The sequence below is a fragment of the Microbacterium sp. KRD172 genome (assembly GCF_017168295.1).
GTDB lineage: Bacteria > Actinomycetota > Actinomycetes > Actinomycetales > Microbacteriaceae > Microbacterium > Microbacterium profundi.
Window position 1 is genome coordinate 570548 of the sequence record NZ_JABFAS010000002.1, and the last position, 55227, is coordinate 625774.

A 55227-nucleotide genomic window follows, 5' to 3' on the forward strand; every position below is an offset into this window, starting at 1 on the left:
ACTGACATTCCGCACGCCGTTCCCCGTTCACTGGTTCCTGTTCCTTGACAGTCCAGAAACCTATACGAGAGAACGGCGTGCGCCCGTTCAAACCCGCCCAAACACCCACGGATACGTCACAAGAGCCGCTATCTCTCCAAATATCGATGGCTCCTCGTCGGCGTCCTGGTCTTCCAGTTCGCCAGCGCCCTCGCCACCCTCTACCTGCCGCGCCTGAACGCCGACATCATCAACAACGGCGTCGCCCAGGCCGACACCGGCTACATCTGGCGCACCGGCGGATTCATGCTCGTGGTGTCACTCGGTCAGATCGTCTGCTCGATCGTCGCCACCTACTTCGCTGCCAAGGCGGCGATGAGCGTCGGACGCGACATCCGTGCCGACGTCTTCTCCCGCGTGAACGGTTTCTCCGAACGCGAGGTGTCGCAGTTCGGCGCAGGCTCGCTGATCACCCGTAACACGAACGATGTGCAGCAGGTGCAGATGCTGGCGATGATGGGGGCGACGATGTTCGTCACCGCCCCGTTGCTCGCGATCGGCGGAATCATCATGGCCGTGCAGCAGGACGTCGGGCTCAGCTGGCTGATCGCCGTCTCTGTGCCGGCACTGCTGATCGTCGCCGTGCTCATCATCGGTCGCATGGTTCCACTGTTCCGTCGCAACCAGAAGCAGCTCGATGCGATCAACCGTGTGATGCGCGAACAGCTCACGGGCGTCAGGGTGGTGCGCGCCTTCGTTCGCGAACCGATCGAAGAAGCGCGCTTCCGCGAGACGAACACCGAGCTGATGATCCTCGGACGCAAGATCGGCTCGCTCTTCGTGCTGCTCTTCCCCTTGTTCATGCTGATCCTCAACGTCACCGTCGTCGGAGTGATCTGGTTCGGCGGCATCGAGATCAATGCGGGCAACGTCGAGGTCGGCACCCTGTTCGCGTTCATGCAGTACATCGGCCAGATCATGATGGGCGTGATCATGTCGAGCTTCATGGCGATGATGATCCCGCGCGCGGCCGTTTCGGCCGAGCGCGTCGGCGAAGTGCTCGACGCCGAGTCGAGCATGCACCGTCCGGACGACGGCGTCGCCGACTTCAGCGCGCCTGGCACGGTCATTCTCGAAGACGTCGAGTTCACATACCCCGGAGCCGACGCCCCGGTGCTGTCCGGCGTCTCCTTCGGTGCTGACAAGGGTGAGACGGTCGCGATCGTCGGCTCCACCGGTGCCGGCAAGACCACGCTCGTCTCATTGATCCCGAGACTGTTCGACGTCACGGGCGGCGCAGTGCGCGTCAACGGGACTGATGTGCGTGAAGCCGACGTCGACGCGCTGTGGAAGACCATCGGCCTGGTGCCGCAACGACCGTTCCTGTTCACCGGAACAGTGGCGTCGAACCTGCGCTACGGCCGCGAGGAGGCCACGGACGAAGAGCTGTGGCATGCGCTCGAGATCGCACAGGGTCGCGACTTCGTCGAGGAGATGCCTGATGGCCTCGAGTCGCGCATCGCCCAGGGCGGCACGAACGTCTCCGGCGGGCAGCGCCAGCGTCTCGCGATCGCCAGAGCGATCGTGCACCAGCCGGACATCCTCATCTTCGACGACTCGTTCTCGGCACTCGACCTCACGACGGACGCGAGGCTGAGACAGGCCCTGTGGCGTGAACTGCCAGAGGTGACGAAGATCGTCGTCGCGCAGCGCGTCTCGAGCATCATGGACGCCGATCGCATCGTGGTCCTCGATGGCGGCACCATGGTCGGCGTCGGCACGCATGACGAGCTGCTCGCCACCAATGACACCTATCGAGAGATCGTCGAATCGCAGCTGGGGGTGGACGCATGAGTTCGCGAGACAAGTCGGTCACTGAGCCTGTCGAAGTGTCAGTGACCGGGCTCACCGCAGAAGAGCAGTATGAAGCCGAGCTCGCCGACGCGGCGCGTCTGGATGCCGGAGGGTGGGACGCCCCCGCCCCTGGCAAGGCCGACAACTTCGGCAAGAGCTTCGGCCGGATGATCGGTCTGCTGAAGCCCTCCGCACTCTGGTTCGTCTTCGTGTCGATCCTCGGTGCGATCGGAGTCGTGCTGACTGTCGCTGCACCGAAGGTGCTGGGCGAGGCCACCAACATCATCTACGAGGGCTTCATCTCGAAGACGCTCGGAGACAGCGGCGTTCCTGCCGGTACATCGCAGGAGCAGGTCATCGAGCTCCTGCGGTCGCAGGGTCAAGATGACTTCGCGAACATGGTCGCGGCATTCACCGACTTCCAGGTCGGCGCGGGCATCGACTTCGAGCGACTGCGTTGGATCATCGTCGCCGTGCTCGCGATCTACGTCGGCGCCGCATTGCTGACCTGGATCCAGGGCTACGTCATCAACGTCATCATGGTGCGAACGATGTGGCGCCTGCGTGAATCGGTCGAAGCGAAGATCAACCGTCTGCCGCTGTCGTACTTCGACAAGGTGCAGCGCGGAGAGCTGATCTCGCGTGTCACGAACGACATCGACAACATCACCACCGCGATGCAGCAGTCCCTCTCGGGTGCACTGACATCGGTGCTCACCGTCGTCGGCGTGCTGGTGATGATGTTCTCCATCTCGTGGCAGCTGGCCCTCGTGGCCCTCGTCGCGTTGCCCCTCATGGGCGTCATCTTCGGCGTCATCGGTCCGCGCTCGCAGAAGGCCTTCGGCTCGCAGTGGCGCAAGGTCGGTCGCCTGAACGCATGGGTGGAGGAGGCGTTCTCCGGTCACGCGCTGGTGAAGGTCTACGGCCGTGAGAAGGATGCACTCGACAAGTTCCAGGTCGAGAACGAAGAGCTGTTCCAGGCGAGCTTCAAGGCGCAGTTCCTGTCAGGCATCATCATGCCCGCCATGACCTTCGTCGGCAGCCTGACCTATGTCGGCATCGCCGTTCTCGGAGGCCTGATGGTCGCGAGCGGTCAGCTTCGCCTCGGCGACGTGCAGGCGTTCATCCAGTACTCGCAGCAGTTCACGCAGCCGCTGAGCGAGCTGGGCGGCATGGCGGCCGTGGTGCAGTCCGGCACCGCTTCGGCCGAGCGGGTGTTCGACTTCCTCGACGCCGATGAGCAGGACCCTGACGCCGCGGATGCACCCGCCCTCGTCGAGGGCAAGGGTGTCATCGAGTTCGAGAACGTCTCGTTCTCGTATACGCCGGAGCGTCCGCTCATCAACGACCTGTCGTTCCGAGTGGAGCCGGGTCAGACGGTCGCGATCGTGGGGCCGACCGGTGCAGGCAAGACGACGCTGGTGAACCTCATCATGCGCTTCTACGAGCTCAGCGGCGGCCGCATCCTGCTCGACGGTCAGGACATCTCCAAGGCGACCCGGTCCGAGCTGCGCTCGCGCACCGGAATGGTGCTGCAGGACCCGTGGCTCTTCGCCGGTTCCATCCTGGAGAACATCAGGTACGGCCGTGCGTCGGCGACCGATGAAGAGGTGCTGGAGGCGGCGAAGGCGACCTACGTCGACCGCTTCGTGCATGCGCTTCCCGACGGCTACGAGACGGTCCTCGAAGAAGATGCGGCGAACGTCTCGGCCGGCGAGCGTCAGCTCATCACGATCGCGCGAGCGTTCGTGGCGAAGCCGTCGATCCTCATCCTCGACGAGGCGACGAGCGCCGTCGACACCCGCACCGAGCTGCTGCTGCAGCACGCGATGGCAGCGCTGCGACAGGGACGCACCTCGTTCGTGATCGCGCACCGCCTGTCGACCATCCGCGACGCCGACCTCATCCTCGTGATGGAGCACGGCGACATCGTGGAGAAGGGCTCGCACGATGAGCTCATCGCCGCGCAGGGTGCGTACTGGCGGCTGTACCAGTCGCAGTTCGAGCAGGCCGCGACCGACATCGATGCCGAGGAGGCCATGACCGGCACGACCCCCGTGGTCGTCACCGGGGATGCCGAGCCGGACGCCGTTCCAGCAGGCGTGGCCGATGTCGACGCCGAGGAGTCGACGGGCCTCTGATCTCGGTGTTGTGGCCGGCTGCGTGTCAGTCGGCCACGACCCCGAGAAGTTCGAGCGGGTGCGTCAGACGCCACCACGGACTCGGGCCGGGCAGCGCATCTGAGAACGATACGCCGATCTCGACGGCATCCAGCGGGCCGCTCACGCTGAGCGTGCCCGCCTCGTCGCCGGCGTCACGCTGCTCGCCGAGAGCGAGCGTCGCGCCGGCGCTGGCGGCAGCCCCGTTCCACAGCAGCACCGTCGCGTCTTCGTCCGTGACGAGATCGACGTTCGCACCCCACAGCGTGTCGACCGTGCCGACGACCGTCCCGGCCGGAACCGCAGGTGCCATGGTCTCGAGTGCGGTCTCGGCATCGGCGAACAGGGAACGGGTCACGGCGAGACGCTCCTCGTCATCGCCCTGATTCAGCACGGCGGCGTAGAGGCGCACGGTCGTGTCGCCGATCGTGACGTCCTTCGCGGTGAGTACGCTCCACCCTTCGAGCGTGCCCGTCTTGATGCCCACGACACCGGGGTCCGCGAGCATGCCGTTCGTGTTCGTGACGACGCCGGCACCGGGGATCTCGGCGCTGGCGGTGCCGACGATCTCTGCGAACACGGGATTCTGCATCGCGCGCTCGCCCAATTGCAAGAGCGCAACAGGTGTGGCGACGTTGCCCTCATCGAAGCCCGACGGTGTCACGATCGTGATGCCGGAGAGCCCGCGGTCGGCAAGCCACGTCGCCGCGGCGTCCGCGAAGCTGGCATCTGAGCCCCAGATGTCGCGGGCCAGGCGATCGACGTAGTTGTTCGCCGAACCGAGCAGCGTTCCCTGCAGCATCTGGTACTCGGTGAGCACTCCGCCGACCGGCACGTCCAGCGCCGACTGATCTGCACGGCGGTAGTCCCAGTACTCGACGTTGTCGCTGTAGCTGAACGCGAACTCGGGTCCCTGTTCACCGAGCTGAAGCGGCATCCGATCCAGCACCATCAGGGCTGTGACCACCTTCGTCACGCTGGCGATCGAAACGGCATCCGCAGAGGACGCCACCGATGAGATCCCTGCGATCCCTACGCCCGCGCTGCCGGCGGCCGGCCACGCGGGAGCCGCGACCTGCGCGGCGACCGTCTCGAACTCGGCGGCCTCGACGATCGGGGGCACCTCGTGCAGTGGCCACAGGAGCACGGTCGCCGCATACGCCAGCACCAGGGCGGCGACGGCGCCGATCGGCACCAGCCAGCGCGCCCGCAGCAGCGTCGGGTGCAGTCGCGCATCGGCAAGCAGATCCGGACCGGCCTCTCGCATCGTTATCTGATCGAGATCGGCAGGTCGGGTGCTCTCTTCCACGGTGTCGACATCGAGCCAGGCGAAGGCGGTCGCCGTCTGGCTCTCGTCGGCCCACCGCACCGTGGAAGCGGCGGATGCCGCGGGTTCGTCGAGATCGATGTCGGCATCCGACGCAGCCGCCGCGTCGACGTCATCGACCGAGAAGTCTGCGGGAACGGGCGCGATCGTCTGCTCGTGCGCGGTTTCCCGGGCATCCTCAGCGGACTCGAGGTCGACAGCATCCGGATCTGATGCGTTCGCGTCGTCGTTGAAGGGCGGGGCCGGCGGGCTCACGGTGTCGGTCGCGCCGGTGGCCGCGCGAAACTCACGCCGGGTGAGAGCCCCGGTCTCGGGCGTCGCGTCTTCAATGGTCACCTGTTCACGCTACCGAATCCGGTGCCATGCCGCGCGTGCGCGCCGTCCACGGATCGTCGCCGGTGCGCGTCGGTGCGGGTGTTCTGGAACCTGAGTATGATCGTCAGCACAACCACGGGAGTCCGGCGAGCCGGGCTGAGAGGGAGCGACAAGCGCTTCGACCGTCGAACCTGATCTGGGTCATGCCAGCGCAGGGAGGAGTTCAAATGAGCACGTCTACACGCACGCCCAATGCCACATCCACCGGCACCGGCGCGAATCCCTGGCGCTGGCGCGTCGTCGACATCGTCGTCGCCGCAGTGCTCGGCGTCGCGGTCGGTCTGCTCTTCTGGGGATGGAATGTCGTCGGCGGCGCCTGGTTCGGCGCTGCGGATGCCGTGACACCGGGGCTCGGCGGCGTCGCGGTCGGCATCTGGCTGATCGGTGGCGTCATCGGCGGCCTCGTGATCCGCAAGCCGGGCGCAGCCCTCGTCGTCGAGGTGGTCGCCGCGATCGTCTCGATGCTCATCGGCAACGTCTGGGGCGTCTCGACGGTTCTGTCCGGCCTCGTGCAGGGCCTCGGCGCCGAGCTCATCTTCGCGCTGTTCCTGTACCGCCGGTTCGGGCTCGGTGTCGCAGCCCTCGCCGGTGTCGGCGCTGGCGTCGCCGCCTGGGTGTTCGAGCTGTTCTACGGCGGCTCACCGAACATCCTCAAGTCCCTCGAGTTCAACACGATCTACCTCGTATGCGTCGCCGTGTCCGGCGCGATCCTCGCCGGAGTCGTCGGCTGGCTGCTCGTGCGCGCGCTGGCGAAGACCGGAGCGCTCAGCCGCTTCGCCGCGGGCAGAGAACTCGCGCGCGAGGTCTGAGCATGACCGATGCCACCCCGGCCCGCGTGCAGGCTGCGGGCTGGGGCTGGCGCTACGCGGGGCGCAAGCGTCCCGCCGTCAGCGACGTCTCCTTCGCGATCGAGCCCGGCGAGCGCGTGCTGCTGCTCGGTGCATCCGGTGCGGGCAAGTCGACCATGCTCGCCGGGCTCGCGGGGGTGCTCGGCGACGCTGACGAGGGTGAGCGCACCGGGTCGCTGCTGATCGATGGCGCGGCTCCCGAGTCACGTCGAGGGCAGGCGGGCCTCGTCATGCAGGACCCGGATGCCGGCATCGTGCTGTCGAAGGTCGGCGACGATGTCGCATTCGGATGCGAGAATCTCGGCATTCCGGCATCCGATATCCCCGCGCGCGTGGCCGAGGCGCTCGAGGCCGTGGGCCTGGAGGTGCCGCTGCGTCGCCCTACTGAAGCACTCTCCGGCGGGCAGAAGCAGCGTCTGGTGCTCGCCGGTGTGCTGGCCATGCGGCCGGGACTGCTGCTGCTCGACGAGCCCACCGCGAACCTCGACCCTGAAGGAGTCGCGGAGGTGCGGGCGAGCGTCGAGCGGGTCGTCGATGCCACCGGCGCGACGCTGATCGTCGTCGAACATCGCACGCCGGTCTGGGTGGGACTGATGACCCGTGTCATCGTCCTCGCCGCCGACGGCGGCCTTCTCGCGGACGGCTCGCCCGCGCAGGTGTTCGCCGAGCATGGGCCAGCGCTGGCGGACGCCGGAGTGTGGGTGCCCGATCAGCCCCTCGAACTGCCGGTGCTTCCCGCGGCACCGGATGCGGCCGAGTCCGTTCTCTCCGCGACCGGACTCGCGATCGCGCGTACGTCGCGAACCGTCGTCCGGTCCGGGCTCGACGTTCGCGTGCCGCGCGGGAATGCGACCGTGATCACCGGCCCGAACGGCGTCGGCAAGTCGACGCTCGCGCTCACGCTCGCCGGTCTCATCCCGGAGCAGGACGGTGAGGTCGTCGCAGCCTCGCCTCTTGCGGGACGCGGCGGGCGCCGGCCGTTCCGGTGGACGTCTCGCGAGCTGCTCACGCGCATCGGCACGGTCTTCCAGGAGCCGGAGCACCAGTTCCTCACCCAGACACTGCATGACGAACTCAGCGTCGGACCGAAGGCGTTGGGTTGGGATGCCGCGCGCACCGCGTCCGTCGTCGACGCGCTGCTCGAGCGACTGCACCTGTCGGATCTCGCTCTCGCGAACCCGTTCACCCTGTCGGGTGGGCAGAAGCGTCGGCTGTCCGTCGCGACGGTGCTCGCGGCATCCCCCGAGGTGATCGTGCTCGACGAGCCGACCTTCGGTCAGGATCGGCGAGGCTGGATCGAGCTGGTCGCGCTGTTGCAGGAGGAGATCGCATCGGGCACCTCGGTCGTCGCCGTGACGCACGATGCGGGCGTGATCCGTCACCTCGGTGGGCATCGGATCGTGCTGGAGCAGGCCTCGTGAGCACAGGCGTCGAAATCGAGGAGAAGGTGCGCGGCGCGTGGCTCGACGGCGTGAATCCCGTGACGAAGCTGGTGCTCGCGCTGCTGCTGTCCGTGCCGCTGTTCGCGTCGATCGACGTCGTGAGCGGGCTCGTCGCGATCGGGCTGCAGCTATTGTGCCTGCCGCTCACCGGTCTGCGATGGGGCACTGTGTTGAAGCGTCTGCTTCCGCTTGTGATCTTCGCGCCGGTCGCCGGGCTCAGCATGCTGCTGTACGCGGAACCGGCCGGACGCATCTACTGGAGCTTCGGCTTCGCGACCATCAGTGAGGACTCCGTCAGCCTCGCGATCGCGGTGAGCCTGCGCGTCTTGGCGCTGGGGCTGCCGACGATCCTGCTGTTCGGCCGCACCGACCCGACCGAGCTGGCGGATGCTCTCGCGCAGGTCGCGAAGCTGCCCAGCCGGTTCGTGCTCGGCGTGCTCGCAGGCACCCGGATGCTGGGGCTGTTCCTCGACGACTGGCGCACGATGGGTCTCGCCCGCCGTGCACGCGGCGTCGGCGATCGAGGTGCGCTGAGGCGGTTCTTCTCGATGGCATTCGTGCTGCTCGTCTTCGCGGTGCGCCGCGGCACGAAGCTGGCGATGGCGATGGAGGCGCGCGGGTTCGGATCCGGCATCCAGCGCACCTGGTCCCGGCCGTCGCAGCTGCACGCGCGCGACGGCGTCGCGCTGCTCGGTGGCGCGGTGATCATGGCGCTCGCGCTCGCCGCGGCCGTGGCGCTGGGCACGTTCCGGTTCGTCTGGAGCTGAGACTCGCTTCCACGACCATCGCCCGCCGTGTCGTCATCCTCGAACATGATCGGATGAGCCGTCACGTCGCATTCCACATGTCGCGGTAGTACGCCAGTCGCTCGCGGTCGGGCTCGATGCCGTACGCCTCGATCAGCGCTTCGTCCCACCCGGGGCCGTAGTTCCACGTCGTGCTCATGGATGCCACCGCGATGTCGGCCCAGCGGTCGGCGGTGCCGAGTGCGGCGAGGTCGACGTGCGCGCGCCAGCGCCCGTCGGCGTCGAGCAGGGTGTTGGGCACGCACGCGTCGCCATGGCAGACGACGAGGCGATCGACGGCCGGGGCCTTGTGCAGCGCTTCGGGTATGCGGATGCCGCGTGCTTCGGCATTCGCGATTCGGGCGGGTACGCCCCAGCTCCATGCGCATTCGCCGGTCGGCAGTGCATCGTGCAGTGCTCGCAGACCCTCCCCGACGGCTCTCACAGCCGTTGCGGGCTCGGCGATCCAACGGGCCACGACAGCGCTTTCGCCGGCAATGGCGACCGTGACAAGCCACTCGTGGGTGGCATCCTCTCCCTGTTCGATGACCTCTGGCACCGGGGTCCACCGGGAGGCCCAGCGCATGCGCTCCGCCTCGTCGCGCATGTTCGCCTCGGCATCGAGGGGACCGTACTTGATGAAGCGCCCATCGTCGGTGCGGTACGTGAGTCCGCCGATGTTGTTGTGCCACACGGGCGCGAGCGCCGCGCGCCCCGCGAGCTCGCGCACCCGCCGCGGCACTTCGATGTGCGCGGAGGGGATGCTCACAGCAGTTCGCTCAGTGCCTGCTCGAGCACGACCGCGTGGTTGCGCTCCTCGTCATGGGCGGCATAGACGAGGGTGACGAGGTCGTGCTGCTTCAGTTCGGCTGCGAGCTCTTCGAGTGCGGGTGCGGTCTCATTTTCCAGTTCCGCGCGATAGCGGTCGGCGTATACGCCCCAGTCATCGTCGGATGCTGCGTGCCAGGCCTTGCGCAGTTCGGGGCTGGGAGCGGTGTCCTTGGCCCACAGATCGATCTCGGTCCGTTCCTTCGCCAGGCCTCGCGGCCACAGCCGGTCCACCAGCACGCGGAAACCGTCAGCCGCCTCGGCGTTGTCGTAGGCTCGCTTGCGACGCAGTTGCATACCCTCCACCCAACACCTGTTCGCATCGCGATGCCAGCATGGAACTGAGAACTGCGTATGCTGGAACTGAGTTGCACACTCGTTCGAAGGAGAACACATGCACGTCCAGGGATCCGGAGCACTTATCACGGGCGGCGCGTCAGGCCTCGGCCTCGCCACCGCCCGCGCGCTCGCCGCAGCCGGCGCGCACGTGACGCTGCTCGATCTTCCTTCATCTCAGGGCGCTGAGCTGGCCGCAGAGCTGGGCGGCACGTTCGCCGCTGGCGATGTCACAAGCCCCGCGGATGCCGCGTCCGCCGCCGCATCCGCGAACGCAGCGGCTCCGCTGCGCATCGTCGTGAACTGCGCCGGCATCGCCCCGCCCGCGAAGGTGCTCGATCGCGACGGCAAGCCCGCCGTGCTCGTGGACTTCGAACGCGTGATCCGCATCAACCTCGTGGGCACGTTCAACGTCATCTCGCAGGCATCCGCCGTGATCGCGAAGAACGGCCCTTCGACCGGCTCAGGGACCGATGACTCCGGCGATCGCGGCGTCATCATCAACACCGCATCCGTCGCCGCGTTCGACGGACAGATCGGCCAGCCCGCGTATGCAGCGTCGAAGGGCGGCGTGCATGCCATGACGCTGCCGATCGCGCGCGAGCTCGCCCGTCACAGCATCCGTGTGTGCACGATCGCGCCCGGCATCATGGAGACGCCGATGCTCGCCGGTCTCCCCGAAGCCGCGCAGGATTCTCTCGGGCAGCAGGTGCCGTATCCCGCACGACTCGGCCGCCCTGCCGAGTACGCGGCACTGGCCATGAGCATCATCGAGAACGACTATCTCAATGGCGAGACGATCCGCCTGGACGGCGCGATCCGGATGGCACCGAAGTAGACCTGAACGCAGAAGAAGGAGCAGCATGAGCAACCTCGCAGGCAAGACGATCCTGATGTCGGGCGGCAGCCGCGGCATCGGTCTGGCGATCGCGCTGCGCGCGGCGGCGGACGGCGCGAACATCGCGATGCTCGCCAAGACAGACACCCCGCATCCGAAGCTCGAGGGCACGATCCACACGGCCGCCGAGCAGATCCGTGCGGCCGGTGGCAACGCTCTGCCGATCGTCGGTGACGTGCGCGAGGACGATGACATCACCGAGGCCGTCATGAAGACGCAGGGCGAGTTCGGCGGCATCGACATCGTGCTCAACAACGCGAGCGTGATCGATCTCTCGCGCTCGCTCGATCTCGGTGCGAAGAAGTACGACCTGATGCAGGACGTCAATGTGCGCGGTACGTTCATGCTTTCGCGCGCGGCGATCCCGCAGCTGCGCGAGTCGTCGAACCCGCACATCCTGTCGCTGTCGCCGCCGCTCAACCCGACGCCGAAGTGGCTCGGCGCGCACGCCGGTTACTCGCTGGCGAAGTTCGGCATGACCATGGTGACGCTCGGCCTCGCGGCGGAGTTCGCCTCGGACGGCATCGCGGCCAACACGCTGTGGCCGCGAACGACGATCGCGACCGCTGCGGTGCAGAATCTGCTCGGCGGCGACAAGGTGATGGCCGCGAGTCGCACGCCCCAGATCTATGCGGATGCCGCATATGCCGTGCTCACGAAGACCGCTGCCGAGTACACCGGGCAGAGCCTGATCGTGGAGGACGTGCTGGAGGCCGACGGTGTGACCGACTTCTCCGGCTACGCCGCAGTGCCCGGTACGCCCGACGACCGGCTCTTCCCCGACATCTTCCTCGGCTGACGCGATGGGTCTCACCCTTCGACAGGCTCAGGGATCGGCCTTTTCCGGTCACTGAGCCTGTCGAAGTGTCTTTTCCGGTCACTGAGCCTGTCGAGGTGTCCGGACAGAGTCGGCATTTCCGGTCACTGAGCCTGTCGAAGTGTCCGGACAGAGTCGGCATTTCCGGTCACTGAGCCTGTCGAAGTGTCCGGACACATCGCTCAGAACAGCAGGTATACGGCGCCGACGATCGTGAGGGTGATCACGATCCAGTCGAACACCTGCTGCTTCATCCGGCGCGCCACGCGCACCCCGACGAGCGCGCCGACGACGACGAGCGGAACCAGCACAGCATCCATCAGCAGCACCTGGCCGTCGAACAGGCCGATGCCTGCGAGGAAGGGCACCTTCACGAGGTTCACGATCGCGAAGAACCACGCCGATGTTCCGAGGAAGACCTGCACCGGGGTGCGCATCGCGAGGAAGTACATCGACATCACCGGGCCCGCCGCATTCGCGACCATGGTCGTGAATCCGGCCAGCGCTCCATAGGTCGACGCCACCACGACGCCGTGCTCGGCGGGCGCAGCATCCGTCTTCCGCTGGCGCCACCGGCGCCACAGCGTGACCGCGATCATCGCGAGCAGGATCACCCCGATCGCGCGGCGCACGATGTCGTCATCTCCGAGCGCGAGGAAGGCGAACCCTGCCACGAGGCCCGCGATCACGGCCGGCGCCAGCCGCAGCAGGGTCGGCCAGTGCGCGTGCCGTCGATAGGCGATCAGGGCGAACATGTCGCCGACGATCAGCAGGAGCAGCAGCGCCGCGGTCGATGTGCGCGCCGGGAGCACAGCGGCGAAAAGCGCGACGGGCAGGATGCCGCCACCGGGGATCGCGGTCTTCGCGAGGCCGATCGTGAGTGCGGCGAGTGCCAGGACGGCCCACGCCCAGGGGAGGAGGTCGGGCACGCTCAGCCGCGTAGGGCGGCGAACGCTGCCGCGAACGCCTCGGCTCGCGTCGTGAGGTCCACCCAGTCGCCGGCCTTGATCGATGCGGAGTTCGCGAGGTCGCCACCCGCTCCGGCAGCCACCGCGCCCGCGGCGAACCACTCGGCGAGGTTGTCCGGCTTCACGCCACCGGTGGGCATGAGCGGTGCATCGGGGAACGGTCCGCGCAGGGCTCCGAGGTAAGAGGGGCCGCCGAGGGACGCGGGGAAGATCTTCACGACGTCGACACCGAGCGCAAGCGCGCCCATGACCTCCGTCGGAGTCATCGCTCCCGTCATCACGACGCGTCCGGTGTCGAGCATCGCCCGGGTGAGGTCGGGTAGGGTGCCAGGGCTCACGAGGAACTCTGCTCCCGCATCTGCCGCGGCCGTCGCCTGCTCGATCGTGGTGACCGTGCCGGCGCCGATGTATGCGGCGTCGCCGTGACGTGCGATGAGTTCACGGATCACGGCAGGAGCATCCGGCGTGGAGTAGGTGACCTCGATACCGGCGATGCCGCCGCGGATGATCGCATCGGCCGCATCGAGCGCCTGCTCGGGGGAGGGAGCGCGCAGCACGGCGAGAACGCCGGTGGCACGGGCGCGGGCGAGACGGTCGGTCATGAGTGCTCCTCGATCGGTGATGCTTCCATTCTCGTGCATCCCGCAGGCTGTAGTGACAGGTCTGCCGACACGGCCACCAGCCGCTTCCCACCCGCCACCGCGTACCCTTGGAGACATGACTGAGTCCTCCCGCATCCGCTCGACGGGTCCCGCCACCTCGAAGAAGACCGGGACGGATGCCGCCCCGCAGGTGCGCCCCCGCACCGAGGGCTGGACGCAGAAGAAGGACGAGTCGGGGCGCCCGCTGCTGCAGTTCGCGAGCCCGAAGCGCGGCAAGCCGCCGGTTCACCTCGCCGACCTCACAGTCGAAGAGCGCATCGAGAAGGTCAAGGAGCTCGGCCTTCCCGGGTTCCGTGCGAAGCAGCTGTCGACGCACTACTTCACGCACTACACGTCCGACCCGGCCGAGATGACCGACCTGCCCGCCGCTCAGCGCGAGGAGCTCGTCGCCGGCATGCTGCCGCCGCTGCTCACCGAGGTGCGCCGGCTCGAGACCGACAAGGGCGACACGATCAAGTTCCTCTGGCGACTGCACGACGGTGCTCTCGTCGAGTCGGTGCTCATGCGCTACCCGGGCCGCATCACGCTGTGCGTGTCGAGCCAGGCCGGATGCGGCATGAACTGCCCGTTCTGCGCCACGGGCCAGGCGGGCCTCACACGCAACATGTCCTCCGCCGAGATCGTCGAGCAGATCGTCCGCGCGAACCGACTGATCGCCGAGGGCGGTCTCGGCGGCAAGAAGGCCGACGACCACAGCATGGAGCGCGTCTCCAACATCGTCTTCATGGGGATGGGCGAGCCGCTCGCCAACTACAAGCGCGTGATGGATGCCGTGCGCACGATGGTCGCCGAGCAGCCGCACGGCCTCGGCATGAGCGCCCGCGGCATCACGGTGTCGACGGTCGGCCTCGTCCCGGCCATCCGCAAGCTCGCCGACGAGGGCATCCCCGTCACGTTCGCGCTGTCGCTGCACGCCCCTGACGATCACCTGCGCGACGAGCTCATCCCGGTGAACTCGAAGTGGAAGGTCGACGAGGCGCTGGATGCCGCGTACGAGTACTACGAGAAGACCGGCCGTCGCGTCTCGATCGAGTACGCACTCATCAAGGACATGAACGACCACGCGTGGCGCGCCGATCTGCTGGCGGAGAAGCTCAACGCCCGTGGGCGCGGATGGGTGCACGTGAACCCGATCCCGCTGAACCCGACGCCCGAGTCGGTGTGGACGGCGTCGACCCGCGAGGTCACGAACGAGTTCGTGCGCCGCCTCAACGACGCGGGTGTCCCGACGACGCTCCGCGACACCCGCGGCAAGGAGATCGACGGCGCGTGCGGTCAGCTTGTCGCGACGACCGAGGACGAGGCCGCCTCGGCGGCGATGGCCTGAGGCATCGGCCGATCCGCGTCCCTCCGCGCATCTGACGCCCCGGTGCGCTCTGCTCCGTCGAGCCATCTCGCTATCTTGGCGTCGTCGGCACCTTGGACGCCGAGCAGGCGCTGCACCGTGAAGGGCCGGACGCCGCAGAGCTTCATCGTGCTCTTCGCGACGTGCGTGACGGCGGGGAGCCCGAGGACGGGAGCCGCGTACCACGGGGTGTCGGCGAGGAGGAGCATCCGTCCGCGTCGTCCCTTGAGCAGTCCCTCCGGGAGTCCGCGCGCGTTGTACCGGTACTCCTGCTGAGGCAGCAGGGCGCGATCGAAGAACCCCTTGAGCAGCGCCGGCACCGATCCCCACCAGAGCGGGGTCATGATGATGATCGTCTTTGCCTCCTGCATGGCCCGCTTCGCGTCTGCGAGGTCGGGCTCCAGAGGCATGCGCTGTCGATAGCCGAACCGCATGTGCGGATCGAATTCGAGGTCGCGAAGCGCGAGCAGTCGAGCATCCCCGTACCCGGTGGCGTAGCGCTGCGCGAGGGATGACGTGAGGGATTCGGCGTCCGGGTGGCCGTCGATGACGAGAGCGGAGGGCATGGGGAATTCCTATCTTGACACTGTCTAGGTTATGGACACTGTCAAGATAAGAGACAATGTTGCTCATGTCAAGTTCGAAGACCGGCTATCACCACGGTGACCTTGCGCACGCACTCGAGGTCGCGGCCATGCAGCTGCTGGAGCGGATGCCGGCCGCCGAGATCAGTCTTCGGGAAGTGGCGCGCGCAGCCGACGTGAGCCACAACGCGCCCTATCACCACTTCACCGACCGGCGAGGTCTGCTGAAGACTCTCGCCGAGCGCAGCATGACGGAACTCGTCGACACCGTTCGTCGGGGAGCAGAGGCCGGCAGCCCCCGTGCGGCGCTCGTGGAGGCGGGGGGTTCGTACATCCGCTTCGCGGCCGAGCATCCGAACTCGTTCGACGTCATCTACGATCCGACCGTCTGCGTGCCGGGTTCTCCGACCGAGACGATGGCACCACTCATCGATGAACTGGAGACGGTGCTGGCCACCGCCGCGAAGGCCGTCGGGCTCGACGAGCCTGAGGACGTCGCCGCACTCTGGGGCCTCGTGCACGGACTCGGCACGCTTTCGGCCGCCGGACATCTGACACTCGACGCCGCGCTGGCCGCGTTCGGCGCGACTGTCGATCGGCTCATCTGATCGCTGCGCGGGATCCGTTCCTGGGAGCGCCGTGCAGGGGTTTTGCACCGAGTCCACAGGCACGCTTTCCTAAGTTTGTCTGATGCCTTACTCCGCCCATCGACCGGGTCGCTTCGACTCGCAGGGTCAGATCATCCTCGACAGCGACGCGGATGCCACGACCGACGACCTCGACTTCCTGCGTGAGTTCGAGCCCACGGGTTCCGAATCCACTTCCTCCGTCGACGACGCGACGGACGCCGACCGCTCCGGTTCCGCGGACGATGAGCCCTTCATCGGCGCCACGCCGCAGCGCCCGGTGCCGACGGAGCCGGATGCCGCGCCGACGGCCGCCACGCGGGTGAAGCCCGAGCGCGCCCCGCGCGTTCGCCGCGCGCGTCGTCCCCGCACGCCGGGTTCGCGACTGCGCACCCTCGCGATCCTGGGCGGCGCCGACGGAGAGATCCTCGACCGCGTCCCCGGTGAGACCTCGCGCTTCGTGCAGATGTTCTTCGTGCTCGCCGGCACCGCCCTGGTCTCGGCGATCTCGATGCTCTTCGCGCTCACGACCGGTGTGCAGGCGATCATCTGGCTGGCGGTGCCGCTGGCGATCATCTGGGCACTCATCATCTTCAACCTCGACCGCTTCCTCACCTCGACCATGACTTCGACGAGGAACATCTGGAAGCTCATCGGGCTCGCGATCCCGCGTGTGATCATGGCCGTGATCATCGGTTTCGTCGTCGCGGAGCCGCTCGTGCTGCAGATCTTCCACAACGACATCTCCCGCGAGGTCGCCGCGACGAACATCGTCCAGGCGCAGTCCGACCAGGAGGCACTGGAGTCCGGCCCGGAGAAGCTGGCGCTGGATGCCGCATCCGAACGCGTCGCGACGCTCGAGAACCAGGCGGCCACCGGCATCGTCGCCGGCACCGACGCTTCCTCTGCGAGCGAATCCGCCGCGCAGGCGACGGTCGACGACCTGGGCGCCAAGATGACGGACCAGCAGGCCGTGATCGATCAGGCACGGGCGCTGTACCAGTGCGAGCTCACCGGCGAGGGTGCGGGCACGGTGCCCGGCTGCACCGGCGTGAACGGCGAGGGCGCGAGCTCCGACGCCGCACAGGCGCAGCTCGCCCAGGCCCAGCAGACCTACGACGCGCTCGCCGCGCAGCAGCGCGATGCGAACGAGGCTCTGGAATCCGCGGGCACCGCCGCGAAGGAGAACACCTCGGCGTCCGAGTCGCAGAACCGGGAGCAGGCGCAGACCCAGCTTCCGGCAGCGAGGGACAGTTACGACCAGGCGCTCGCCGCCTACAACGCGAGGGCGGATGCCGTGGCAGGAGGCAACGCAGGGGCCACGGGGCTGCTCAGCCAGATCAGCGGTCTGAACCGCCTCTCCGAGAAGGAGCCGGCGATCCTCTGGGCGCACTGGCTCATCGCCGCCCTGTTCTTCATGATCGAACTGCTGCCGGTGCTCGTGAAGGTTCTCACGAGCTTCGGCGAGCCGACGCTGTACGAGCGCACCGTCGCGATCCGCAAACAGGTGGCACTCGACAAGGTCACCGCCGAAGGCTTCCGCGACCGGGCTGCGATCGTGACAGAGCAGCCTGCCGCACAGGCGACCTGAGCGGCAGGCTGAGCGGCTACTCCTTCACGGCTCCCGCCGTCAGGCCCTGCACGATCCACTTGCTCGCGAGGGCGAACAGCACCATCGTCGGCAGGATCGTGACGACGGCGGCCGCCGACATCGAACCCCAGTCGACGTTGAACGTCGAGATGAAGCCGTTCAGCGCGGCGGGGACGGTGCGATTCTCTTCGGAGTGCATGAGCACGACCGAGAGGAACAGCTCGTTCCAGCAGTTCACGAAGTTGAAGATGAACGCCGCGATGATGCCGGGGGTCATGACCGGCACGAGCACCCGGAACAGCGCACCGAGTCGCGAGCATCCGTCGATCATCGCCGCCTCCTCGAGCGCCACCGGGACGTTCTCGAAGAACCCGCGCAGCATCACGGTGGAGAACGGGATGCAGATCGCCACGTAGACGAGGATCAGTCCGAACTTGTTGTCGACGAGTCCGAGGTCGGCCATCATCGAGTACAGCGGACCGAGCGCGATGAACGCGGGGATCATCTGCGTGAGCAGGAACGCGATCAGCACCGCGCCCTTGCTGCGGAACTCGAAGCGCGCGATCACGAACGCGCTCAGCAGCGCGATGAACGTGCTCGTGGCACCGGCGACCAGCGCCACGATCGCGGAGTTCGCCAGGAACACCCCGAAGCTGCTCGTCTCGAACAGGTTGGCGTAGTTCTGCATCGACGGCTGACTCGGCCAGTACTCGATCGGGTACACGTTGACCGTGGCCGGGGCCTTGAACGAGGTCAGCGCGATCCAGTACAGCGGGAACAGCGTGATCAGCAGCCAGACGGCGAGCCCGACGAAGCGCAGGATGCCGAGACCGGAGACCTTCTTCTTGGCACGTCCGATCGGCCGCTGTCGCGTGCCGGTCGGAAGGACCATCTGTGCGGTGGCGCTCATCGGTTCGCCCTCCTCATCGCCATCAGGTAGAAGGCGCAGAACACGAACAGGAACCCGACGACGATCAGGCCGATCGCGCTGGCGATGCCGTAGTTGCCCTGCTGGGTGTAGTTGATCATCCAGGTGGTGATGATGTGGGTCTGATTCGCCGGCCCGCCCCTGGTCATCGCCCAGATGATGTCGGGGAAGTTGAAGATCCAGATCACGCGCAGCAGCACGGTCAGCATCAGCGTCATGCGGATGTACGGGATGATCACCGAGAACAGCTGACGCAGCTTTCCCGCGCCGTCGAGGCTCGCGGCCTCGAGCATCTCGTCCGGCACGGACTGGAGAGCCGCGAGGATCATGATCGCGAAGAAGGTCACGCCGTACCAGATGTTCGCCACGATCACGGCGATCATCGCGAGCTTCGGATCGGCCAACCACGGCAGCGGGGCGTCGATCAGCCCGGTCTTCATGAGCAGATCGTTGATGACGCCGAACTCCGCGTTGAACATCCAGCGGAACAGCATCCCGATCAGGAAGCCGGACACGGCCCACGGGAAGAACACGAGCGCCTGGTACACGCCGCGGAAGCGGAAGCGGGTGCGAAGGGCCAGCGCGATCAGGAAGCCGACCACGAACTGCGGCACCAGCGACCCGACGACCCAGAGCACCGAGTTCCATGCGACCTGTGGGAACACCGGATCGCTGAAGATGCGGGTGAAGTTGTCGAATCCGACGAACGGGGTCGAGGTGAGGTCCCACAGGTTCCAGTCGTGGAACGCCATGCGGATGCCCTGCAGCATCGGGTAGTACGTGAACCAGCAGACGAAGAGGATGGCGGGGGCGAGGAAGGCGAGGATCGTCCACGCATGGCGACTGCGGAAGACCTTCTTCCCCGGCCGCGCCGGGGCGGCCCCACCGGATTCACCGGTGGAGCGCCCCGAACGCGTCAGCAAGGTCATGATCAGCCCTCTTCGGAGGCGTACTTCTCGACCCAGTACGCATCCCACGACTCGAGCAGCTCGGCCGTGGTCATGTTGCCCAGCAGCACGTTCTGCACGTCCTGGTCGGACTTCTGGATCCACTCGGTCCACCAGCTGACGCCACGCGGCTGCTGCACGTTGACGTAGGTGTCCGGGTTCTCGGTCATGGTCACGTAGCTCGTCCACGGCCCCGTCGAGTAGAACTCGTCGTCGGATGCGGCGGCGATGATCGGCACGAGGCTGTTCGCCTGCGCGAACTCGGTGGCGGGCTCAGCAGACGAGAGGAACTCGACGAGGTCGACAGCGGCATCCTTGTTCTTGCTAGCCTCGGCGACACCCCATCCGGCGACCGCGAGAGGCTGTGCGGCCTTGCCGTCAGGGCCGGTCAGCAGCGGCGCGGTGTCCCACTGGTCCTCGGTGAGGTTGGATTCCTGCACGGTCGCGATGACCTCGGGGTCCTGCAACAGGAAGGCGGTCGAGCCGTTCGTGAAGCCGGCCACCATCTCGGGGTAGCCCCACGACACGGCAGAGGGCGGCGAACCCTGCTCGAACAGGTCGAAGTAGGTGTCGACGGCATCCTGCGCTTCAGGCGCCGCGAAGATCGTCGAACCGTCTTCGAGGCGGAAGGCATCGCTCGGATCGAGGTCGTCGACGAGGTACGCCTCGATGGCGGCGACGACGTTCGTGTTGCCGTTCTGGCCGCCGCGGAACGCGTACCCGTAGGTGTTGTTCGCCGGGTCCTGGATGGCGGATGCCTGCTCGAGGAGCTCTTCCCAGCTGGCGGGAGGCCCGTCGAAACCGGCTTCCTCGACGAGGTCGGTGCGGTAGAAGAGCGACAGGCCGTAGAAGCCGTACGGGACGAAGTAGCTCTCGCCGTCGCCCTCGGCGGCGGCCTTCGCGTTGTCGGTCAGGGCATCCCAGCCGTCCCAGCTCCCCAGGTCATCAGTCATGTCGTACAGCCACCCGTTGTTCGAGAATGGGCCGACGGTGATGTCGCGCACTTCGAGCACGTCGACACCGGAGCCGGACTGCAGCATCTGCTGGATGGTCTGGTCTGCCTGCTCGGTGGGCGGCGAGACCAGCTTGACAGTGACGCCGGGGTTCTCGGCCTCGAAGTCGTCGAGCAGGCCGCGCAGCAGCTCGGTGCGCGCGGGGTTGGTCAGACTCTCGACCATCTGCAGTTCGACGTCGCCGCCCTCAGCGGAGGAATCGGAGCCGCCGCCGGAACATGCGGTCAGAGCCAGCAGGGCGACTGTGCCCACGCCGGCGATCGTCGTCAGACGAGTGCGCTTCATGACGTACCTCTTTCGTGTGTGGTGCTTTCTCGGGGGTATTCAGGTCAGGATGCTGCGGCCTCGGCCGCACGGAGGATCTCCGGGATGCAGCGCTCGACGAACGCCTCGAAGTCGCTCGTCTCGGTGTAGAGGTGCACGGAAAGCCGGTAGTAGCCGCGGCCCTCGAAGCTCGTGAACGCCGTCTCGACGCCGACGGTGTCGAACAGCGTCATGCGCAGGTCGTCGGCTTCTTCGCGGGTCTTGCCGAGTCCGTCTGGAAGACGGATCAGCCGCATGGAGTCGACTGCGCTGGGCAGCCGCACCAGGGCGTCATCTGCGACGTAAGGCTGGACCGCATCGGCGATCATTCGAGCACCGACGTCGGCGAGCTCACGCATGGTGGTGCGGGTGCGCTCCCAGGTGTACTCGCGCTCGATGAAGTCGATCGCGGCAGGGGTGCTGATGTACGTCGTCGCGTCGATCGTTCCCTGCGTGTCGAAGCGGCCGGGGAACGGCTCAGCCGCTCCCCACGAATCGATGAGTGGCCAGAGGTCTTGACGGTCGGGATCAGCCGTGACGAGCACCGCAGAACCGCGCGGGGCGCACGGCCACTTGTGCAGATTGCCGAACCACCAGTCACCGCCGCCGACCGTCGCGGCATCGGCGACGAGACCCGGCGCGTGCGCGCCGTCGACGAGCACGCGGATGCCGTGTTCCCGAGCGAGTGCGCTGATCTCGGCCGTCGGAAGCACGCGGGCGGTGGGGGAGGTGATCTGATCCACGACGATCAGGCGAGTGCGGCCGGTGATCGCCTGGCGGAAGAGTTCGATGACCTCGTCCGTGGGCGCGAACAACGGGATGTGCACGGCCCGCACCTGCGCGCCGAAACGACGGGCGAGACGGGCCGCCCCCATCGTGATCGCGCCGTACCCGTGGTCGGTGACGAGGATCTCGTCGTCTTGGGCCAGGCGGAGACTGTTGTAGACGACCGTCGCCGCGGCCGAGGCGTTCGGCACGAACGCGGTGTCCTCTGCGCGGGCGCCGACGAACGGGGCGACCCTGGTGCGAGCATCCGCCACATGCTCGGCGATGCGGGGGAACCATCCGACCGGGCTGCGGTCGGCCTGCGCGCGCAGCCCGTTCTGGTGCTCGACGACCTCTGTCGGCACGGCGCCGAACGAGCCGTGATTGAGGTGGATGATCGCAGGATCCAGAGGCCAGGCATCGCGGGCTCGCATGCCGGATGCAAGCTGCACCGGGGCGATGGTGGATGTCGGCTGCTGCATGGTGCCTCGTTCGGGGAGATCATCTGAAGGGGAAACTTGTTGCACAACTTTGCCACACAGTGCCCAGAAAGGCGATCCTGAGACGTACATTTAGCAAAGTCGTAATACAACTAGGTGCTCGGGAGCATGCACGGCAGACTCCGACTGTGGGTCGGCGCACACCGGGCGCCCGAGAGAGAGAGCAGGCGCATGGGCGCGATGGAGACGGCACTGCACGGCTTGCGTGCGTTGATCGCCGACGGTGACCTGCGCCCGGGCGACCGGCTGCCCAGCGAGGGCGAACTGTGCGAAAGGCTCGGCGTCTCGAGGGGCCCCCTGCGCGAGGCCATCCGCACCCTTTCTGCGCTCGGGGTTATCGACACCCGGCACGGATCCGGCAGCTACGTCTCCGAGCTGCACGCCGCCGATCTGATCAAGGGGCTCGGTCTCACTGTCGGCCTCCTGCCGTTGGACTCGATCATCGAGCTGTACGAGCTGCGCCGCGCTCTCGAGGCGCATGCGGCCAGCCTCGCGGCGGCCAGGGTCGACCCGGAGACGATCGCGCGACTGGACGCTCTGCTCGATCGCTTGGAGGCGGTCACGGATGACGAGGCACTCTCCGAGCTGGACAACGAGTTCCACTCCGCGATCGCCGACATCGCGGGCAATGACGCGCTGGCGACGCTGCTCGACGTGCTCCGCTCGCGCTCGCGGGCGTACCGGATCTTCACCACCGACGACGCCGCGCAGATCAAGCTGCTCTCGGACGCGGGGCACCGATCGATCCTGCGCGGGCTCGAGGCACGTGACCCGGTGGCCGCCTCGGCTGCCGCAGCCGGCCACGTCGCGCAGACCGAGTTCTGGCTGCGCAAGCATCAGGCTCCGGCGTAGACGTGACGCAGTGCGACGGAGCCGACCCTCACCGTTTCGTCAGCCGCTAGCGTTGAGACATGGTCAACTATCGCTATCTCGGCAACAGCGGTCTCAAGGTTTCTGAGATCACCTACGGCAATTGGGTCACTCACGCATCGCAGGTCGGCGACGACGCCGCGGTGAAGACCGTGCACGCGGCACTGGATGCCGGCATCACGACGTTCGACACCGCAGACACGTACGCGAACACCGCCGCGGAGGTCGTGCTCGGCAAGGCGCTCGATGGTCAGCGCCGCGAAGGGCTCGAGATCTTCACGAAGGTCTACTTCCCGACCGGCCCCAAGGGCCCGAACGACACCGGGCTCTCCCGCAAGCACATCCTCGAGTCGATCAACGGATCGCTCACGCGCCTCGGCACCGACTACGTCGACCTCTACCAGGCGCACCGCTTCGACTACGAGACCCCGCTGGAGGAGACGTTCCAGGCGTTCGCCGACGTCGTCCGTCAGGGCAAGGCGCTGTACATCGGCGTCAGCGAGTGGACGGCAGAGCAGCTGCGCGAAGGCCACGCCCTCGCCAAGCAGTTGGGTGTGCAGCTCATCTCGAACCAGCCGCAGTACTCGATGCTGCACCGCGTGATCGAGGGCAAGGTCGTGCCGGCATCCGAAGAGCTCGGAATCTCGCAGATCGTGTGGTCGCCCATGGCGCAGGGAGTGCTCAGCGGCAAGTACCTGCCGGGTCAGCCCGTGCCCGACGGCTCGCGCGCGACCGACCCGCACAGCGGCGCCGATTTCATCAAGGGCTTCCTGCGCGATGAGATCCTCACCGCCGTGCAGAAGCTGGGGCCCATCGCCGAGCAGGCCGGTATCTCGATGCCGCAGCTCGCGATCGCGTGGGTGCTGCAGAACAAGAACGTCGCGGCGGCACTGGTCGGGGCATCCCGCCCGGAGCAGCTGGCAGAGACGGTCAAGGCATCCGGCGTGACGCTCGACGCCGACACGCTCGCCGCGATCGACGCCGCCCTCGGCGACACGGTCAACCGCGACCCGGAGGGCACGTACTCGGTTTCTCCGAAGCGCCGCCTGGTCTGAACAGCTGGGGCGCTCGCTTTCGACTCGTCGCTGCTGCGTTTCGACTCGCCTCCGGCTCGCTCAACGACCACCTCGCTCAAGCCGTTTCGTCTCGCTCCGCTCGCTCAACGACCCGCAGCGGCACTCCCGCAGAAGTGCTCCCCGCGGAGGCGCTCCCCGCTGAAAGCTCCCCGCTGAAAGCTCCCGCGGAGGCGCTCCCCGCTGAGGCGCTCCCCGCGGAGGCACTCCCCGCGGGGCGTTGAGCGACGAGCGGAGCGAGGAGACGAAACGGGTTGAGCGAGCGGAGCGAGTCGAAGCCGCCGGACCAAACCTCAGGTCAGGGTGATGTCGACCTGAAGCTCGGACGTGAGGCGCTCGAGATCCGCACGCAGCGCGTCGAGGTCGGCGGATGCCGGCACCTCGGCCGTCACTGACGCCTCGAACAGGCGGCCGCCGGCCATCGCGGCATCCTTCGTCTCGGTGCCGATCTTCTCGATGCTGACGCCGTGCGCCTGCATCACCCCTGAGATCTCGCGGACGATGCCAGGCCTGTCGTTGCCGAGGACCTGCAGCGATATCGGCCGTGCGGCGGCGGCCGCGGCATCCGACCCCGCATGCACGGCGACGGTGAGCAGGCCGTCGAGGGCGCGCAGCGCCGAGGTGAGATCACCCTCGCGCTCTGGCGTCACCGACACCTGGATCACGCCGGCGAAGACCCCGGCCAGCTCCGCGAGCTGACTGTTCTCCCAGTTGCCGCCGTGAGTGTCGACGACGTCGGCGACGGCTGAGACGAGGCCAGGACGATCGGATCCGGCGACGGTGAGGATCAGAGTGGTCATGCCGTCAGCGTAGCCGCGTCACGCGTCCCATGCGCCGGTCTCCAGGAACCGGTCGAGTTGGGCGCGGTGCGGGGCGAGGTCCCACCCCTGGGATGCGACCCATTCGTCGGAGTAGTACGTGCCGGCGTATCGGGCGCCGCCGTCGCAGATCAGCGTGACGACGCTGCCCGTCTTGCCCGCTGCGCGCATCCGTGAGATCAGCTGGAATGCGCCGACGAGGTTCGTGCCCGTCGAGCCGCCTGCCCAGTGCAGTGTGCGCTCCTTGAGAAGGCGGATGGCGGCGATGGATGCGGCATCCGGGATCTGCAGCATCTCATCGATCACGCCCGGTACGAACGAAGGCTCGACCCGCGGACGCCCGATACCCTCGATCCGGCTGGGCGTGCCTGTCGTGTAGTCGGCGGCACCGGTGCTCCAGCCGCCGTAGAACGCCGAGCCCTCGGGGTCGACCACGGCCACCCTGGTGGGATGCTGGCGGTAGCGCACATACCGGCCGAACGTCGCACTCGTTCCGCCGGTGCCAGCGCCGACCACGATCCATTCCGGGATCGGATGCCGCTCGCGCGAGAGCTGGCTGAACACGCTCTCGGCGATGTTGTTGTTGCCGCGCCAGTCGGTCGCCCGCTCGGCGTAGCTGAACTGGTCGAGGTAGTGCCCGCCGCACTCGGCGGCAAGACGCTCGGCCTCGCTGTACATCTCCGGCGCGCGGTCGACGTAGTGGCAGCGCCCGCCGTAGAACTCGATCAGCGCGATCTTCTCGGGACTGGTCGAGCGGGGCACGACCGTGACGAAGTCGAGTCCCAGCATGCGCGCGAAGTACGCCTCTGACACGGCAGTCGATCCGCTGGATGCCTCGACCAGGGTCGTGCCCTCGTTGATGCGTCCGTTCACCAGGCCGTACAGCAGCAGCGAGCGCGCGAGGCGATGCTTGAGCGAGCCGGTCGGATGCACGGACTCGTCCTTGAGGTACAGGTCGATGCCCCACTCGACCGGCAGCGGGAAGACGTGCAGATGGGTGTCGGCGCTGCGGTTGGCGTCGGCTTCCAGCAGGGAGATCGCGGTGCTGGTCCAGGAGGTCATGCGATGTTCGACTGCGAGCTCTGCGGTGCTGTCTGCAGGGAGTTGCTCCAGGCGATGCCGCCGGCGATCAGCCCTGCCAGCACGACCAGCACGGCGACGATGACCACCCAGCGCCGGCGCTTCTTCGGCGGACGGATGACAGGCGCCGGCTTCGTCAAGGGGCCGGGAACCGGGCTCGGGCGGGTGCTGAGGTCAGCCAGCGGTGGTGCAGGATCGTCATGCGGGTGGGGCTGCTCTTCGACCATCATCGTCCCTTCCGAGGGGATCAATCGCCCTCAGAGAGAGACTGTACCGGCTCGTGACGTGCCACCGTCGCCGTCGACGTGCAGCAGCGACGCCTGCGACTGCTCCTGGCGGAGCTGGAACTCGAAGCGCGAGCGGTCGCCACGGTGCAGCGCGATGAAGTACTCGATCGGAATCCCGTTCGCATCGCGGCTGATGCTGCGCAGCCGCAGCAGGGCGGAGCCGGCGCTGACACCGAGACGCTGCGCCTGGTCGTGGGTCGCGACGGTCGCTTCAGCCGAGCGGACGCCGTCGGTCGCGCGGATGCCGTGCTCGGCGAGTACGCGATACAACGAGGCCTCGGACAGATCGACGTCGAGGGTCAGGGCGCCGACGGCATCCGGCATCCATGTCGTGGAGAGCGACCACGGCTCGCCGTCGACGTGGCGCAGTCGCTCCAGCGCGATGACCGCAGACCCGACGGGCACCTCGAGAGCTGCGGCGACGTCGGCATCGGCATCCGTCCGCTCATGCCGCAGGATGTCGCTGTGCACGTGTCCGCCGCGTCGCTCGACGTCGTCGAACAGGCCGATCAGGGTGTGGACCAGCGCTTCGCTCGTGCGCGGGCGCGACACGAAGGTGCCCTTGCCCTTGACTCGTTCGACGAGCCCCTCGTGCTCGAGCTGCGCAAGCGCTTGCCGTACGACCGTGCGCGAGATGCCGTAGCGCTCGCACAACCGGTGCTCGCCGGGGAGCGGATCGCCGGGCTGCAGGCCGTCCCTGGTGATGCCGTCGATGATCAGCTGGCACAGCTGGTCGTACATGGGAGCTGCGGAGTGCCGGTCGATCGCGTCGGTTGCGGCCGCCCCGGCCGGGGCCGTGGCGGACATCTAGTACGCCACCCCCGCATGCAGGATGATGTTCGCGTACGGGGTGAACTCGCCGGAGCGAACGAACGCGCGGGCGCCGTGCGTCCGCTTCTTGAACTCGACGTGCGGCACGAGTTCGATCTCGATGCCCGGCAGCCGGTCACGAAGCCCGGCCAGCACCTCTGGACTCTGCTCCGCGATCTCGGCCGACACCGTCGCGCCCTCGACGACCATCTCGGCCAGCACGGTGTCGAGCACATCGAAGAATGCCGGAGCGCCGGGTCGATAGGCCAGATCGATCCGCTCAGATCCGGGAGGGATCGGCAGCCCGGCATCCGTCACGACGATGAGATCGGTGTGCCCCGTCTCGCTGATGACTCGGGAGAGAGCGGGATTGATCGTTGTCGACGTCTTGCGCATCGGGGCTCCTGGGATTCTGGCGTCAGACTCTGGATGCCAGGAAGGCGTCCACGTCTGCACGGACGGGCAGGCTCGGCGAGGCGCCCTGCTTCGTGACGGTGAGTGCGCCGGCGGCCGTGGCGAGGCGGACGGCGTCGGTGAGTGAGGCGCCGTTCGCGAGAGCAGCGCCGAGGTAGCCGGCGTAGGCATCGCCGGCCGCCGTGGTGTCGACGGCTTCGACCGGCAGCGGAGGCACGAGCGTCGCACCGTCTGCCGTGACCACGCAGGAGCCCTGAGCCGCCAGGGTGATCACGGCGGCTGCGACGCCGTGGCCGAGGAACCAGCGCCCGGCCTGCTCGGCGGTCGCGGCATCCGTCACCTCGATGCCGCTGAGGATCGAGGCCTCGGTCTCGTTCGGTGTGACGATGTCGATGTTCGCCCAGACTTCGGCCGGCAGCGGAGCGGCGGGGGCAGGGTCGAGGATCACGGTCATGCCGAGTTCGCGGCCCCTGGCGGTGATGTGCGCGGTCAGCGCGGACGGCGTCTCGAGCTGGGTCAGCAGCACGGAGGTGGTCGGCGCGAGCGCATCGAGCGCCTCGTCGATCTGCGTGGTGTTCAGCTCGGCGTTGGCGAGCGGCACCATCACGATGTCGTTCTGCGCCGAGGCGTCGACGCGGATGTGGGCGACGCCGGTGGGGCCGGGAACCGTGCGCAGATGAGTGAGGTCGACACCGGCATCCGTCAGCCCGTCGACGACCAGGTCGTGGAAGAGATCATCGCCGACGCAGCCGACGAAGCTCGTTCGCGCCCCCGCGCGGCCGGCCGCCACGGCCTGGTTCGCGCCCTTGCCGCCGAGCATCAGCGTGAACTGGTCGCCGAGGATCGTCTCTCCGCGCGCGGGTAGGCGCTGGGAGAAGGTGGTCACATCCGCCGTGACGCTGCCGACGATGACGACGCCGTTGCGTCCTTCGGGGGAGGGGGTGGCCATGTGGCTCCTTCGACGTGGCCCGCTTTGACAGGGCCGTTTCCTGTCATTACATTAGCCGAATCCGAACTTGTAACGACAGGTTCGTCACAAGGAGCCGATCCCATGCCCGCTGCAGCCATCGCCCCGCGCCTGTATGTCGACAGCGCCGACACCGAGCGCGTCTCCGCTCTGCTGGCGGCCGGGGTGGTGCACGGCGTAACGACCAACCCCACGATTCTCGAGCGCGGAGGCCGTACGGCGGCCGAGATCCCCTCGCTGTACTCGCAGTGGGTGGCGGAGGGTGCGAGGGAGATCTTCTTCCAGACCTGGGGCACCGCTCGGGACGAGTTGCTCCGCAACGCCTCGACGATCAGAGGACTGGGCGATCGGGTCGCGGTGAAGGTGCCGGCGACCGCCGAGGGCTTCGCGGTCGCGTCGACGCTGGTCGCCGATGGCGCGACCGTTCTCATCACCGCCGTGTACTCGGTGGCGCAGGCGCTCGCCGCGGCGAGTATCGGAGCGGCCTACATCGCGCCGTATCTCGGACGGCTGCGGGATGCCGGCGTCGACGGCGACGCGCTGATCCCCGAGATGCAGGCCGTGTGCGCGGGAAGCACGACGAACGTGCTGGCGGCGAGTCTGCGCTCAGCGGACGACATCGTGTCGCTGCGGCTTGCCGGCGTGCCGTACTTCACGGCGGCACCCGACGTGCTGGATCAGGTGCTGCAGCATCCGGTCAGCGACAGTTCTGCCGTGGAGTTCGACGCCGCCATGGGGCGCATCGGGGGTTGAGCCGTGCATGGGCTGCAACTCTGGCGGCCACGTGCAACTCTGGCGGCCACGCAGGCGCGGAGGGGCCGCCAGAATTGCGTTTGGCCGCCAGAATTGCGACGGGCCGCAGAAGTCGACGGCGAGTGGATGCTACGCCTCGGTGCCGCTCTCGGTCACGGCCGCGGCCTGGCGCAGCCAGCGCTCGATGCCGGCGATGTGCGCGGTGGCCAGTGAAGTGGCGAGGTTCGGGTCGCGCTGCGCGATCGCCTCGGCGATGCCTCGATGCTCCGACAGCGTGCGCTCGACCGCGCCTTGCTCTGTGAGGCCGCGCCAGATGCGTGCGCGCACGGTCTGACCGCTCAGGCTCTCGATGAGGCTGGCCAGGTAGGCGTTGCCCGCCATGCGGACGATATCGCGATGGAAGCGGATGTCGTGCTCCACCAGCGCATCGACTGAGACGTCGGTGTCGATGCCGTCGAGCTCCGCGTGCAGCGCCTCGATTCCCTCAGCGGTGCCGAGGGTGGCGGCGAGCCCGGTCGCCTGAGATTCCAGCATCCGCCTGACCGCGAAGATCTCGAGCAGCGAATCATCGTCGTGCATGTCGGCGACGAACGAGATCGCCTCGAGCAGCAGGTGCGGCTCGAGGCTGGTGACGTAGGTGCCGTCGCCGCGACGCACATCGAGCACACGGATGACTTCGAGCGCCTTCACCGCTTCGCGCATGGAGTTGCGCGAAAGCCCGAGGCGCTCGGAGAGCTCCTTCTCCGGTGGAAGACGATCGCCGGGCGACAACTCGCCGGACACGATCATCGCCTTGATCTTCTCGATCGCCTCGTCGGTGACAGCCATGATCGCCATCCTAGCGATTGATCGGATGTCTGGGGCAGGATGGTGCCATGCGCGTTCTCGATTCACATCTGCACCTGTGGGATCCGTCCGTTCTGGACTATCCGTGGCTGGAGGGCCCGCTGCGCGCACGCTTCGCCGCGGAGGAGATCGCGGGCACGATCGGTGAGGTCGGCGACGAGCGAGGATTCGTGTTCGTGCAGGCCGACTGTCTGGAGGCGCAGTATCTCGACGAGATCGACTGGGTGACCTCACTCGCCGAGCAGGTGGGCGTGCGCGGCATCGTCGCCGGAGCCCGGCTGGATCGCGGGGCGGCGACGGTTCGCCACCTGGATGCTTTCGCTGAGCGCCCGCTCGTCGTCGGCGTGCGTCACCTGCTGCAGGGCGAGCCGGACGGGTTCGCCGCGACGCCGGCGTTCCGCGCGGGCGCCGCGGCTCTGGCCGAACGAGGCCTGACCTTCGACGCGTGTGTTCGCGGCGAGGGGCAGCTGCGTGATGTGATCCGGCTCGCGGCAGAGTTGCCGGAGCTTCGGATCGTGCTGGATCATCTCGGCAAGCCCGCGGTAGGGACCGCCGCGGCACCATCATTGCCGTCTGCAGAGTGGGCGGATGCCCTGACCGCGCTCGCCGCGCATCCGCAGGTGTTCTGCAAACTCTCCGGGTTGCCCGCCGAGGCCGGCGGTTCGTGGAACGCCGAGCAGATGGAGCCGTTCTTCGACGTCGCGCTGGAGGCGTTCGGGCCCGAGCGGCTGATGATCGGCAGCGACTGGCCGGTGTCGGCGGTCACGGCATCCGGCTGGAACGGAGGGGCGGACGCTGCGCTGGACACGGGTGCCATCGGAGCGTGGACGGATGCCGTGGCATCCTGGGCTGCTTCACGCGCCGTCGACGTCGACGCGATCCTCTGGAGCAACGTCGAGCGGTTCTACCGACTGAGTTAGCGGCTTCGACTCGCTGCGCTCGCTCAGCCCGTTTCGTCTGCGTCGCTCCGCGACTCCGCTCAATGCCCCGTTCGTTGCGGGTCGTTGAGCGAGCGCAGCGAGACGAAACGGGTTGAGTGAGGAGCCGCAGGCGACGAGTCGAAGCCTTTCTCGGCGACTACTCCGCGCGCAGGCGCAGCTGCGCCATGCCTCCGTCGACCTCGATGAACGTGCCGGTCGTCGAGCCTGCAGCGGGACTGACCAGGTATGCCACAGCGGCGGCGACCTCGTCCGGTGAGACCAGACGCCCGTGCGGCTGGCGCGCCTCGAGGGCCGCACGCTCGGCATCCGGATCGTCGGCCTGGCCGAGCAGCCGTCCGACCCAGGGGGTGTCGGCGGTGCCGGGGTTCACGGCGTTGACGCGGATGCCCTCGCACAGATGATCTGCGGCCATCGCGCGGGTGAGCGCCGAGACGGCGCCCTTCGACGCGCTGTAGAGCGCGCGGGCCGGCAGGCCGGTCGAAGAGGCGATGGATGCCGTGTTGCACACCGCTGCGGCGGGCGACCTGCGCAGCCAGGGCAGGGCAGCCGCGGTCACGCGTGCGATGCCGGTGACATTCACGGAGAGCACGCGTGCCCACTCCTCATCGTCATTCGCGCTGATATCGCCGATGGCACCGATGCCGGCGTTGTTCACGACGATGTCGATGCGACCGAACTTGTCTGCGACGCCGGCGACCGCGGCATCCACGCTCGCGCGATCCGAGACGTCGGCCGTGAACGCGGCGAAGCGCTCGTCGGCGCCGGACGTGTCGCGGTCGAGCACGGCGATCTGTGCACCGTCGGCGTGAAGGCGGGTGGCGATCGCCGCGCCGATGCCCGAGGCGCCACCGGTGACGATCGCGACGAGGCCGCCCAGAGCCGGTCCCTGAGCCTGTCGAAGGGTCATCGGGTCGCCTCCCATGCCACGAAGCTCTGCCGCTGATGTCCGAGTCCGTCGATCTCGATCTCGACGACATCGCCCGCCTTCAGGTACGGGTACTTGCCCGACAGGGCAACGCCCTGCGGCGTGCCGGTGAGGATCAGGTCGCCCGGCTCGAGCGTGACGTACTGCGAGAGGTGATGCACGATCGTGCGCACGTCGAAGATCATGTCGCTGGTGTTCGAGTCCTGGCGGGGCTCGCCGTTCACGAAGCTCTTCAGGTTGAGGTCGTCGACGTCGACCTCGTCCGGGGTCACCAGCCACGGCCCGGTCGGATTGAAGCCGGGAGCGATCTTGCCCTTCGACCACTGTCCACCGGAGACCTCGATCTGGAAGGCGCGCTCCGACACGTCGTTCGCGACGACGTAGCCGGCGATGTGGGCGTCTGCCTCATCGGGGGAGTCGAGGTACGCGGCGCGAGCGCCGATGACGATGCCGAGCTCGACCTCCCAGTCGGTCTTCTCGCTGCCTCGGGGAATCATGACGTCATCGTTCGGTCCGACCACGGTGTTCGGCGTCTTCAGGAAGATGATCGGGATCTTCGGCGGTTCGGAGCCCGACTCGGCCGCATGGGCGGCGTAGTTCATGCCGATGCAGATGACGGCGCTCGGGCGTGCGATCGGCGCGCCGATGCGGAGATCCGCGGCGCCCTCGAGCTCGGGAAGCTCGCCGGCGGCGCGAGCCGCATCCACTCGCTCACGGAAATTACCGGCGAGAAAATCGCCGTCGACATCGGATGTCACGGGCCGCAGGTCGAAGTGGTGATCACCGTCGACCAGGACGGGAATCTCGGATCCAGGGGCGCCAAGCCGCGCGAACTTCATGGTTCTCCAGCCTCTCAGGGAAACCGTCTGCTGACGGCACGTGTGATTGACAGTATAGACATCCGATGTTTACACTCCAAGGGATCCGTGCAGAATATTCGTGCTGCACGAGGAGAGGAATCCCCGTGAGCCGCATCACCGCACTCGAGACCACCGACATCCGCTTCCCCACATCGTTGAGCCTGGACGGCTCTGATGCGATGAACCCAGACCCGGACTACTCGGCGGCGTACGCAGTGATCCGCACCGACGCGGGTGACGGCGTCGAGGGCCACGCGTTCGTGTTCACGATCGGACGCGGCAACGACGTGCAGGTCGCGGCGATCGATGCGCTCGCCGGACACCTGGTCGGTCGTGAGATCGAGCCCTTGCTCGACGACATGGGCACGACGTTCCGCGAGATCATCGGCGACTCGCAGTTGCGCTGGCTCGGCCCGGAGAAGGGCGTGATGCACATGGCGATCGGCGCCGTGACCAACGCCCTGTGGGACATCAAGGCCAAGCGCGCCGGCCTGCCGCTCTGGCAGCTGCTGGCGCGCATGACTCCGGAGGAGCTCGTCGCGCTGGTCGACTTCCGCTACCTCACCAACGCACTCACCCCCGAGGATGCCCTCGAGATCCTTCGCGCCGGCGTCGAAGGGCGCGAAGAGCGAGAGGCCGACTTGCTCGCGACCGGCTACCCGGGATACACGACGAGCCCCGGATGGCTCGGCTACTCCGATGAGAAGCTCGAACGCCTCGCCCGTGAGGCGCTCGCCGACGGCTTCACCCAGATCAAGCTCAAGGTCGGCGCCGATCTCGAAGACGACATCCGCCGATTCCGAAAGGCGCGCGAGGTCGTCGGCCCCGACTTCCCGATCGCGATCGACGCCAACCAGCGCTGGGAGGTGTCGGAGGCGATCGAATGGGTGAAGGCGCTGGCCGAGTTCAACCCCGCCTGGGTCGAGGAGCCGACCAGCCCAGACGACATCCTCGGTCACGCCGAGATCGCCCGCGGGATCGCCCCCATCCGCGTGGCGACGGGCGAGCACGCGCAGAACCGGGTGATCTTCAAGCAGCTGCTGCAGGCGCAGGCGATCGAGGTCATGCAGATCGACGCCGTGCGCGTCGCCGGTGTCAATGAGAACATCGCCAACCTGCTGCTCGCCGCGAAGTTCGGCGTTCCGGTCTGCCCGCACGCCGGCGGCGTCGGTCTCTGCGAGGCCGTGCAGCATCTGTCGATGTTCGACTTCGTCGCCGTGACCGGCACCCGTGAGGGGCGGCTCATCGAGTTCGTCGATCACCTGCACGAGCACTTCGTCGTGCCCACCGACATCCAGGGCGGTTCGTACATGCCGCCCACCGCGCCCGGTGTCAGCATGGAGATGAAGGCGGAGACCATCGCGAAGTACACGTGGAAGGGTGAGCATGTCGTCGACTGACAGGCAGCTGCCGACGCTCGGATACGGCGCCGCGAACGTCGGGAACCTCTTCCGCGAGCTCTCGGACGATGAGGCATGGGCGGTTCTGGATGCCGCGTGGGAGAGCGGAGTGCGCTACTACGACACCGCGCCGCACTACGGCCTCGGGCTGTCGGAGAAGCGTCTCGGTGCATTCCTGCAGACCAAGCCGCGGGATGAGTTCGTTCTCTCGACCAAGGCCGGGAGGCTCCTGCGCCCGAACCCCGACTTCGATGGCGGCCTCGACACTGCGCACGATTTCTTCGTGCCGGACGACCTGCAGCGGGTGTGGGACTTCTCGGATGCCGGAATCCGAGCATCTCTCGACGAATCGCGAGAGCGGCTGGGGCTCGACCGGATCGATCTCGTCTTCCTGCACGATCCGGAACGGCACGATCTCGACCTCGCGCTCGCCGAGGCCTTCCCTGCGCTCGAGGCGGTCCGCTCCGAAGGCGGCGTGCAGGCGATCGGCATCGGATCGATGACGTCCGACGCGCTGGCGCGCGCAGTGCGCGAGGCCGACCTCGACATCATCATGATCGCCGGTCGCTACACGCTGCTCGAGCAGCCGGCCGCCGCCGACGTGCTGCCCGCATGCCATGAGCGCCGCACGGATGTGGTCGCGGCATCCGTCTTCAACTCCGGCCTGCTCGCGAAGTCCGAACCGACGCGCGACGACCGCTACGAGTACGGCGGCGTTCCGGACGAGGTCTGGGACAGGCTGCAGCGCATCGTCGCCGTCTGCCGCGCGCACGACGTGCCACTCCCCGCCGCGGCGATCCAGTTCCCGCTGCGCGACACCGCGACGCAGTCGGTCGTGCTCGGCAGTTCGCGCCCGGAGCAGGTGCGGCAGAACGCCGAACTCGCCGCACTCACGATTCCCGACGAGTTCTGGGCGGAGCTTGTCGCGGACGGACTCATCCCCGCCTGAATCCGAGATCGAGGAACAAGACATGCTCGAAGGAATCAACCCGTTGCTCATCGGCGAACTGCTGCTGCATCTGGATCGGATGGGCCACTCGGATGCCGTCGTGATCGCCGACGCGCACTTTCCCGCTTGGGGTCTCGGCGAACGTGTGATCGATCTGCCTGGCACGACGACGCCCGAGGTCCTGGCCGCGATCCGCACCGTGATCCCGCTCGACGATGCGCCAGGGCTCGACCTGATGGAATCCGCAGACGGCGAGGTTCTCGACGTGCAGCGTGAATTGATGGATGCTGCCGGCACGACGGCCGACACCACTCGTTTCGTCGAGCGCTTCGCGTACTACGAGGTCGCGAAGCCCGCGTATCTCATGGTGCGCACGGGCGAGACGCGCAAGTACGGCAACGCGCTGTTGCGCAAAGGCGTCGTGGGGCACGCCTCTGCGTGAGCTGGCTGGCTTCGACTCGCTGGCGCTCGCTCAACCCGTTTCGTCTCGCTTCGCTCGCTCAACGACCCACGGGGTCGGGCGTCTCGCTCGCTCAACGCCCCGCGGCGGAGGCGTCCGATCTTGGATCAGTGCAGGTCGATCGTCCTCACAGCGTGCAGCGCGTCGCGGAGGAACCGGTTCGCGTGTGCGGCGAGGTCGTCGGAGTCCTGCCAGAGGTTGCGCCAGATCCCGAGGGTGTTGCTCAGCTCGGCGCTCACCACGGCAGACGAGAACGACTCGAACACGACCGGTCCGTCATATGCGACGTCGTGCAGCGCGCGGAAGAAGGTCGCGAAGTCGACGGTGCCGGTGCCGAGGTAACCGCGGTGGCTGTCGCCGATGTGCACGTAGCCGAGCTTTCCGGCTTCGGAGACGTCGTGCACGGGCTGGAAGAAATCCGACTCCTCGATGTTCATGTGGTACGTGTCCAGGTGCACGCTGACGTCTCCCTCGACGCCGCCGAGGTAGCCGAGCGCACCCCGGCCGGTGTTGAAGACGTTCGACTCGTAGCGGTTCACGACCTCGAGCGAGAGGCGGATGCCTCGTTCCGCCGCCTTCGCGGCCAGTTCCGAGATCGCCCTCTGGCTGTTCGCGATGCCTTTCTCCGTCGCCGGCGTCATGTACTTGCCCATCGCCGAATAGATCACACCGCACAGCACATCGCCGCCCATCGTCGCGACATGATCCAGGCAGCGCTCGAGAATCGAGACTCCGGCGACGACGACCGCCGGGTCCTCACTGGTGAGGTCGGTCGCCGCTGTCAGGCCGAGGGATGCTGTCACGGCGAGGTCGTTGTCGCGCAGCATCCGTTCAGCAAGAGCCGAGTCGAAGCCTGCGGCATCCATCAGCGGGATCTCGATCAGGTCGAATCCCGCGTGCTTCGTACCTTCGATGGCGCGCCGCAGGCCTGCGTCGTCGAAGGTGCCGGTGAAGACGAGTCCGTGCGCGCCGATGAGCATGTCGTTCCCTTTCGCTGCGCGTTCGCGCAAATCCGTGACGAAGTTGTTATTACAGGTCTACCATGATCGGATCGGGTTAGGTACATTTAGGTACAACTTGTGCTGACGCGATCCGGCAGGCACAATTGATCCGATGTTTGAAATGGATTCCATGATGGAACCGAGTACGACCTTCAAGGGAGCAGGTGAGCACATGAGCGATCCCATCCTCCGGGTGGAAGGCATCAGCAAGGGTTTCCCCGGCGTGCAGGCACTCAAGGATGTGCACCTCGAAGTGCATGCAGGTGAAGTGCTCGTCCTCGTCGGCGAGAACGGCGCGGGCAAGTCGACGCTCATGAAGATCCTCTCCGGGATCTACACGCGCGACGAGGGCACCATCACGTTCGAGGGGCAGCCGGTCGAGCTGACCAGTCCGCTCCAGGCGCAGCAGCTCGGCGTCACGATCATCCACCAGGAACTCAACCTGATGCCCGACCTCACCGTCGCGCAGAACATCTACATCGGCCGCGAGCCCACTTCGGTGGGCCTCCTCTCCGAACGACGGCTCAACCGTCAGACCGCTGAACTGCTGAAGCGCCTGAACATCCGGCTCGACCCGCGCCAGAAGGTCGGCGAACTCACCGTCGCCGAGCAGCAGATGGTCGAGATCGCGAAGGCGCTGTCGTTCAACGCCAAGGTGCTCATCATGGATGAGCCGACCTCAGCGCTCACCGACAGCGAGACAGAGACGCTGTTCACACTCATCGAGCAGCTCAAGTCCGACGGCACAGGGATCGTCTACATCTCGCACCGCATGGACGAGCTGCGCAGGCTCGCCGATCGGGTGAGCGTGCTTCGCGACGGGCATTACATCGGATCTCTCGAGAAGAGCGAGATCAGCGTCCCGAAGATCATCGAGATGATGGTCGGCCGCGTCATCGACGAGGGAACGCGTCCGTCGGCCCGCGAGCACCAGGACGAACCGATCGTGCTCGACGTCGCGAATCTGTCGACCAAGACGCTGCTGAAGGACGTGTCGTTCCAATTGCACAGGGGCGAGATCCTCGGCTTCGCCGGTCTCATGGGGGCCGGTCGCACCGAGACCGCCCGTGCGGTCATCGGAGCCGACCCGCGTAGCGCGGGGACGATCAGGATCAACGGTCGCGACGCGAAGATCCATCAGCCTGAGGACGCCGTGCGCCGCGGCGTCGGCTACCTCTCCGAGGACCGCAAGCAGCTCGGTCTCATGCTCGAGCAGGACGTCACGTTCAACACCGTCCTCGCCTCGCTCAGCAACTATGCGGGCGCGCTCGGCTGGATGGGCGACGGCAAGGCGAAGAGTCAGACCAAGCAGTACGTCGAGCAGCTGCGCGTCAAGACGCCGTCGGTGAACCAGATCGTCAAACTGCTTTCCGGAGGCAACCAGCAGAAGGTCGTCATCGCCCGCTGGCTGATGCGCGACTGCGAGATCCTCATCTTCGACGAGCCGACCCGAGGCATCGATGTCGGCGCGAAGGAAGAGATCTACCGACTCATGCAGCAGCTCGCTGACGCCGGGAAGTCCATCATCGTCATCTCGTCGGAGCTCCCGGAGATCCTGCGCGTCGCGAACCGCATCGCCGTGTTCGCGAACGGCCGGATCACCGGAACGCTCCGCAACGAAGAAGCCAGCCAGGAGAAGATCATGCAACTCGCAGCCCACGGGGAGGAAGACTGATGAGCACCCCACAGCAGCCAGGAGAGACGACGACCGTCATCCAGCAGGCCGTGAACGAAGACACCGACAAGCGGGACGTCGCGGGCTTCCTGAAGCGCCAGCTTCAGCAGTCGCTCGCGTTCGGGACGCTCGTCGTCCTGCTGATCTTCTTCTCGATCGCCAGCCCGAACTTCTTCACCTTCAGCAACATCGCCACGGTGCTGCTGTCCACCGCGGTGATCGGCATCCTCGCCCTCGGCACCACTTTCGTCATCATCACGGGCGGCATCGACCTGTCGCTGGGAACCGGGATGGCGCTGTGCGCTGTCATGACGGGTGTGTTCGTCACGAACATGGGGCTCCCGGTGTGGGTCGGCATCCTCGGCGGCATCGCGACCGGCGTGCTGATGGGGCTGGTCAACGGTCTCAACGTCACGTTCCTGCGCCTGCCCCCGTTCATCGCCACGCTCGCCATGATGATGATCGCCGGCGGTCTCGCCCTGGTCATCTCCGGTGTCGCACCGATCTACTTCTCGACATCCGCACCGGACTTCAAGAAGATCGCGCTGGGTGTGCTGATCCCCGGCATCCCGAACGCGGTCCTCATCACGGCGGTGCTCGCGATCATCGCGGCCATCGTGCTGTCCAAGACGCTGCTCGGCCGCTACACGTTCGCGATCGGCTCGAACGAGGAGGCGACGCGCCTGTCGGGCGTGAACACCCGCCGCTGGACGATCTTCATCTACATGTTCGCGGGCGCCTTCACCGGTATCGCGGGCATCATCATCGCCTCCCGTCTAGATTCCGCGCAGCCGCAGATCGGCACCGGCTACGAACTGCAGGCGATCGCCGCGGTCATCATCGGCGGCACCTCGCTGCTCGGCGGTCGCGGGTCGATCCTCGGCACTGTGATCGGCGCGCTCATCATGAGCGTGCTCGTCAACGGCCTGCGCATCCTGTCGATCCAGACCGAGTGGCAGAACGTCGTCGTCGGCGTCGTCGTGCTGCTGGCCGTGTTCCTCGACTCGCTGCGCAACCGCCAGCGAACCTGATCGTTTCCTTCCCTGTCCACCACAGCGTCGGCCCTGCCGGCAATCACACAGAACAATGGAGTTTCCAATGCGATTTGGCAAGAAGACCGCATTCGCGGCACTCGTGGCCGCATCCGCTCTCGTCATGGCCGGCTGCGCCGGCGGCGGCGGTGACGTCATCGAAGAGGGTGGCGGCACAGACGGCGGCAGCGGCGACGGCGAGATGTACATCGCCCTCGTCTCGAAGGGCTTTCAGCACCAGTTCTGGCAGGCCGTCAAGAAGGGCGCAGAGCAGAAGGCCGAAGAACTGGGCGTGAAGATCACTTTCGAGGGCCCCGCTGCCGAGACCGAGATCGCGCAGCAGCTCGAGATGCTCACCGCTGCCATCGACAAGAACCCGGATGCCATCGCCTACGCAGCTCTGGACCCCGAGGCGTGCGTCGCCCCGCTCGACCAGGCGAAGTCGAAGGACATCCCGGTGGTGTACTTCGACGCACCGTGCAACGGCGACGTGGGCCTGAGCCTGTCCGCCACCGACAGCAAGGTCGCGGGAGCCCTGGCGGCCGAGAAGATGGCAGAGCTCATCGGCGGAGAGGGCGAGGTGGCCATCGTCGGTCACTCGCAGATCAACTCCACCGGTGTCGAGCGCCGAGACGGCTTCGTCGACAAGATCGAGGCGGACTACCCCGACATCAAGATCGTCGACATCCAGTACGGTGACGGCGACCACCTCAAGTCGGCCGACATCGCCAAGGCGATGATCGCGGCTTACCCCGATCTCAAGGGCATCTACGGCACCAACGAGGGCTCGGCCATCGGCGTCGTCAACGCCGTCAACGAGCTGAACCTCGAAAAGGGCAAGATCACCATCATCGGGTTCGACTCGGGTGCGGCGCAGATCAACGCGATCAAGGACGGCACCATGGCCGGCGCCATCACACAGGACCCGATCGGCATCGGCGAGCAGGTCGTCCAGGCCGCGTACGACGCGGCCAACGGCGACTCGGTCGAGGAGTTCTACGACACCGGCTCGTACTGGTACGACGCCAAGAACATCGATGACGAGGACATCGCAGCGGTCCTCTACGACTGATCCTCTTCTGAGCGAGCGGCCTCCGTCTTCGGGCGGGGGCCGCTTTGCATTGCGGGATGCTGTGGCAGTGACGGCTTCGACTCCCTTCGGTCGCTCAACCCGTTTCGTCTCGCTCCGCTCGCTCAACGCCCCGCAGAAGTCGTCTTTGCGTTGCGGGATGCCCTGGCTTCGACTCCCTTCGGTCGCTCAACCCGTTTCGTCTCGCTCCGCTCGCTCAACGCCCCGCAGAAGTCGTCTTTGCGTTGCGGGATGCTGTGGCTTCGACTCCCTTCGGTCGCTCAACCCGTTTCGTCTCGCTCCGCTCGCTCAACGCCCCGCAGAAGTCGGTCGCTCAACGCCCCGCAGAAGTCGGTCGGGTCGTTGAGCGCAGGCGCGGAGCGCCGAAGACGAAACGCGTTGAGCGAGGAGCGCAGCGACGAGTCGAAACGGGACTTCACCCGAGGTCGAGCAGCCTGGCGGGGTTCGCGACCAGCATCCGCTCCACGGCACCCGCGCCGATGTGCGACCGCAGGCGCGGCAGATAGCGGTCGCCGAGATAGGCGAGGCCGGGCATGCCGCCGTAAGAGATGTAGCGGGTGCGGCGGGCGACGTCGCCGCCGAGCAGGATGCGGTCGGCTCCCACCTGTGCCACGACCGCGGCTGTCAGCTCGAGCAGCTCAGCATCCGAGCGCGTGCGCGGTCGCGCGAAGCCGTCGTATCCCAGATACGCACCGCGTTCGGCGAGCGAGGCGTGCAGACCGGCATCCGGATCCCGATCGGCGTGGGCGAGGACGACCCGATCGGATGCCACGCCCTCCGCCGCGAGCAGGTCGAGCACCTCGTGGGCGGCGGTGCAGAACTCCAGGTGCACCATGATCGGCGCCTGTGTCGCGCGGTGCGCGGCGGCCAGTGCCTCGAGCGTCGTGCGCTCGAACGGGCTGATGTGCCAGTAACCGATGCCGCCCTTGAGCATCCCGGCGCGCACCGGCTGGCCGTGCGGGGTGCGGGCGAGCGGAACGTCGGGGCTCTCGAAGACGACGGCGTCGTCCACCGGCATCCCTCTTGTCACCTCACCGATGAAGAGCTCTGCGAGCTGCTCGGCCGTCCACACCTGCATCGGATGCTCTTCGCCGTAGTGCGCCTCGCGGTGCAGGCCCGTCGTCGCGACGACGTGCAGGCCGGTCGCGACGCTGATGCGCGCGATGGCCTCCGGATTCCGGCCGAGGCCGAAGGGGGTGGCATCCACCATCGAGGCGAAGCCGCTCTTCTTCAGTAGCGCGGCCTCTGCGCCGGAGGCATCCTCGTCGTCGAGTTCGTCGCCGGGCAGCAGCGGGCTCACCTGGAAGAGGTGCTCGTGGTAGTTCGTCGATCCGAGCAGCGCAGGGTCGATGTCTCCAAGGACCGTGCGGATCATCAGCGCACTCCCTCGGCGGCCTCCGCGAGCCGCTCGACGATCTCGGGTGTGAGATCGAGCTCGAACACGTCGGCGACGACCTGCGACCAGCCGTGGATGAAGTACCGCCACCCGTCGACGACGTGCAGGCCGCGTGCGGCTTCCCGCGCGCGTGCCTGGTGCAGGAACTCCAAGGACCCGCGGTAGTTGAACTCCCAGACGTACGCGTCTTCGGGGAAGACGACCTCATCCGGCAGAGGGGAGCCCGGGCGATCCTTGCCGAGCCCTGTCGCGTTGACGAATAGCGATCCGGGAGGCGCTTCGGCGACGATCGCAGCGGCGTCCGCCGGAGCATCCGTGCGCACGTACTCGATGAATCCGTCGCGGGTGCCGTGCTGGCGGTGCACCTCGCGCAGGTGCTCGAGCTTGGCATCGTCGCGTGCGGTGACGATCACGCGGGACGGGGCGTCGGCCCGCTCGGCGAGCGCCCAGCTGAGTGCTGTGCCCGATCCACCCGCGCCGAGGACGACGACCTCGGCCCCGGTGCGCGCGAAGTGATCGGCCGGAAGGAAATCGTTCAGGGCGAGGTCGACCGTGATCGGATCCTTCGCCCGTCCCGACAGGCGTGAGCCGCGCTTGGCGATGCTCGAGATCTCCGAGCACGACACCGCGAACGGGTCGAGCTCGTCGAACAGGTCGGATGCCGCGGCATACACATTCATCTTGTGGGTGGTGACCAGGGCGCCGCGGTGATGCGGGTCGTCGCGGATCTGCTCGACCATCGCGCGGTACTGCGCCGGCGTGGCATCCATCGGCAGATCGTGCCCGACGAGCGTGCGGGTCGGAAGCCCCAGGATGTCCGCCCACAGAGGGAACACCTTCATGATCGACGAGGATCCGGTCGTGACGCCGACGAAGCCCATGTAGTCGGACGAAGGAGCGGTCATGATGCGGCCTTTCGGGAGACGGGGAAGGCGGGTTCGCCGCCCTCGAGAACGGCGATCACGTCGTCGAGCGACATGGATCCCATGTTGTCGACGGCCTGCGTGGTCTGCGCCCCCAGGTGCGGCGTGACGATCACGCGGTCGGCGAGTTCGGGCGCGAGCAGGGGGCTGGCGGATGCCGCGGTGTCGCCGTCGAGCGTATCGGCGGCGTACCCGGCGAGGATGCCGTCGCGCAGGGCGTGCGCGACCTCGCGCTCGTCGACCAGGTCTGGCCTGGCGGTGTTGACGATGATCGTGCCGCGTCGGATGCTGTCGAGCAGCGCCCCGGCGACGAGCTGCTGCCCTCCCGGGGCGTGCAGGGTGATGAGGTCGGCACTGCGGAACAGTTCGTCGAGCTCGACCGGCTCTGCGCCGAGTTCGCGGATGCGATCTGCCGGCAGGAACGGGTCGGCGGCGAGGACGCGCGGTCCGAACCCGCTCAGCCGTCGTGCGACGCCCTGGCCGATGCGGCCGAATCCGACGATCCCGACCGTCGCGGCGCCGAGCTCGCGACCGCGTCGCACACTCCAATCACCGTCGCGCACGCGCCGGTCGCCGTCGGGTATGCAGCGCAAAGTGGACAGCATGAGGCCGACGGCGTGGTCGGCGACGGCATCCGCATTGGCGCCGGGAGTGTTGGTGACCAGGATGCCGCGGGCCTCAGCAGCGTCGAGATCGACCGCTTCGGTGCCGACGCCGTAGCGCGCGATGATCTTGAGGTCCGGTGCGGCGTCGAGATGCGCGCCCGTGATCGGGCCGGTGCCCGCAATCCAGGCATCCGCTGCCTCGAGCAGCGGGGCGAGTGTCTGGAGCTCGTGGTGCGCCGGTCCTCGGACGATCTCGTGCCCGGCATCCGTCGCTCGCGCGACGAGATCGATGTCGCCGTCCGAGAAGGAGCGGCTGGTGGTCAGGATGATGCCCATCAGCGTGCGCCGCGGTCGGAGTCGGCGGGTACGGATGTCGGCACGGAATCACGGATGTCGGTCGATTCCGTCGATTCCGACCGACGACTGTGCTTCTCGACTGACAAGCGTCCCGACGAACCGGGCGCGGCGGCGAACCAGGGCGCGAGAGCGTCGTAAGCCGACGTGAAGCGGGCGTGCCGCGATGCGTACACGCTGTGACGCCCGGCATCCGGAACGAACTCGGCCGTCACCTCGCTGAGTTCGCGCGCGGCAGAGAAGTCGGCGAGCCCGAGCCCGACCGCACCCGTGACGGCGGCACCGAGGCTGTTCGCCTCCTCGACGATCGTGCGCCGCCGCACCGGCACGCCCCACACATCCGCGAGGATCTGCAGCAGAACGTCGCTCTGCGCACCGCCGCCCACCGCGTCGATGCGGTCGATCGTCGCGCCGGACTCGCGGAACGCGTGGATGCTGCTGAGCAGGTTGTATCCGAGGCTCTCCAACACCGCGCGGACGAGGTGCTGGCGGGTGTGATGGCGCCCGATGCCGATGAACGCGCCACGGGCGTGCGGGTCCCAGATGGGGGAGCGCTCGCCGAGCAGGTAGGGCAGGAAGTAGAGGTCTTCGGTGTCGAGATCGCCCCCGGCCTCGGCCGTGAGCCGAGCCGTCTCGGGCTTCGCGGGATCGGGCGAGAGCGCCTCGCTGATCCACTGGATCGAAGCGCCGCCGGCCTGCATCGTGGCGGTCGGCACGAACGATCCCGGCACGACGTTGTCGAACGTGAAGGTGCGCATGCCCGCGTCGATCAGCGGCGTGTGCGAGGCGAACGAGATCCACGACGACGTGCCCAGTGACACGTATGCGCCGTCCTCCGGTGCGACGATGCCGGATCCGACGGCGGCCATCGGGCCGTCGCCGCCGCCCATGACCACCTGAACGCCCGTGTGAAGACCGAGGGCTTGTGCGGCAGCATCCGTGAGCGAACCGGCGATCGCGGTGGAGTCGAGGATCTCGGGGAACAGCGAGCGGTCGAGGCGTGCCGCGGCCAGCACCTCGTCTGACCAGTCGCCGGTCTGCTGGTCGTAGGCGTTCGTGCCGGAGGCGTCGGAGCGGTCGGTCGCGAGGCGTCCGGTGAGGCCGAGGACGATGTAGTCCTTGGCGATGCAGAAGCGGCGCACGCGCGACCAGACATCGGGCTCGTTGTCGCGCACCCACATGATCTTCTCCACCGAGTACGTGGGATTCAGGCGATGTCCGAGCATCCGGTAGGCGTGTTCGGCGCCGAGCGCCTGTTCCAGTTCGCGCTGCTGCGAGCCGGCGCGGGTGTCGGCCCAGATGATCGCGGGGCGCACGGGTCGTCCGTCGCCGTCGAGCAGCACCGCGCCCATCATCTGCCCGCTGACGACGAGCCCCTGAATATCCACCGGCGAGGTCTCCGTGCGGGCGAGGAGGTCGCGGGTCGCCGAGACCACGGCATCCCACCAGTCCTGAGGGTCCTGCTCTGCCACGCCGCCGGCGGCGAAGTGCGCCGGATAGCCGACGGTCGTGGACGCCACGAGTCGGCCGTCGTCGTGGTGCAGCGATGCCTTGTTCCCGGTGGTACCGAGGTCGTGGGCGATGATCACAGTGGGTGCCTGCTTCGATGGTTGCGTTTCCGGATCCTGCTGTTTTGGAGTATACCTGTCATTACAAGTCCTGTAGTTACAAGTTGTAGGAGAGCATCGTGAGCATCCATCCCGCCGTGGACATCCCCACCCTGCTGGAGATCTCGCCGCAGGGCGGAATCGAGGGGCGGTCCCGCCGATACGAGAAATATCTCGGTGACATGGATGGCGTCTACCGCGATGATCAGGCGTGGCAGAATGCCGTCGGCGAGCGCGGAACGGATGACCTGGTCTACTGGGTCGACGACCAGCGCTACCAGGAGGGCCCCGGCGCACTGATCGTCGGCACCAGCACCCTGCTGCCCGGACGCTACGGCGAAGAGTTCGCCATGACCCGTGGCCACCTGCACGCCGTCGCCGACCGGGCCGAGCTCTACTACTGCCTGAGCGGGCACGGAGTGATGCTGCTGGAGACGCTCGACGGGCAGACCTCGGCTGTCGAGCTGGCGCCGGGCCAGGCCGTCAACGTGCCCGGCCACTGGATCCACCGCAGCGTGAACGTGGGGGAAGAGCCGTTCGTCACGCTGTTCTGCTACGCCGCAGATGCGGGACAGGACTACGCCGTCATCGCCGAGGCCGGCGGCATGAAGAACCTCGTCGTCGCGGACGGCGACGGCTGGGCGCTGAAGGACAACCCCGACCACGCCGGATATCGCGCGGCCGAGTAGGTTGTGATCACTTCGACAGGCTCAGTGATCGGGGGCGTCTCCCTGAGGCGGGGCGTCGCTCCCTGAGGCGGGGCGTCGCTCCCTGATGCGGGGCGTCGCTCCCTGATGCGGGGGCGTCGCTCCCTGATGCGGAGGAATCGCTCCCTGATGCGGAGGAATCGCTCCCTGATGCGGAGGAATCGCTCCCTGAGCCTGGGGCGTCGCTCCTTGAGGGGGAGGAATCGCTCCCTGAGGCGGGGCGTCGCTCCCTGATGCGGGGCGTCGCTCCCTGATGCGGAGGAATCGCTCCCTGAGCCTGTCGAAGGGTCGATTCCGTCACCGCTGCCGCGCCCGGTAGGCGGCCACCGCGTTGCGGTTCGTGCAGGTCGTGGAGCAGTACCGACGCGAGCGGTTGCGGGAGAGATCGAGGACGATCCCCTCGCACTCCTCGTCGGCGCACACCGCGAGGCGGCTGCCCTCCTCTGCGCGGACGACGTCGAGCAGCGCCATCGCTGTTTCGGCGAGGATGCGCTCGGCGAGCGGCCGGTCATCGGCGACCGCGTGCAGATGCCAGTCCGCCCCGTCGTGGCGGACGACGTGGGCGTCGAAGGTCACCTCGCGCAGTGCGTCGTTGATCTCTTCCACCATCGCGTCACGTGGAGCGAGCAGCATCCCGCGAAGCCGTGGTCGCAGGCTGCGGATGGCCGCCAACTCGTCGGCGTCGCAGTCGATACGCCCCGTGTACGGGAAGGTCGTGAGGAACTCCTCGAAGTCGTGCCCCGTCTCGAGCGTGTCGGGGTCCTCTGCAGTGTTGGCGAGGTGGACCGCGGCGCGCAGCGCTTCGACGGTGTCATCGGTGAAGAGCATATTGACACCTTACATCCGAGGCGGATAGCGTCATTGATCATGAGCACTTTGGTAGATGACAGTCGCGTCCGGTCCGGCTTGCGGCTCGGCCTCCCGCTCGCGATCGGCGCGGCATTCGCGTTCGGGATGTCCGGCGCCTGGGCACGTGGATTGATCGATGCGGGCTGGACGCCGGGTGCAGCGGTGACCGTGCGGATCTGGGTCGCGGCGCTCGTGCTGCTCATCCCCACCGTCATCGCACTGCGTGGACGATGGCGACTCATGCAGCGCAATGCGGGGGTCATCGCGGCGTACGGACTGCTCGCCGTGACGGCCACGCAGCTGTTCTACTTCCAGGCCGTCGCAGTGATGGATGTCGGACTCGCTCTGCTCATCGAGTACACCGCGCCGATCGCCGTCGTGCTCTGGCTGTGGATGCGGCGGGGCGAGAAGCCCACCGGTCGCAGCATCCTGGGCGCACTTATCGCTTTCGTGGGCCTCATCCTCATGCTCGACGTGCTGTCGGGGCGCAGCGTCGACATCGGCGGAGTGCTGTGGGCGTTCGGTGCGATGGTGGGCGCGGCGGCCTACTTCATCCTGTCCGCGAAGAGCGACACGGGGCTCCCTCCGCTCGTGCTCGCCGGAGCCGGCCTCTTCGTCGGCGCGATCGGCCTGACCGCGGCGGGTCTGATCGGCATCCTTCCGATCGCCTGGAACACGGATGACGTCACCTACCGGTTCGAAACCGTCCCGTGGTTCGTGCCGGTGCTCGCCATCGGGATCATCGCGACCGCGCTGGCGTACGTGCTCGGGATCGCGTCGACGCGTCTGCTCGGCTCGCGTCTGGCGTCGTTCATCGCGCTCGCCGAAGTCCTGGCGGCGCTGCTGTTCGGGTGGCTGCTGCTCGATCAGCTTCCGAACCTTCTGCAGGGTCTCGGGGCGGCGCTGGTGCTCGCCGGAGTCGTCGTCGTTAAGCTCGGTGAGCCAGCGGCCGCGCAGTCGGGGGATCCGGCACTCGCCACACCCGGTGAACAGTTCGTGGATGCTCTTGAAGTCGAGGGCACGTCGGACGAAACTGGCCGTGCCGGTGCTCGCACGGGCCCGGACCCTTCGAATGGCCCCTGAGCCTGTCGAAGGGCTCAGGGATCAATGGATAGGACCGAAATGGCACACGGAGACATCACGCACATCGACATCCCGGTGGGTGACATGGAACGCGCCAAAGCCTTCTACTCGGGGCTCTTCGGCTGGGAGATCGCGGAGATGCCCGGGTTCGAGGGCTATCCGATGTGGCAGGCGCCGAACAAGATCAGCGGGGGAGGGCTCGCCCCGCGCAGCGCCGACTTCGCTCAGCCGCGCTCGTACGTCGAGGTCGATTCGATCGATGAGACCATGGCCGCTGCCGTCGAGGCCGGCGCGACGGTACTGCTGGAGAAGCAGCCGATCACCGAGACGAGCTGGTGGGCGGCGATCAGTGACCCAGACGGCAACTCGATCGGACTGTATGAAGGCGTGACTGACGCAGGTTGAGCGACCGGGGAGATCGCCATGATGCCCGCGGAACGAGTTCGAAGCAGGGGAACTGGCTTTCACAGCGCGTCGCGGATCCGGGTGACCGCGGCGAGGTCGCCCGGCGCGTTCTCCACGAGGGTCTTCCAGATGATCTGCCAGTCGATGCCCTCGCCGTAAATGTGACCGACTTTGTCGCGGGTGTTCATGAGCGCTCGCCAGTTCGCTTCCGCATGCGAGTCGCGAAACGCCGAGGGGAGGTCCTTCACCGCGTTGCCGATCTGGATCAGTGCGGCATATGACGCATAGCGGTTGACGAAGTCGTCAACGAAGAACGCGCTCTCGCCTCGGCCGGCGATGTCAACGCACTGCCGTAAGAGCGACTCGATCGCGGCAAGATTCGGCTCGATCCTCGCTTCCCGCTCTCGGTTCTGACGCACTGGATCCGCCGTCATCCTGCGACCTTCTCGGGCATCGGCAGATCGAAGGCGGTGCGTTTCATCTCCTCGTTCGCAGTCCGGCCGGAGACCAGATCGACCTCGACTCCTAGCAGTGCCGAGATTTCGTCCTCCATTGCGACGACCGTGTACAGAGACGTGTTCGTCCCGAAGTCGACGAGGAGGTCGAGATCGGACTCGGGGGTGTCGTCACCCTTCGCCGTCGAACCGAACACGCGTACGCGAGTCGCCCCGTAAGCTGCGACGATCCGCGCGACCTCTGTCTCACGGCCCGCGAGTGCTTCGCTTGGCCGAGGTCGCATGGCGTTGATCAGTCGGGTTCGCAGTTCCGGTGACAGGGCTTTCGTGCCGGACTCGTATGCTGCGATGTTCGGCCGTGCCGTTCCGGCGCGTGCGGCGAGCTCGGCCTGGGTGAGTCCTGCGGCGAGGCGCATTGTTCGAAGATCATCCATGTATATAAATATACGCTCTCGGGAGACTGCGCACCAGAGGGTGATCTGTATACGTTCTCTTGCTCGCAATGAGCGAGCGTGCCCGTATGGACAATTTATGTATACACTAGCCGTGTGAGCACCACTGTCGAGGGCACCACTCCCGAGCGAACCAGGGCGAGTGATCGCGCCTACGCGACGCTGCTCGAGGAGATCCAGTCCGGCGATCTCGCTCCAGGCACAGTTCTCGCCGAGGTCGAGCAGGCCTCCCGTCTCGGCGTCAGCCGCACGCCGCTGCGAGAAGCGCTGCAGCAGCTCAGCGCCGACGGCCTGGTCGAGCAGCAGTCGCCGAGGGTCACGGTTGTGACGGACATCGACGCCGACGACATCCGATCGCTCTTCGAGATCCGCCGCGCGCTGGAGGAGTCGGCCGCCCGCCTCGCCGCCGCACGCGGCGACGCCGAGCTGTTCGCGCGCCTTGCCGCCGAGTTCGCGGATGCCGGAGCATCCCTCGATGCCGCGACGGGGCGCGACGGCTACTACGCGCTCATCGCGCGCTTCGATCGGGCGGTGGATGCTGCGGTCGACAACGACTACATCGCCGCCGCCCTGCGCACCGTGCGCACGCATCTCGTGCGAGTGCGCCGGCTGTCTCGCGACAACCCTGCTCGGCTCGAAGCATCCGTCGCCGAGCACCGGCTCATCGCCGAGGCCCTCGCCGAACGCGACGGCGACCTCGCCGCGCACGCCACGCATGTGCATCTGCGGAACGCTCTCACCAGCATCCTCGGGAGCATCCACAACCCAGACATCGCTCAGAACCCCGAGCGCACCGAGAACGAAGGACAGCCATGACCGTCACCCACCACGTCCGCGTCTACAAGAGCGAAGAAGACCTGCCCCGCGAGAACCAGCTGGCATGGAAGATCGCCGAGGTCGCGACGGATGCCGTCGAGGTCGAGCAGGACGTCGTCGACATGATCATCAACCGCATCATCGACAATGCCTCCGTCGCCGCAGCATCCCTCACCCGAGGCCCGATCATCGCGGCCCGCGACCAGGCGTTCAGCCACCCCGTCTCGACCGGTGGCAAGGGCGCGACTGTCTTCGGCGCACCGCTCGATGCGCACACCAGCCCTGAGTGGGCGGCCTGGGCCAACGGCGTCGCCGTGCGTGAGCTCGATTACCACGACACCTTCCTCGCCGCGGAGTACTCCCACCCGGGTGACAATATCCCGCCGATCCTCGCGGTCGCCCAGCACACCGGGGTCGACGGGCGTGCCCTCGTCCGCGGCATCGCCACCGGCTACGAGATTCAGGTCGACTTGGTGAAGGCGATCTGCCTGCACAAGCACAAGATCGACCATGTCGCGCACCTCGGCCCTTCGGCCGCCGCCGGGATCGGCACGCTTCTCGGCCTCGACGCCGAGACGATCTACCAGGCCGTTTCGCAGGCGCTGCACACCACCACCGCCACACGGCAGAGCCGCAAGGGCGAGATCTCGACGTGGAAGGCGCACGCCCCGGCGTTCGCAGGCAAGATGGCCGTCGAGGCGGTCGATCGCGCCATGCGCGGCCAGACCAGCCCCTCGCCGATCTACGAAGGTGAAGACGGCGTGATCGCCTGGATGCTGGACGGCCCGGATGCCGCGTACGAAGTGCCGCTGCCCCCCAAGGGCGAAGCGAAGCGCGCGATCCTCGACTCGTACACGAAGGAGCACTCCGCGGAGTATCAGGCGCAGGCCTGGATCGACCTGGCGCGGAAGCTGCACAAGGAATATTTCTCGCTCCCTGAGCCTGTCGAAGGGCGCACCTGGCATGACATCGAGTCCGTTGTGCTGCACACCTCGCACCACACGCACTACGTGATCGGCTCTGGCGCGAACGACCCGCAGAAGTACGACCCGACCGCGTCGCGCGAGACGCTCGACCACTCGATCCCGTACATTTTCACCGTGGCGCTGCAGGATGGCAGCTGGCACCACGTCGACTCGTATGCTCCTGAGCGTGCCGGTCGTGCGGACACCGTCGAGTTGTGGAACAGGGTCACGACGCTCGAGGATGCCGAGTGGACACGTCGCTACCACTCCAACGACATCGCGGAGAAGGCGTTCGGCGGTCGCGTGGAGATCACCTTCACCGATGGCTCGACGCTGGTCGACGAGATCGCGGTCGCGGATGCGCACCCGCTCGGCGCCAGGCCCTTCGCCCGCGAGAACTACATCGCGAAGTTCCGCCTGCTGGCTGAGCCGGTGCTGTCGTCTGAGGAGATCGAGCGGTTCCTGTCGCTCGTGCAGCGCCTGCCGGAGCTCACCGCCGCTGAGGTCGCCGAGCTCTCGATCATCGCGAAGCCGGGTGTCGTGGCATCCGAGCCCACCACCAAGGGGTTGTTCTGATGACGCCCTTCGACGGGCTCAGGGCTCGGGGCCGCAGCCGGTCGCTGAGCCTGAGCCTTACCCGGTCGCTGAGCCTGAGCCTTAGCCGGTCGCTGAGCCTGTCGAAGCGTCCGGCGATCCACCGAAAGGACTTCTAATGCTGTATTCCACCACCACCCCCGCCGAGAAACGCCGCCTCTTCCGCGAGCGTCTCGCCACCGGTGAACTGCTGCGTTTCCCTGGCGCGTTCAATCCGCTCTCCGCACGCCTCATCGAGCAGAAAGGCTTCGAGGGCGTCTATATCTCGGGCGCCGTCCTCTCTGCCGACCTGGGGCTGCCGGACATCGGACTCACCACGCTCACCGAGGTCGCGGGCCGCGGTCAGCAGATCGCACGGATGACCGAGCTGCCGGCGATCATCGACGCCGACACCGGCTTCGGCGAGCCGATGAATGTGGCTCGCACGATCCAGACGCTCGAGGACGCTGGCCTTGCCGGAGCCCATATCGAGGATCAGATCAACCCGAAGCGCTGCGGTCATCTCGATGGCAAGGCCGTGGTTGATCTCGGCACGGCGGCGAAGCGCATCCGTGCCGCCGTCGACGCGCGCCGTGACGAGAACTTCCTCATCATGGCGCGCACCGACATCGCCGCCGTCGACGGTCTCGTGGCCGCGAAGGATCGCGCCAAGGCGCTGGTGGATGCCGGGGCCGACGCGATCTTCCCCGAGGCAATGCGCTCTCTCGAGGAGTTCGCGGCGATCCGGGATGCTGTGGACGTGCCGATCCTGGCGAACATGACCGAGTTCGGGAAGTCGGATCTGTTCAGCGTCGACCAGCTGCGCGATGTCGGCGTGAACATCGTCATCTGGCCGGTGTCGCTGCTGCGCATCGCGATGGGCGCGGCGGGTCGTGCGCTCGATACGCTGAACGACGAGGGGCATCTCACGAGCAAGCTCGGCGAGATGCAGCATCGCGCAGACCTGTATGACCTCATCGACTACGAGTCGTACAACCATTTCGACTCCGGCGTCTTCAACTTCACCGTCGACCGATAGTCGGTCGCACCCGCGGGTCGTTGAGCGAGCGAAGCGAGACGAAACGCATTGAGGACACTTCGACTCGCTACGCTCGCTCAGTGCGGGCCTCCGTGAGTCGAAGTGACGAAACGCAATCTGCAAAGGAGCACGGTATGACTGACAACGACATCAAGAAGGGCCTCGCAGGGGTCGTCGCGGACGAGACGGCGATCAGCAAGGTCAACCCTGAGACGAACAGCCTGCTCTACCGCGGCTACCCGGTGCAGGAGCTCGCCGCGACCCAGTCGTTCGAGGCCGTCGCCTACCTGCTGTGGCACGGCGAGCTGCCGACTTCCTCGGAATTGGAAGCCTTCCGCGCGACCGAGCGCGCGAACCGTGCGCTCGCCCCCGCGGTGAAGGAGGCCATCGATCGCCTCCCGATCGATTCGCACCCGATGGACGAGGTGCGCACCGCGGTCAGCGTGATCGGCGCGATCGAGACGGCCGGCATCAGCAACGTACTGGATGCCGTCGGCACTCCGGAGGAGAACCTCGAGCGCAGCCTCAAGCTGTTCGCGGCTCTTCCGGCGATCGTGTCCTACGGCCAGCGTCGTCGTCGCGGCCAGGAGGCCGTCGAGTCGCGTGATGACCTCGACTACGCCGCGAACTTCCTGTGGCTGACGTTCGGTGAAGAAGCCGCCCCGGAGGTCGTCGACGCGTTCAACCGCTCGATGATCCTCTACGCGGAGCACTCGTTCAACGCGTCCACGTTCACGGCGCGCGTGATCACCTCGACGCTGAGCGACCTGTACTCGGCCGTGGTCGGCGCGATCGGTGCGCTGAAGGGACCGCTGCACGGTGGCGCCAACGAGGCCGTCATGCACATCTTCGATGAGATCGGTACGGCATCCGAGGTGAAGGGCTGGCTCGACACCGCGCTCGCCGAAAAGCGCAAGATCATGGGCTTCGGCCACCGCGTGTATAAGCGCGGCGATTCGCGTGTGCCCACGATGAAGGCAGCCCTCGACACTCTCGTCGAGCACTACGACCGTCCGGATGTCGCGGAGCTGTACTCGACGCTCGAGGACGAGTTCGTCTCGCGCAAGGGCATCTACCCCAACCTCGACTACCCGTCGGGACCGGCGTATAACCTCATCGGCTACGACACCCTCACCTTCACGCCGCTGTTCATCGCGTCGCGTATCACCGGTTGGACCGCGCACATCCTCGAGCAGCAGGCGTCGAATGCGCTGATCAGGCCGTTGTCTGCGTACAACGGTCCGGATGAGCGTCACATCGAGGAGTACGTGCCGGATACTGCGGCGATCGATGTGCTGGAGCGGGCTGAAGAAGCGGCGGGATGATGTCTACCTCGCGGGAGAAGATCGCGATCGTCGCCGGGGCGCGGACCCCGGTGGGTCGTTTTGGTGGGGCGTTCAAGGACACTCCTGCGCATGAGCTCGGTGCTGCGGCGACGGTTGAGGCGCTGAAGCGCTCGGGTATCTCGGGTGACCGCGTCGGCGAGGTCGTCATCGGCAACATCGGTCAGGTCGCAGGGGATGCCTATATCTCGCGTCGGATCGCTTTGTCTGCCGGTCTCGACGTCAATACGCCGGCATTCACGGTGAATCGACTGTGCGGGTCGGGGCTGCAGGCGATCTGGTCGGCGGCGCAGGAGCTGCTGTGGGGCGGTATCGATGTTGCTGTCGCCGGCGGTGCCGAGAACATGACGCGAATGCCGTTCTATGACTTCAACGCGCGGTTCAACGACCGGCTCGGACATCGCCAACTGCTCGACGGCACGATCGCGATGCTCACGGATCCGTTCACCGAGAAGCACATGGGAACGACGGCCGAGAACGTCGCGTCTCGATTCGGTGTGACTCGGCAAGAGCAGGATGCTTTCGCCCTCGAGTCGCAGCGAAGGGCGGCGGCTTCCGAGGCTCAGGCTGCTTTTGTTGAAGAGATCGTTTCAGTGACTACGTCGGGCCGTAAGCCCGTTGAGGTGTCTCGCGATGAACACCCGCGACCGGAGACGACTCTGGAGACGCTCGCTTGCTTGCAGTCGGCTTTCGTCAAGGATGGTACCGTCACTGCGGGCAATGCCTCCGGCATCAACGATGGTGCTGCGGCTACGGTGCTGATGCGTGAGACAGATGCGCGCGCCGAGGGTGCTCCCGTTCTCGCAACGATCGAGGCGGTGACCACCGCGGCACTTGAGCCGGAGATCATGGGCTACGCGCCCACGCTCGCGCTGAAGAAGCTGTTCAAACAGACCGGACTCACGCCCTCGGATATCTCGACAATCGAGCTGAACGAGGCGTTCGCGTCACAGGCGCTTGCAGTGATTCGCGATACGGAACTCGACCCGGCTCAGGTGAACCCTTACGGCGGAGCGATCGCGCTGGGGCACCCGGTTGGCGCTACGGGTGCGATCCTGACGTTACGGGCCGCGCTAACGCTGCAGCGTACCGGGGGAGAATACGCGATCGTCACGATGTGCATCGGTGGCGGGCAGGCACTGGCTGCGCTGTTGAAGCGGGGTTAAGCAGTCTACGGCGGCCCTTCGACAGGCCCAGGCCGTCGCGGGCTCTTACTCTGCAGGAAAGAAGCGCGATTCCTTCACCTTGATTTGGTCACGAGAAGCGTTGAACCTTGCATAGTTTTGAATTATGCCCCTCCCTGCAGCGCAAGACGACGCCGCTCCCCGCGCCGCATACTTCGTCTCGGACAGCACGGGTGTCACGGCTGAAACCCTCGGCAACGCGCTCCTCGCGAACTTTCCCGGCATCCGCTTCTTCAAGCACACGATCCCCTTCGTGCTCACGGAGGCGGAGGCTCCAGCATCAATGCCGACGCGGAACAGGGCCGAGAGCCGCTGTTGTTCATCACTGTCAAGCAGGCGGC

At 67.1% G+C, this 55227-nt stretch carries 55 protein-coding genes, 1 pseudogene and 1 riboswitch (1 of these 57 running past the window's edge); of the genes and pseudogenes, 29 read left to right on the plus strand and 27 right to left on the minus strand.

Features of this window, described 5'->3' with window-relative positions:
- Positions 1–111 precede the first annotated feature (111 nt).
- Entirely contained in the window at positions 112–1833 is a 1722-nt protein-coding gene (locus tag J1M43_RS03035; RefSeq protein WP_206477302.1) for an ABC transporter ATP-binding protein, read from the plus strand.
- Entirely contained in the window at positions 1830–3974 is a 2145-nt protein-coding gene (locus J1M43_RS03040; RefSeq protein WP_084595718.1) for an ABC transporter ATP-binding protein, read from the plus strand. The genes J1M43_RS03035 and J1M43_RS03040 overlap by 4 nt, the downstream gene beginning before the upstream one ends.
- 25 nt (positions 3975–3999) lie before the next feature.
- On the opposite strand, the gene J1M43_RS16635 is transcribed toward J1M43_RS03040, so the two are convergent.
- Positions 4000–5655: a D-alanyl-D-alanine carboxypeptidase family protein gene (locus tag J1M43_RS16635; protein WP_206475708.1), complete on the minus strand. Its 1656-nt coding sequence runs from the start codon at positions 5653–5655 to the stop codon at positions 4000–4002.
- A gap of 104 nt (positions 5656–5759) precedes the next feature.
- Positions 5760–5869: riboswitch (TPP riboswitch) on the plus strand.
- Between J1M43_RS16635 and J1M43_RS03050 the strand changes: the two genes are divergently transcribed.
- From J1M43_RS03050 to J1M43_RS03060, 3 genes are all read left to right on the plus strand, one after another.
- On the plus strand, positions 5862–6503 hold the full coding sequence (locus tag J1M43_RS03050) for an ECF transporter S component (RefSeq protein ID WP_033105839.1): 642 nt from the start codon (positions 5862–5864) through the stop codon (positions 6501–6503). It overlaps the preceding riboswitch by 8 nt.
- A gap of 2 nt (positions 6504–6505) precedes the next feature.
- Positions 6506–7963 (plus strand): ABC transporter ATP-binding protein, encoded by a 1458-nt coding sequence (locus tag J1M43_RS03055; RefSeq protein WP_084595719.1) that lies wholly within the window; start codon positions 6506–6508, stop codon positions 7961–7963.
- Positions 7960–8751: an energy-coupling factor transporter transmembrane protein EcfT gene (locus tag J1M43_RS03060; RefSeq protein WP_033105840.1), complete on the plus strand. Its 792-nt coding sequence runs from the start codon at positions 7960–7962 to the stop codon at positions 8749–8751. Before J1M43_RS03055 ends, J1M43_RS03060 begins: the two co-directional genes overlap by 4 nt.
- 61 nt (positions 8752–8812) lie before the next feature.
- On the opposite strand, the gene J1M43_RS03065 is transcribed toward J1M43_RS03060, so the two are convergent.
- Positions 8813–9538, minus strand: coding sequence for an aminoglycoside 3'-phosphotransferase (locus J1M43_RS03065; protein ID WP_033105841.1), 726 nt, complete (start codon positions 9536–9538; stop codon positions 8813–8815).
- A complete protein-coding gene (locus tag J1M43_RS03070; RefSeq protein WP_206475710.1) occupies positions 9535–9894 on the minus strand; it encodes a DUF488 domain-containing protein in 360 nt (119 codons plus the stop codon). Before J1M43_RS03070 ends, J1M43_RS03065 begins: the two co-directional genes overlap by 4 nt.
- Positions 9895–9991: 97 nt before the next feature.
- On the opposite strand from J1M43_RS03070, the gene J1M43_RS03075 reads away from it, so the two are divergent.
- The gene (locus J1M43_RS03075; protein ID WP_033105843.1) at positions 9992–10771 is read left to right on the plus strand and encodes an SDR family NAD(P)-dependent oxidoreductase; all 780 of its coding nucleotides are present in this window, start codon (positions 9992–9994) and stop codon (positions 10769–10771) included.
- 25 nt (positions 10772–10796) lie between these two features.
- On the plus strand, positions 10797–11630 hold the full coding sequence (locus J1M43_RS03080) for an NAD(P)-dependent oxidoreductase (RefSeq protein WP_033105844.1): 834 nt from the start codon (positions 10797–10799) through the stop codon (positions 11628–11630).
- A 200-nt stretch (positions 11631–11830) separates the two neighbouring features.
- Here the strand turns inward: J1M43_RS03080 and J1M43_RS03085 are convergent, their stop codons facing one another.
- Both J1M43_RS03085 and J1M43_RS03090 read right to left on the minus strand, forming a co-directional pair.
- Positions 11831–12577, minus strand: a complete 747-nt coding sequence (locus J1M43_RS03085) for a sulfite exporter TauE/SafE family protein (RefSeq protein WP_206475712.1) — start codon at positions 12575–12577, stop codon at positions 11831–11833.
- A gap of 2 nt (positions 12578–12579) precedes the next feature.
- Positions 12580–13218 (minus strand): bifunctional 4-hydroxy-2-oxoglutarate aldolase/2-dehydro-3-deoxy-phosphogluconate aldolase, encoded by a 639-nt coding sequence (locus J1M43_RS03090; protein ID WP_206475714.1) that lies wholly within the window; start codon positions 13216–13218, stop codon positions 12580–12582.
- 115 nt (positions 13219–13333) lie between these two features.
- Here J1M43_RS03090 and rlmN point away from each other — a divergent pair, with 115 nt between their 5' ends.
- A complete protein-coding gene (gene rlmN, locus J1M43_RS03095) occupies positions 13334–14605 on the plus strand; it encodes a 23S rRNA (adenine(2503)-C(2))-methyltransferase RlmN (protein WP_206475716.1) in 1272 nt (423 codons plus the stop codon).
- Here rlmN and J1M43_RS03100 read toward each other — a convergent pair.
- Complete coding sequence (locus J1M43_RS03100; RefSeq protein WP_206475718.1) at positions 14554–15189, minus strand: NAD(P)H-dependent oxidoreductase; 636 nt, start codon at positions 15187–15189, stop codon at positions 14554–14556. The two genes, rlmN and J1M43_RS03100, sit on opposite strands and share 52 nt — an antisense overlap.
- Before the next feature lie 65 nt (positions 15190–15254).
- Here J1M43_RS03100 and J1M43_RS03105 point away from each other — a divergent pair, with 65 nt between their 5' ends.
- Together J1M43_RS03105 and J1M43_RS03110 are read left to right on the plus strand one after the other, a co-directional pair.
- On the plus strand, positions 15255–15815 hold the full coding sequence (locus J1M43_RS03105) for a TetR/AcrR family transcriptional regulator (protein ID WP_206475720.1): 561 nt from the start codon (positions 15255–15257) through the stop codon (positions 15813–15815).
- An 82-nt stretch (positions 15816–15897) separates the two neighbouring features.
- The gene (locus J1M43_RS03110; protein ID WP_206475722.1) at positions 15898–17424 is read left to right on the plus strand and encodes a DUF4407 domain-containing protein; all 1527 of its coding nucleotides are present in this window, start codon (positions 15898–15900) and stop codon (positions 17422–17424) included.
- Between the two features lie 16 nt (positions 17425–17440).
- On the opposite strand, the gene J1M43_RS03115 is transcribed toward J1M43_RS03110, so the two are convergent.
- Genes J1M43_RS03115 through J1M43_RS03130 form a run of 4 tightly spaced genes read right to left on the minus strand, consistent with a single transcriptional unit; the run spans position 17441 to position 21862 of the window.
- Positions 17441–18334, minus strand: coding sequence for a carbohydrate ABC transporter permease (locus tag J1M43_RS03115; protein ID WP_234001316.1), 894 nt, complete (start codon positions 18332–18334; stop codon positions 17441–17443).
- Positions 18331–19281, minus strand: coding sequence for a carbohydrate ABC transporter permease (locus J1M43_RS03120; RefSeq protein WP_206475724.1), 951 nt, complete (start codon positions 19279–19281; stop codon positions 18331–18333). Before J1M43_RS03120 ends, J1M43_RS03115 begins: the two co-directional genes overlap by 4 nt.
- A gap of 2 nt (positions 19282–19283) precedes the next feature.
- Positions 19284–20597, minus strand: a complete 1314-nt coding sequence (locus J1M43_RS03125; protein ID WP_206475726.1) for a sugar ABC transporter substrate-binding protein — start codon at positions 20595–20597, stop codon at positions 19284–19286.
- Between the two features lie 44 nt (positions 20598–20641).
- The gene (locus tag J1M43_RS03130) at positions 20642–21862 is read right to left on the minus strand and encodes an aminotransferase class V-fold PLP-dependent enzyme (RefSeq protein WP_033105851.1); all 1221 of its coding nucleotides are present in this window, start codon (positions 21860–21862) and stop codon (positions 20642–20644) included.
- A 126-nt stretch (positions 21863–21988) separates the two neighbouring features.
- Here J1M43_RS03130 and J1M43_RS03135 point away from each other — a divergent pair, with 126 nt between their 5' ends.
- Both J1M43_RS03135 and J1M43_RS03140 read left to right on the plus strand, forming a co-directional pair.
- The gene (locus J1M43_RS03135; protein WP_234001317.1) at positions 21989–22732 is read left to right on the plus strand and encodes a FadR/GntR family transcriptional regulator; all 744 of its coding nucleotides are present in this window, start codon (positions 21989–21991) and stop codon (positions 22730–22732) included.
- 59 nt (positions 22733–22791) lie between these two features.
- Complete coding sequence (locus J1M43_RS03140) at positions 22792–23805, plus strand: aldo/keto reductase family protein (protein ID WP_033105853.1); 1014 nt, start codon at positions 22792–22794, stop codon at positions 23803–23805.
- Between the two features lie 311 nt (positions 23806–24116).
- Here the strand turns inward: J1M43_RS03140 and J1M43_RS03145 are convergent, their stop codons facing one another.
- The 6 genes from J1M43_RS03145 to J1M43_RS03170 are packed head-to-tail and all read right to left on the minus strand — an operon-like array spanning position 24117 to position 28181.
- The gene (locus J1M43_RS03145) at positions 24117–24623 is read right to left on the minus strand and encodes a glycine cleavage system protein R (RefSeq protein WP_033105854.1); all 507 of its coding nucleotides are present in this window, start codon (positions 24621–24623) and stop codon (positions 24117–24119) included.
- A gap of 18 nt (positions 24624–24641) precedes the next feature.
- On the minus strand, positions 24642–25703 hold the full coding sequence (locus J1M43_RS03150) for a PLP-dependent cysteine synthase family protein (RefSeq protein WP_206475728.1): 1062 nt from the start codon (positions 25701–25703) through the stop codon (positions 24642–24644).
- On the minus strand, positions 25700–25951 hold the full coding sequence (locus J1M43_RS03155; RefSeq protein ID WP_206475730.1) for a hypothetical protein: 252 nt from the start codon (positions 25949–25951) through the stop codon (positions 25700–25702). The genes J1M43_RS03150 and J1M43_RS03155 overlap by 4 nt, the downstream gene beginning before the upstream one ends.
- A gap of 27 nt (positions 25952–25978) precedes the next feature.
- Entirely contained in the window at positions 25979–26815 is an 837-nt protein-coding gene (locus tag J1M43_RS03160; protein ID WP_206475732.1) for a GntR family transcriptional regulator, read from the minus strand.
- A complete protein-coding gene (gene rbsD, locus J1M43_RS03165; protein WP_033105857.1) occupies positions 26816–27214 on the minus strand; it encodes a D-ribose pyranase in 399 nt (132 codons plus the stop codon).
- 22 nt (positions 27215–27236) lie between these two features.
- The gene (locus tag J1M43_RS03170) at positions 27237–28181 is read right to left on the minus strand and encodes a ribokinase (RefSeq protein WP_206475734.1); all 945 of its coding nucleotides are present in this window, start codon (positions 28179–28181) and stop codon (positions 27237–27239) included.
- Positions 28182–28283: 102 nt separating this feature from the next.
- Between J1M43_RS03170 and J1M43_RS03175 the strand changes: the two genes are divergently transcribed.
- Positions 28284–28952 (plus strand): transaldolase family protein, encoded by a 669-nt coding sequence (locus tag J1M43_RS03175; protein ID WP_206475736.1) that lies wholly within the window; start codon positions 28284–28286, stop codon positions 28950–28952.
- A 129-nt stretch (positions 28953–29081) separates the two neighbouring features.
- Here the strand turns inward: J1M43_RS03175 and J1M43_RS03180 are convergent, their stop codons facing one another.
- Positions 29082–29780 carry a FadR/GntR family transcriptional regulator gene (locus J1M43_RS03180; protein WP_033106520.1) on the minus strand — a complete coding sequence of 233 codons (699 nt, stop codon included), beginning with the start codon at positions 29778–29780 and terminating at the stop codon, positions 29082–29084.
- 47 nt (positions 29781–29827) lie between these two features.
- Between J1M43_RS03180 and J1M43_RS03185 the strand changes: the two genes are divergently transcribed.
- On the plus strand, positions 29828–30718 hold the full coding sequence (locus J1M43_RS03185) for an amidohydrolase (protein ID WP_206475738.1): 891 nt from the start codon (positions 29828–29830) through the stop codon (positions 30716–30718).
- Between the two features lie 157 nt (positions 30719–30875).
- Here the strand turns inward: J1M43_RS03185 and J1M43_RS03190 are convergent, their stop codons facing one another.
- Positions 30876–31646 carry an SDR family NAD(P)-dependent oxidoreductase gene (locus J1M43_RS03190; protein WP_206475740.1) on the minus strand — a complete coding sequence of 257 codons (771 nt, stop codon included), beginning with the start codon at positions 31644–31646 and terminating at the stop codon, positions 30876–30878.
- Positions 31643–32503 (minus strand): fumarylacetoacetate hydrolase family protein, encoded by an 861-nt coding sequence (locus tag J1M43_RS03195; RefSeq protein ID WP_033105860.1) that lies wholly within the window; start codon positions 32501–32503, stop codon positions 31643–31645. Before J1M43_RS03195 ends, J1M43_RS03190 begins: the two co-directional genes overlap by 4 nt.
- 125 nt (positions 32504–32628) lie before the next feature.
- On the opposite strand from J1M43_RS03195, the gene J1M43_RS03200 reads away from it, so the two are divergent.
- Genes J1M43_RS03200 through J1M43_RS03210 form a run of 3 tightly spaced genes read left to right on the plus strand, consistent with a single transcriptional unit; the run spans position 32629 to position 35315 of the window.
- On the plus strand, positions 32629–33924 hold the full coding sequence (locus J1M43_RS03200) for an L-fuconate dehydratase (protein ID WP_206475742.1): 1296 nt from the start codon (positions 32629–32631) through the stop codon (positions 33922–33924).
- Complete coding sequence (locus J1M43_RS03205; RefSeq protein ID WP_206475744.1) at positions 33911–34873, plus strand: aldo/keto reductase; 963 nt, start codon at positions 33911–33913, stop codon at positions 34871–34873. Before J1M43_RS03200 ends, J1M43_RS03205 begins: the two co-directional genes overlap by 14 nt.
- A gap of 22 nt (positions 34874–34895) precedes the next feature.
- Positions 34896–35315 carry an RbsD/FucU family protein gene (locus tag J1M43_RS03210; protein WP_033105863.1) on the plus strand — a complete coding sequence of 140 codons (420 nt, stop codon included), beginning with the start codon at positions 34896–34898 and terminating at the stop codon, positions 35313–35315.
- 125 nt (positions 35316–35440) lie between these two features.
- Here J1M43_RS03210 and J1M43_RS03215 read toward each other — a convergent pair whose 3' ends face one another.
- Positions 35441–36313 (minus strand): sugar phosphate isomerase/epimerase, encoded by an 873-nt coding sequence (locus J1M43_RS03215; protein ID WP_033105864.1) that lies wholly within the window; start codon positions 36311–36313, stop codon positions 35441–35443.
- A gap of 193 nt (positions 36314–36506) precedes the next feature.
- On the opposite strand from J1M43_RS03215, the gene J1M43_RS03220 reads away from it, so the two are divergent.
- The 3 genes from J1M43_RS03220 (at position 36507) to J1M43_RS03230 (ending at position 40112) form a co-directional block, all read left to right on the plus strand.
- Positions 36507–38009 (plus strand): sugar ABC transporter ATP-binding protein, encoded by a 1503-nt coding sequence (locus tag J1M43_RS03220; RefSeq protein WP_033106523.1) that lies wholly within the window; start codon positions 36507–36509, stop codon positions 38007–38009.
- Positions 38009–39040, plus strand: a complete 1032-nt coding sequence (locus J1M43_RS03225) for an ABC transporter permease (RefSeq protein WP_200880978.1) — start codon at positions 38009–38011, stop codon at positions 39038–39040. Before J1M43_RS03220 ends, J1M43_RS03225 begins: the two co-directional genes overlap by 1 nt.
- A gap of 67 nt (positions 39041–39107) precedes the next feature.
- The gene (locus J1M43_RS03230) at positions 39108–40112 is read left to right on the plus strand and encodes an ABC transporter substrate-binding protein (RefSeq protein WP_206475746.1); all 1005 of its coding nucleotides are present in this window, start codon (positions 39108–39110) and stop codon (positions 40110–40112) included.
- 433 nt (positions 40113–40545) lie between these two features.
- Here the strand turns inward: J1M43_RS03230 and J1M43_RS03235 are convergent, their stop codons facing one another.
- The 4 genes from J1M43_RS03235 to xylB are packed head-to-tail and all read right to left on the minus strand — an operon-like array spanning position 40546 to position 44997.
- On the minus strand, positions 40546–41505 hold the full coding sequence (locus tag J1M43_RS03235; RefSeq protein ID WP_200880979.1) for a phosphotriesterase: 960 nt from the start codon (positions 41503–41505) through the stop codon (positions 40546–40548).
- Positions 41505–42431: a shikimate dehydrogenase gene (locus tag J1M43_RS03240; protein WP_033105866.1), complete on the minus strand. Its 927-nt coding sequence runs from the start codon at positions 42429–42431 to the stop codon at positions 41505–41507. The genes J1M43_RS03235 and J1M43_RS03240 overlap by 1 nt, the downstream gene beginning before the upstream one ends.
- A complete protein-coding gene (locus J1M43_RS03245; protein WP_084595720.1) occupies positions 42428–43390 on the minus strand; it encodes an NAD(P)-dependent oxidoreductase in 963 nt (320 codons plus the stop codon). The genes J1M43_RS03240 and J1M43_RS03245 overlap by 4 nt, the downstream gene beginning before the upstream one ends.
- A complete protein-coding gene (gene xylB, locus J1M43_RS03250; RefSeq protein WP_084595721.1) occupies positions 43390–44997 on the minus strand; it encodes a xylulokinase in 1608 nt (535 codons plus the stop codon). The genes J1M43_RS03245 and xylB overlap by 1 nt, the downstream gene beginning before the upstream one ends.
- Positions 44998–45095: 98 nt before the next feature.
- Here xylB and J1M43_RS03255 point away from each other — a divergent pair, with 98 nt between their 5' ends.
- On the plus strand, positions 45096–45704 hold the full coding sequence (locus J1M43_RS03255; RefSeq protein WP_084595722.1) for a glucose-6-phosphate isomerase family protein: 609 nt from the start codon (positions 45096–45098) through the stop codon (positions 45702–45704).
- A 315-nt stretch (positions 45705–46019) separates the two neighbouring features.
- Here J1M43_RS03255 and J1M43_RS03260 read toward each other — a convergent pair whose 3' ends face one another.
- Entirely contained in the window at positions 46020–46550 is a 531-nt protein-coding gene (locus tag J1M43_RS03260; protein WP_033105868.1) for a CGNR zinc finger domain-containing protein, read from the minus strand.
- Between the two features lie 39 nt (positions 46551–46589).
- On the opposite strand from J1M43_RS03260, the gene J1M43_RS03265 reads away from it, so the two are divergent.
- Positions 46590–47654, plus strand: a complete 1065-nt coding sequence (locus J1M43_RS03265) for a DMT family transporter (RefSeq protein WP_084595723.1) — start codon at positions 46590–46592, stop codon at positions 47652–47654.
- 39 nt (positions 47655–47693) lie between these two features.
- The gene (locus J1M43_RS03270; protein WP_033105869.1) at positions 47694–48059 is read left to right on the plus strand and encodes a VOC family protein; all 366 of its coding nucleotides are present in this window, start codon (positions 47694–47696) and stop codon (positions 48057–48059) included.
- Between the two features lie 59 nt (positions 48060–48118).
- Here the strand turns inward: J1M43_RS03270 and J1M43_RS03275 are convergent, their stop codons facing one another.
- Both J1M43_RS03275 and J1M43_RS03280 read right to left on the minus strand, forming a co-directional pair.
- Entirely contained in the window at positions 48119–48493 is a 375-nt protein-coding gene (locus J1M43_RS03275; RefSeq protein WP_052166861.1) for a DUF86 domain-containing protein, read from the minus strand.
- Positions 48490–48948: a nucleotidyltransferase domain-containing protein gene (locus tag J1M43_RS03280; protein WP_033105870.1), complete on the minus strand. Its 459-nt coding sequence runs from the start codon at positions 48946–48948 to the stop codon at positions 48490–48492. The genes J1M43_RS03275 and J1M43_RS03280 overlap by 4 nt, the downstream gene beginning before the upstream one ends.
- Before the next feature lie 114 nt (positions 48949–49062).
- Between J1M43_RS03280 and J1M43_RS03285 the strand changes: the two genes are divergently transcribed.
- The 6 genes and pseudogenes from J1M43_RS03285 to J1M43_RS03310 form a co-directional block, all read left to right on the plus strand.
- Positions 49063–49782, plus strand: coding sequence for a GntR family transcriptional regulator (locus J1M43_RS03285; protein ID WP_052166863.1), 720 nt, complete (start codon positions 49063–49065; stop codon positions 49780–49782).
- Positions 49779–51323, plus strand: coding sequence for an MmgE/PrpD family protein (locus tag J1M43_RS03290; protein WP_206475748.1), 1545 nt, complete (start codon positions 49779–49781; stop codon positions 51321–51323). The genes J1M43_RS03285 and J1M43_RS03290 overlap by 4 nt, the downstream gene beginning before the upstream one ends.
- Positions 51324–51459: 136 nt before the next feature.
- Positions 51460–52359 (plus strand): methylisocitrate lyase, encoded by a 900-nt coding sequence (gene prpB, locus J1M43_RS03295; RefSeq protein WP_033105872.1) that lies wholly within the window; start codon positions 51460–51462, stop codon positions 52357–52359.
- A 134-nt stretch (positions 52360–52493) separates the two neighbouring features.
- The gene (locus tag J1M43_RS03300; RefSeq protein ID WP_033105873.1) at positions 52494–53684 is read left to right on the plus strand and encodes a bifunctional 2-methylcitrate synthase/citrate synthase; all 1191 of its coding nucleotides are present in this window, start codon (positions 52494–52496) and stop codon (positions 53682–53684) included.
- Entirely contained in the window at positions 53684–54868 is a 1185-nt protein-coding gene (locus J1M43_RS03305) for a thiolase family protein (RefSeq protein WP_033105874.1), read from the plus strand. Before J1M43_RS03300 ends, J1M43_RS03305 begins: the two co-directional genes overlap by 1 nt.
- A gap of 124 nt (positions 54869–54992) precedes the next feature.
- A pseudogene (locus J1M43_RS03310) lies at positions 54993–55227 on the plus strand (pyruvate, water dikinase regulatory protein) (it continues 589 nt past the right edge of the window).

What these genes read in the sequence shown, in the direction of transcription:
- J1M43_RS03290 (WP_206475748.1), top strand. Translation starts at nt 49,779, where the DNA reads ATGACCGTCACCCACCACGTCCGCGTCTACAAGAGCGAAGAAGACCTG.
- J1M43_RS03070 (WP_206475710.1), bottom strand. Translation starts at nt 9,894, where the DNA reads ATGCAACTGCGTCGCAAGCGAGCCTACGACAACGCCGAGGCGGCTGAC.
- rbsD (WP_033105857.1), bottom strand. Translation starts at nt 27,214, where the DNA reads ATGCGCAAGACGTCGACAACGATCAATCCCGCTCTCTCCCGAGTCATC.
- J1M43_RS03100 (WP_206475718.1), bottom strand. Translation starts at nt 15,189, where the DNA reads ATGCCCTCCGCTCTCGTCATCGACGGCCACCCGGACGCCGAATCCCTC.
- J1M43_RS03050 (WP_033105839.1), top strand. Translation starts at nt 5,862, where the DNA reads ATGAGCACGTCTACACGCACGCCCAATGCCACATCCACCGGCACCGGC.
- J1M43_RS03265 (WP_084595723.1), top strand. Translation starts at nt 46,590, where the DNA reads ATGAGCACTTTGGTAGATGACAGTCGCGTCCGGTCCGGCTTGCGGCTC.
- J1M43_RS03215 (WP_033105864.1), bottom strand. Translation starts at nt 36,313, where the DNA reads ATGCTCATCGGCGCGCACGGACTCGTCTTCACCGGCACCTTCGACGAC.
- J1M43_RS03075 (WP_033105843.1), top strand. Translation starts at nt 9,992, where the DNA reads ATGCACGTCCAGGGATCCGGAGCACTTATCACGGGCGGCGCGTCAGGC.
- J1M43_RS03055 (WP_084595719.1), top strand. Translation starts at nt 6,506, where the DNA reads ATGACCGATGCCACCCCGGCCCGCGTGCAGGCTGCGGGCTGGGGCTGG.
- J1M43_RS03125 (WP_206475726.1), bottom strand. Translation starts at nt 20,597, where the DNA reads ATGAAGCGCACTCGTCTGACGACGATCGCCGGCGTGGGCACAGTCGCC.
- J1M43_RS03240 (WP_033105866.1), bottom strand. Translation starts at nt 42,431, where the DNA reads ATGACCGCTCCTTCGTCCGACTACATGGGCTTCGTCGGCGTCACGACC.
- J1M43_RS03230 (WP_206475746.1), top strand. Translation starts at nt 39,108, where the DNA reads ATGCGATTTGGCAAGAAGACCGCATTCGCGGCACTCGTGGCCGCATCC.
- J1M43_RS03305 (WP_033105874.1), top strand. Translation starts at nt 53,684, where the DNA reads ATGTCTACCTCGCGGGAGAAGATCGCGATCGTCGCCGGGGCGCGGACC.
- J1M43_RS03145 (WP_033105854.1), bottom strand. Translation starts at nt 24,623, where the DNA reads ATGACCACTCTGATCCTCACCGTCGCCGGATCCGATCGTCCTGGCCTC.
- J1M43_RS03115 (WP_234001316.1), bottom strand. Translation starts at nt 18,334, where the DNA reads ATGAGCGCCACCGCACAGATGGTCCTTCCGACCGGCACGCGACAGCGG.
- J1M43_RS03220 (WP_033106523.1), top strand. Translation starts at nt 36,507, where the DNA reads ATGAGCGATCCCATCCTCCGGGTGGAAGGCATCAGCAAGGGTTTCCCC.
- J1M43_RS03080 (WP_033105844.1), top strand. Translation starts at nt 10,797, where the DNA reads ATGAGCAACCTCGCAGGCAAGACGATCCTGATGTCGGGCGGCAGCCGC.
- J1M43_RS03175 (WP_206475736.1), top strand. Translation starts at nt 28,284, where the DNA reads ATGCCCGCTGCAGCCATCGCCCCGCGCCTGTATGTCGACAGCGCCGAC.
- J1M43_RS03105 (WP_206475720.1), top strand. Translation starts at nt 15,255, where the DNA reads ATGTCAAGTTCGAAGACCGGCTATCACCACGGTGACCTTGCGCACGCA.
- J1M43_RS03245 (WP_084595720.1), bottom strand. Translation starts at nt 43,390, where the DNA reads ATGGGCATCATCCTGACCACCAGCCGCTCCTTCTCGGACGGCGACATC.
- J1M43_RS03280 (WP_033105870.1), bottom strand. Translation starts at nt 48,948, where the DNA reads ATGGATGATCTTCGAACAATGCGCCTCGCCGCAGGACTCACCCAGGCC.
- J1M43_RS03170 (WP_206475734.1), bottom strand. Translation starts at nt 28,181, where the DNA reads ATGGCCACCCCCTCCCCCGAAGGACGCAACGGCGTCGTCATCGTCGGC.
- J1M43_RS03040 (WP_084595718.1), top strand. Translation starts at nt 1,830, where the DNA reads ATGAGTTCGCGAGACAAGTCGGTCACTGAGCCTGTCGAAGTGTCAGTG.
- J1M43_RS03150 (WP_206475728.1), bottom strand. Translation starts at nt 25,703, where the DNA reads ATGACCTCCTGGACCAGCACCGCGATCTCCCTGCTGGAAGCCGACGCC.
- J1M43_RS03140 (WP_033105853.1), top strand. Translation starts at nt 22,792, where the DNA reads ATGGTCAACTATCGCTATCTCGGCAACAGCGGTCTCAAGGTTTCTGAG.
- J1M43_RS03130 (WP_033105851.1), bottom strand. Translation starts at nt 21,862, where the DNA reads ATGCAGCAGCCGACATCCACCATCGCCCCGGTGCAGCTTGCATCCGGC.
- J1M43_RS03195 (WP_033105860.1), bottom strand. Translation starts at nt 32,503, where the DNA reads ATGAAGTTCGCGCGGCTTGGCGCCCCTGGATCCGAGATTCCCGTCCTG.
- rlmN (WP_206475716.1), top strand. Translation starts at nt 13,334, where the DNA reads ATGACTGAGTCCTCCCGCATCCGCTCGACGGGTCCCGCCACCTCGAAG.
- J1M43_RS03190 (WP_206475740.1), bottom strand. Translation starts at nt 31,646, where the DNA reads ATGACCCTTCGACAGGCTCAGGGACCGGCTCTGGGCGGCCTCGTCGCG.
- J1M43_RS03110 (WP_206475722.1), top strand. Translation starts at nt 15,898, where the DNA reads ATGCCTTACTCCGCCCATCGACCGGGTCGCTTCGACTCGCAGGGTCAG.
- J1M43_RS03185 (WP_206475738.1), top strand. Translation starts at nt 29,828, where the DNA reads ATGCGCGTTCTCGATTCACATCTGCACCTGTGGGATCCGTCCGTTCTG.
- J1M43_RS03210 (WP_033105863.1), top strand. Translation starts at nt 34,896, where the DNA reads ATGCTCGAAGGAATCAACCCGTTGCTCATCGGCGAACTGCTGCTGCAT.
- J1M43_RS03120 (WP_206475724.1), bottom strand. Translation starts at nt 19,281, where the DNA reads ATGACCTTGCTGACGCGTTCGGGGCGCTCCACCGGTGAATCCGGTGGG.
- J1M43_RS03300 (WP_033105873.1), top strand. Translation starts at nt 52,494, where the DNA reads ATGACTGACAACGACATCAAGAAGGGCCTCGCAGGGGTCGTCGCGGAC.
- J1M43_RS03090 (WP_206475714.1), bottom strand. Translation starts at nt 13,218, where the DNA reads ATGACCGACCGTCTCGCCCGCGCCCGTGCCACCGGCGTTCTCGCCGTG.
- J1M43_RS03155 (WP_206475730.1), bottom strand. Translation starts at nt 25,951, where the DNA reads ATGATGGTCGAAGAGCAGCCCCACCCGCATGACGATCCTGCACCACCG.
- J1M43_RS03260 (WP_033105868.1), bottom strand. Translation starts at nt 46,550, where the DNA reads ATGCTCTTCACCGATGACACCGTCGAAGCGCTGCGCGCCGCGGTCCAC.
- J1M43_RS03160 (WP_206475732.1), bottom strand. Translation starts at nt 26,815, where the DNA reads ATGTCCGCCACGGCCCCGGCCGGGGCGGCCGCAACCGACGCGATCGAC.
- J1M43_RS03205 (WP_206475744.1), top strand. Translation starts at nt 33,911, where the DNA reads ATGTCGTCGACTGACAGGCAGCTGCCGACGCTCGGATACGGCGCCGCG.
- J1M43_RS03180 (WP_033106520.1), bottom strand. Translation starts at nt 29,780, where the DNA reads ATGGCTGTCACCGACGAGGCGATCGAGAAGATCAAGGCGATGATCGTG.
- prpB (WP_033105872.1), top strand. Translation starts at nt 51,460, where the DNA reads ATGCTGTATTCCACCACCACCCCCGCCGAGAAACGCCGCCTCTTCCGC.
- J1M43_RS03275 (WP_052166861.1), bottom strand. Translation starts at nt 48,493, where the DNA reads ATGACGGCGGATCCAGTGCGTCAGAACCGAGAGCGGGAAGCGAGGATC.
- J1M43_RS03225 (WP_200880978.1), top strand. Translation starts at nt 38,009, where the DNA reads ATGAGCACCCCACAGCAGCCAGGAGAGACGACGACCGTCATCCAGCAG.
- J1M43_RS03135 (WP_234001317.1), top strand. Translation starts at nt 21,989, where the DNA reads ATGCACGGCAGACTCCGACTGTGGGTCGGCGCACACCGGGCGCCCGAG.
- J1M43_RS03235 (WP_200880979.1), bottom strand. Translation starts at nt 41,505, where the DNA reads ATGATCCGCACGGTCCTTGGAGACATCGACCCTGCGCTGCTCGGATCG.
- J1M43_RS03270 (WP_033105869.1), top strand. Translation starts at nt 47,694, where the DNA reads ATGGCACACGGAGACATCACGCACATCGACATCCCGGTGGGTGACATG.